Below are 55,901 nucleotides of genomic sequence, written 5' to 3'. Positions count from 1 at the left end.
ACGTGATCGTCGAAAAATCGCTGCGCCGCGCGGGCCTGTGGGAAGAAGTGAAGGACCGGCTGCACGACAGCGGCACTGCCCTGTCCGGCGGGCAGCAGCAGCGGCTATGCATTGGCCGCGCTATTGCGGTGGAGCCGGAGGTCATCCTGATGGACGAACCCTGTTCCGCGCTGGACCCGATCGCAACGGCGAAGATCGAGGAGCTGATCCACGAACTGCGCGGCCGCTATGCGATCGTCATCGTGACCCACAACATGCAGCAGGCTGCGCGCGTGTCGCAACGCACCGCCTTCTTCCACCTCGGCGATCTGGTCGAATATGGCGTGACGAGCGACATCTTCACGAACCCGACGCAGGAGCGGACCAAGGATTATATCACCGGTCGCTACGGCTGATCGCGGGAGAAACGAATATGGCTGAACATACGATCAAGGCGTTCGACGAGGAAATCGACAGGCTGCGCGGCCTGATCGCGGAAATGGGCGGACGGGCCGAAGCTGCCATCGAAAGCGCAATGACCGCGCTGCAACGGCAGGATCTGGCGCTGGCGGCGCAGGTGGTGGCCGACGACAAGCGTATCGACGCGATCGAGGCGGAAGTCGAAAAGCTGGTCATCCAGGTGATCGCGCTCCGCGCGCCGATGGCCAATGACCTGCGCGACGTCATCGCCGCGCTCAAGATTGTCGGCGTGGTCGAGCGGATTGGCGATTATGCCAAGAATATCGCCAAGCGGGTGCCGCTGATCATGGTCAACCAGCGCACGCTGGAGCCGGTATCGCTGTTGCCGTCCATGGGACAGGTGGCGAGCGAGATGGTGCATGACGCGCTCAACGCCTTTGCCGCGCGCGATCCCGATCTGGCGGTCGCCGTGGTCGAGCGCGACACGGTGGTCGACGATTTCTACAACAGCGTGTTCCGCACGCTGGTCACCTATATGGTCGAAAATCCCAAGACGATCAGCGAATGCGCGCATCTGCTGTTCATCGCCAAGAATATCGAGCGGATCGGCGACCATGCGACCAATGTCGCGGAAATGGTCTATTATGCGGCTACGGGCCAGACCCTGCCCGACCGCGATCGCGGCGGCGCGGCGGCGGAGGAATAAGGACCATGGCCCGTGCAAAAATGCTGCTGGTCGAGGATGACGCAGCGCTGGCCGAATTGCTGATCTGGCATTTCAAGCGTGAGGATTTCGACGTCGCCCATACGGTCGATGGCGAGGAAGCCCTGTTGATGGCGCAGGAAAATGTGCCCGACATCGTGCTGCTCGACTGGATGGTGGAAAGCCTGTCGGGGATCGAGGTGTGCCGCCGCCTGCGCCGCGCCAACGGCACCGCCAATGTGCCGATCATCATGCTGACCGCGCGCGGTGAGGAAGAGGATCGGGTGCGCGGGCTGGAAACGGGCGCGGACGATTATGTGACCAAGCCGTTTTCGCCACGCGAGCTGGTGGCGCGGGTCGGCGCGGTGCTGCGGCGCGTGCGCCCGGCGCTGGCCGGCGAAACGCTGACCTTTGCCGATGTCGAGATGGACACGGTGGGGCACAAGGTACGGCGCGGCGGGCAGGTTATCCCGCTCGGCCCAACCGAATTCCGCCTGCTGCGCCATTTTCTGGAGCATCCCGGCTGGGTATTCTCGCGCGAACGGCTGCTCGACAGCGTGTGGGGGCAGGACAGCGATATCGAACTGCGCACCGTGGACGTGCATATCCGCCGCCTGCGCAAGGCTATCAACGGCGATGGCCAGTTTCAGGACATCATCCGCACCGTGCGGTCGGCGGGCTATGCGCTGGATACCGACGGGGTGAACTGACCCAGAGGCCCGTCATGCCAGCGAAGGCTGGCATCTCCCTTATTCTTGCAGCGCCGCGCAAAGGAAACGAGATCCCGGCTTTCGCCGGGATGACGAACATAAATCAGGCGGCGCGGCGGGCCTTGGTCAGCTTCTTCATCAGCATGTCGCGCTTCATGCGCGACAGGTGGTCGATGAAGAGAACACCCTCCAGATGGTCCATTTCATGCTGGAGGCAGGTGGCAAGCAGCCCGTCGAGCTGTTCCTCATGAATGCGGCCGTCGCGGTCCATCCAGCTGGCGCGGATCGTCGCGGGACGCTCCACCTCCGCATATTGGTCGGGAACGGACAGGCAGCCCTCGTTATAGACGGACAAATCCTCCGATTCCTTGAGGATTTCGGGGTTGATGAACACCATCGGCTTCTTGACCGGGGGAGCGTCCTCCGCGTCGGATTCCGGTTCCTGCAAGTCCATCACCAACACCCGCTTGGGCACGCCGACCTGGATCGCGGCCAGGCCGATGCCCGGCGCGTCATACATGGTGTCGAACATGTCGTCGATCAGACGTTGCAGATCGTCGTCGATCGACTCCACGGGGGTCGAAATGGTGCGCAGGCGCGGGTCCGGCGCCTCTAGGATGGGAAGAATGGCCATCTTCATAAAATAGCGGAAAGACGCAGGATTTCAAGCGATCCACGGCGCGGGCAAAAGGTTTCACTCCCCTACCCCACCGGCCTTCGCGCCCGCAGCGCCTGCGCCAGCGTTCCTTCGTCCAGATAGTCCAGTTCGCCGCCCACCGGCACGCCATGGGCCAACTGGGTCAGGCGGATCGGGAAATGTTCGAGCCGCTCGGCCAGATAATGGGCGGTCGTCTGCCCCTCCAGCGTCGCGTTCATCGCCAGCACCACTTCATCGATGCCGCCCTGTTCCAGCCGCCCGACCAGCGCATCGATGGTCAGATCCTCCGGCCGCACCCCTTCCAGCGCGGACAGGCGACCGCCCAGCACATGGAAGCGGCCGGGGAAAAGGCGGGACTTGTCGAGCGCCCACAGGTCGGCAACATCCTCCACGACGCACAGCGCACGCGGGTCGCGGCGCGGATCGGCGCAGATGCCGCAAGGATCGACCGTGTCGACATTGCCGCAGACATGGCAGGTGACGAGCCGGTCGTTCACCGCCTCCAGCGCGCGCAGCAGCGGGGCCATGGCGGCCTCGCGCTTCTTGATGAGGTGCAGCACCGCCCGCCGCGCGGAACGCGGCCCCAGACCGGGCAGGCGGGACAGGGCTTGCGTCAGCGCTTCGATTTCGGGAGAGGCCATGCCGTGAGATAAGGGCTTGCAACCCGTCCCGACAAGGGCTTTGAGATGATGCTATGCGTATCATCTACATGGGCACTCCCGATTTCGCGGTTCCCGCGCTCGACGCACTGGCAAAGGCGGGGCACGACATCGTCGCGGTCTATAGCCAGCCGCCCCGTCCGGCCGGGCGTGGCAAGAACCTGACCCCCTCCCCTGTCCATCAACGGGCCGAGGCGATGGGGATTGAGGTTCGGACGCCGGAATCGCTGAAGGACGCGGCGGTACAGGCCGCCTTCGCGGCGCTCGATGTCGATGTCGCGGTGGTCGCGGCCTATGGGCTTATCCTGCCGCGCGCCATATTGGATGCGCCGCGCCATGGCTGCATGAACATCCATGCATCATTGCTGCCGCGCTGGCGCGGGGCGGCGCCGATCCAGCGGGCGATCCTGTCGGGCGACAATGTCACCGGGGTCACAATCATGGACATGGCGGCTGGCCTGGATACCGGGCCGATGCGGGCCAAATATGTGACCAAGATAGAGGGCAAGACGGCGGGCGCGCTGACCGCCGAACTGGCGCAGGCGGGCGCGGACCTGATGGTCGAAGTGCTGGACGATGTCGCGCAGCATCCGCCAATGGCCCAGCCAGATGAGGGCGTCACCTACGCCGCCAAGATCGCCAAGGCCGAGGCGCGGATCGACTTCACCCGGCCCGCGCTTCAGATCGAGCGGCAGGTTCGCGGCTTCAATCCTTTTCCCGGTGCCTTTTTCGAATATGGCGGGGAGCGGTTTCGCATCCTGACGGCGCAGGTCGAGCATGAGGATGGCGCGCCCGGCGCGTTGCTGGACGACGCGCTGCTGATCGCATGCGGCCATGGCGCGATCCGCCCGACATTGATCCAGCGCGCGGGCAAGGCGGCGATGACGCCGGATGAGATGCTGCGCGGGTTCGATATGCCGGCGGGGAGCCGGGTGGACGGGTGAGATGACGCGTCCCCTGTTTCTCGACCATGTTCGACACGAACGCCCCTGAGCCATGACCCGTTTTGCCTTCACCGTCGAATTTGACGGACGGCCGTTCATGGGGTGGCAGCGGCAGGCGCATGGGCCGAGCGTGCAGCAGGCGATCGAAGATGCGATCCATGCCGTGACGGGCGAGCGGGTCGTGGTTCATGCCGCCGGGCGCACCGACGCCGGTGTGCACGGGCTGGCGATGCGCGCCCATGCCGATGTGGCCAAGCCGATGACGCCATTCCGCCTGATGGAGGCGATCAACGCGCGGCTGGGACGGCAGCCGGTGGCGATATTGGGTTGCGAAGAAGTATCGGACGACTGGCACGCGCGCTTTTCCTGCATGGGCCGATCCTATGTCTATCGCATCGTCAACCGCCGCGCGGCGCTGACCTTCGAAGCGGGGCTGGCCTGGCAGGTAAAGCCGCAGCTTGATGCCGGGGCGATGCATGACGCGGCGCAAGTGCTGGTCGGGCTGCATGATTTCACCACCTTCCGGTCCGCCCATTGCCAGTCGGCCAGCCCGGTCAAGACGCTCGACCGGCTAAGCGTCGAGCGGGAGGGGGACCGGATTGCGATCCATGCCGGGGCACGATCCTTCCTGCATCATCAGGTGCGGTCCATGGTCGGTTGCCTGGCGATGGTGGGAATGGGGCGATGGTCGGCCGATGACCTGCGCGATGCGCTGGAGGCCCGCAACCGTGCCGCGCTGGGGCTCAATGCGCCGCCAGATGGCCTCTATTTTGTGCGGGCCGATTATCCGGCTTAAAGCCGGGCGCGGAACGGCGTGAAATTGGTGCCCTGGTCGTAGACGTCCAGCCCTTCGCGCCGCTTGAGCATATTGACCACGCCATAGGTCACCGGCGTCAGCAGCATCTCCCAAAAGACCTTCATCGCCCAGTTGGTGACCATGACGGTCAGCACCTGCGCATTGCTCCACTGCCCGTAAAAGGCGAGCGGATAGAAGAGCAGGCTGTCCACGCCCTGCCCCACGACGGTCGACCCGATCGTGCGCATCCAAAGGTGCCGCCCTTGCGTCAGCACCTTCATGCGGGCCAGGACGAAGCTGTTGGCAAATTCCCCGGCCCAGAAGGCGATGAGGGAAGCGAACACGATCCGCCAGGTATTGCCAAACACCGATTCATAGGCGTCCTGCCCCGGCCAGCCGGGCGCTGGCGGCAGCGCGACCACGACCCAGCTCATCAGCGCCATGAACAGCATCGCGACAAAGCCCGCCCAGACGCAGCGGCGCGCGCGGGCATAGCCATAGACTTCGGTCAATACGTCGCCGATGACATAGCCCAGCGGGAAAAACAGGATGCCCGCACCAAAGGTGACGCCGCCCAGCGTCGACAGCTTGGCCGCGCCGATCAGGTTGGACAGAAGCAGGATGACGACGAAGGCCGCCATCACAAAGTCGAAATAGCGCAACGGGCGACCGCCCAGCGCATCGGCATCGATTTTCTGAACGGCCCCGTCGATCATGCAGCCGTGCATATCGCACAGGCCGGTGATTGCAAGCTGCCGCGCTCGCCGCTATCGGGGCGAAGCATGGCCCCGTAGCTCAGCTGGATAGAGCATCCGCCTTCTAAGCGGATGGTCGCAGGTTCAAGTCCTGCCGGGGTCACCATCCATCATATAAGGACGATCAGCGCCGGGCGCGTCGTCTAACGCGCCCGGCGCTCCTGGATCAGAGGATGGTCTGGCCGGTCTTTTCCCAGTCGGCCAGGAAGCCTGCAATGCCCTTGTCGGTCAGGACATGGTTGAACAGCGCCTTGATGACCGCGGGCGGCGCGGTCATGACGTCGGCGCCGATCCGCGCGCTTTCGAGCACATGGATGGGGTGGCGGACCGACGCGACCAGGATTTCGGTGTCGAACCCATAATTGTCGTAGATCAGGCGGATGTCCTGAATGAGGGCCATGCCGTCAAAGCCGTTATCGTCATGCCGACCGACAAAGGGCGAGATGAAGCTGGCGCCCGCCTTGGCCGCGAGCAGCGCCTGATTGGCGGAAAAGCACAGCGTGACGTTGACCAGCACGCCATCGTCGGTCAGCGCCTTGCAGGTTTTGAGGCCGTCGATGGTCAACGGCACCTTGATGCAGACATTGGGCGCGATCTTCCGCAGGACGGCGGCTTCCTTCATCATCGTCTCATGATCGAGCGCGACGACTTCGGCGGAAACGGGGCCTTCGACCAGCCCGCAGATTTCCTCGACCACTTCCAGGAACTTGCGGCCGGATTTGTGGATCAGCGACGGGTTGGTGGTCACGCCGTCGAGCAGGCCGGTGGCGGCGAGATCACGGATTTCGGCGGTGTCGGCGGTATCGACAAAGAATTTCATGGAATGCGGCTCCGGGGATGGGCGAATCCGGTCCCTTTAGCGGCTGGCGGCGGGATTGGCCATGTCGGATCGGGTGATTGTGTCGTCCCGCCACTGCGATTATAGGGCGCGCACCCTGCCAAAGGACCAGAGATGCGCCGCCATTTGCCCCTCAGCCTGCTGGCAGGCGTCCTGCCGGTCATCGCGATGCTCTCTCCCGCGCTAGCCGCGACCCAGGAATCGCAAATGTGGATCACGGAAATGGCGACGATCCACGCCAGCAAGGACGATCTGGTCACCATTGATGCAAGCCAGCGCGCGCGGTCCGACACTGGCAGCGGCGGCGAGCAGTTTCTGGCGCGGATCGCGTTGGACCATCGCATCAGCCCGGCGGTGCAGGTGGGCGGCGCCATCGCCTATCTCAAGAGCGAGGTCGACCAGGAACTGCGCTTTCATCAGCAGGTGACGCTCAGCAAGGGCATCTGGCAAGCCCGCACCCGGATGGAGGAGCGCTTCTTCGACAATGTCGACACCGCCAGCTGGCGCCTGCGCCAGCGGCTCCAGGCCAGCGTACCGCTGGACCGGGCGAAACAGTGGACCATGATCGCGGTGACGGAATTCTTCTTTCACCTCAATCGCGCCCGGCCCAGCGACAGGACCGGCCTTGCCGTGATGCGGCAACAGATCGGCCTGCGCCACCCGATCGGCAAGAACCTCGATGCGCAACTGCTCTACATGCGGCAGCAGACTTTTCGCGAGGCACGGCCAGATGTCGTCGCCCATATACCCTGGCTGACATTGAGCTGGCGGATATAGCAGGCGGCATTTGCCTGTCGGGCGTCAGGCGCTAAGGACGGGGCATGTCCCGCGCCCGTGTCCTCCTGCTCAACGCTGCCCTGGGGCCGCTCGACTATCGCGTGCCGCACGGCATGAACGTGAAGCCCGGCAGCATCGTCGTCGCGCCGCTCGGGCCCCGCCAGCTGGTCGGCGTGGTGTGGGAGGAAGATAGTTTCCCCGATGTCGAGAGCGTGGGCGACAACCGGCTGCGCAACCTGATCGAGCTGGTGGACGCCCCGCCTTTGCCAGAAACGCTGCGGCGGCTGATCGAATGGACGGCGGACTATTATCTGTCGCCCCCTGCCGCCGTGCTGCGCATGGCGCTGGCGTCGATGGCGGCGCTGGAAGGCACGCGCACCGTCATCGAATATAAGGCCAATGGCCGTCAGCCCGACCGCATGACCGATCAGCGCGCGCAGGCGCTGGAGCGGATCGGCGAGCGGCAGGGGCTGGTGCGCGAACTGGCGCTGATCGGCGGGGTGAGCGACGCGGTGATTCGCGGCCTCATCAAGCAGGATATTTTCGACGCCATCGAAGTCAGCGTCGATACACCCCTCCCCGCGCCCGACCCGGACCATGCCCCGCCCACCCTGTCAGCGGCACAGGCGGACGCGGCGATGACGATGGCGAACGCCGTGCGCGACCATGAATTTGCGCCCTTCCTGCTCGACGGCGTGACCGGATCGGGCAAGACCGAAGTCTATTTCGAGGCGATCGCCGCCGCCATCCGGGCCGATGCCCAGGTGCTGGTCCTGCTGCCCGAAATCGCGCTGACCGAGCCGTTTCTGGAACGGTTCGAGGCCCGGTTCGGCACGATCCCGGTCAACTGGCATAGCGGCCTGCGCCAGACCGAGCGGCGGCGGGCGTGGCGGGCGATTTCCAGCGGGCAGGCGCAGGTCGTCGTCGGCGCACGCTCGGCGCTGTTCCTGCCCTATCCGAAGCTCGGCCTGATCGTCGTCGATGAAGCGCATGAGGCGAGTTTCAAGCAGGAGGATGGCGTCCATTATCACGCCCGCGACGTGGCGGTGATGCGCGGCCTGATCGAGAAATTCCCGGTCATCCTGGCGTCCGCCACGCCCGCGATCGAGACGCGGCATCAGGTCGAACTGGGCCGCTATCGCGAAATCAAATTGCCATCCCGCTATGGCGGGGCGGAAATGCCGCAGATCGAGGGGATCAACCTGCTGACCGATCCACCCGAACGCGGTCGCTGGATCGCGCCGCCTCTGGTCAAGGCCATCGACGAGGTGATGGCCAAGGGCGAACAGAGCCTGTTGTTCCTCAACCGGCGCGGCTATGCCCCGCTGACCCTTTGCCGCCATTGCGGCTATCGCTTCCAATGCCCCAATTGCACCGCCTGGATGGTCGAACATCGGCTGACACATCGGCTGGCCTGCCATCATTGCGGCCATGTCGTTCCCGCGCCCCGCTTCTGCCCGGAATGCAAGGAGGAGGATTCGCTGGTCGCCTGCGGGCCGGGGGTGGAGCGGATCGCTGACGAGGTGAAGGCGCTCTGGCCGCAGGCGCGCACCGCCATCGTCACATCCGACACGTTATTTTCGCCCGCCAGGGTCGCCGATTTCGTCAAATCGGTGGAGGCGGGCGACATCGATATCATCGTGGGCACCCAGTTGGTGACCAAAGGCTATCATTTCCCCAATCTGACATTGGTGGGGGTGATCGACGCCGATCTGGGGCTGGAGGGCGGCGACCTGCGCGCGTCGGAGCGCACCTTCCAGCAGATCATGCAGGTGGCCGGGCGCGCCGGACGCGGACAAAAGCCGGGCCGCGTGTTCATCCAGACCCGGATGCCCGAAGGCGAGGTCATCAAGACGCTGATCGAGGGCGATACCGAGCGCTTCTACGCGGTCGAGACCGAAAATCGACGGCGCGCCAACGCCCCGCCCTTCGGCCGCTTCGCCGCGATCATCATTTCGAGCGAGGATGCCGACGAAGCAGCACAGGTCGCGCGCCTGATCGGCAAGTCTGCGCCGCTGATAGAGGGTATGCGCGTCTATGGCCCTGCCCCTGCGCCGCTCTCCGTCCTGCGCGGACGGCATCGCCACCGACTGCTGATCCACGCGACGCGGCAGGTCGACATACAGGCGGCGATTCGCGAATGGCTGGGCAATATCGTGTGGAAATCCAGCACCCGCGTCGCCGTGGATGTCGATCCCTACAGTTTCATGTGATGGACGCGCCTATCGCCAGCCCATGCCGCAACCTCTGCGCGCTGGACGCAGCGCGGATCTGCACTGGTTGCGGACGGACGATCGACGAAATCGTCCATTGGCGCAGCATGGGCGACGAAGCCCGCGCCGCCGTCATGGCGCGGGTGCGGGATTTCCCGTTTTCTTCGCCTTCTCTGCCGACGTCTGGGCCGCCTGGCCGTCCAGTTCCGCCTTCAACCTGATCGCCGCTTCGCGCATGTTAGACGCATGGGGCGAATAGGCGATGGGATCGAGCAGCAGGGAAGCTGTGGCATAGTCGCCCCGCGCCGCCATCGCGCGGACGACATTGAAGCGATAGTCAGGACTTTGCGGCAACAGGGTGAAGGCCTTGTAGAGCCCATCATAGCCAAGATCGGGCATCTTGCCGCCTCGCATCGCGTGATAGCGGTAGAATAGCGCAAGCGGCACGGGGTCCTCCGTGTCGGCGCGGTTGGCGCGAACGATGGCGGTCAGCGCCGCCTTCCAGTCGTCCGCCTTGTCGCTGTCATGCGCGCGCTCCAGCAAAACCTGCGCGCGAACCGCATGGGCACGCGATGAGCGGGCATCCATCGCGATCGCCCGGTCCGCGTCCGCCAACGCGGCGTCCTTTTCCTCAGCGGCCCATTCCGCTTCCGCCAACAGGGCAGCCGCATAGGCAGAATCCTGGAATTGGGCGGCGGTCGCGCGAATGGCGGTGACGATGGCGGGCAGTTCGTCGGCCTTCGGGTGATTGATGAGCCGCAGTTCATCCTCGACCAACGCGCCCTGCGCCGGATCGACAGGGCTGACGACAATCTCGCCAATCTTCATTTCATTGGATTTGAGCGATGAGGCTGACAGACGGTGGCGCATATAGGCCCTGAGGTCCTTTTCCAGACCTGCAAGCCCACCTTCAAAATAGCTGTCGGGCGAACGGTCTGGAACGCCCCTGACCAAATCCGCCAAATAGCTGGCGATCTCCTTGCCACGCTGCGTCTTGTTATATTGATAGAAGTGGGTGAGCAGCCAGGCGGTGCCATAATAACGGTCCCCGTCACGTCGGCTGAGATCGCCCGTGTCACGGGCGAACAGATATTCGAGCGGATAGGGTTGGCCCAGCACCAGTCCGGGCAACCGCGCCATGGGCACATGGCCGAACTCGATCGCGCCGCTCTTGGGAAATTTCACGACAGAGAAAAACTCGGCAAATCCCTCGACATACCAGGCGGGATAGGCAGCCGGAAAGTGATGCAGCATGAAATGATGCGTATATTCGTGGAAGAGGATTTCTTCCGCGCCGAAATCAAATTTTCCGGTCTTTTCGCCGCGCGCCAGCACCGCAAAGGCGCTGCGATTCGATGTCGTGTAAAAGCCGCCGATGTTGGGATTGCCCGCGAGTTTCTGCACCTTCCTGTCGTTGGAAAGCAGATAGACCTGCACCGGGCTACCCTGTTCGGGATCGGTCACATCATGGAGCCGCCGCAGCAGGAAATCGAACTTCTCCAACCGTTCGGCCAAGCCGCGCAGTTTTTCGTCATTGCCTTCGCTGTAAACGGTAAAGTGACGGCTTTTCGCCTGCCACCATGCCGCCTGCACCGTGCCGGGCAACGCCATCATCCATCCGATGCCCAGCAACAGGGCCGCCCACATCCGCATCGTTATATTTCACCCAAAGACCGGTCCCCAGAGTGGCGGAGGCCGGACCGATTGGAAAGTGCAATCTGATCCGCTATTTGCGCCTTTCTCGCGCCAGCAGTGCCTGTTTCCGCTCCACGCCCCAGGCGTAGCCGCCCGCCGTGCCGTCGCTGCGCAGGACGCGGTGGCAGGGGATGAGGACGGCAAGCGCATTGTCGCCGCAGGCAGTGCCAGCCGCTCGGACGGCGCCGGGGCGGCCGATGGCGGCGGCGATCTGGCCATAGCTGCGGGTCTGCCCGGCAGGTATCGCGCGCAGGGCGGACCATACCGCCTGCTGGAAGGCGGTGCCGCCAACATCGACCGGCAGATCCGGCGCGCCGGTCGGATCATCCACAAGCGCCACGACGGCAGCGGCGAGCCGATCCAGAGCAGCGTCGGCGGGGCGCAGGTCCGCCTGCGGAAAGCGGTTGCGCAGCGCCGCCTCGCCCTCATCGAAGCTGATCCGGCACAGCCCCTTGTCGGTCGCTGCGATCAGCATCGGGCCAAGGCTGCTGTCGATGGTGCGCCAGCGAATCGTGACGCCGCGCCCGCCCGCGCGCCAGGCGCTGGGCGTCATGCCCAGATGGGTTGCCGCGTCGGCATAGGCGCGACTAGGCGCACCATAGCCCGCCTCGTAAATGGCCGCCGTCACGCTGCCGCCCGCGTCCAGCGCGGTCTTCAGCCGGTCGGCCCGCAGCGTACGGGCATAGGCGGCGGGTGTCTGCCCGGTCTCGCGCTTGAACAGGCGGTGGAAATGATGCGGGGCATAGCCGACATGGGCTGCGATCGCCTCCAGCCGGGGGGACTCCTCCGCCGCTTCGATCAGTGCGATCGCGGCGGCCACCGCCTGCCTGTCCCGCCCCGTTTCGTCCGGGCGGCAGCGCAGGCAGGCGCGGAAGCCCGCTGCGCGCGCCGCTGCGGGATCGGGCAGGAAGGTCATATTCTCCCGCCTGGGGTGCCGCGCGGGACAACTGGGCTTGCAATAGATGCCGGTGGTCGCGACGCAACTGACGAAGCGCCCGTCCATCGTCCGGTCGCGCCGCAAGACCGCCGCCCAGCACTGGTCGGGATCGGGCATGGAGGGCACGGGCGTGGACAGGCGGGTCATCTGGTTCATACATTATGGGATATAGCGAAAGCGCTGGCCATGCTTCCCGCGGCTTGCGCTCAAAAAAACCACGCACTTTTCCCGATTGCGCAACGCCCGCCTTCGCATATGTATGCGCGCCTATGGTCGCTCTTTTCCGCTTCATCCTCCTGGCGCTCGCCCTTGCCGCGCCGACGGTCTCCCGCGCCGAACAGCAGGACATCGCCGCTGCCGCGCGCGGTGTGGTGCGTGTCGTGCTGGTCGCGACCGATGGCAGCGAAGCCTATTTTGTCGGCCATGGCAGCGGTTTGGCGGTCGCACCCGACAAGATATTGACCAACGCCCATGTCGTGGAACTGGCGCGGGAAGAGAAAAATCTCGTCATCGGCGTGATCCCCTCCGAAGGCACGAACAGCTATGGCGGGCGCATCATCGCCTTTTCGCCCGGCAACGACCTGGCCCTGATCCAGCTGGAACAGGGCAGCCTGCCGGTCAGCACTTTCTATGCCGGGGCCGTGACCGACGGCCAGCATGTCACCGCGATCGGCTATCCCGGCACGGTCGACCGGGCGCAGGGGCTGGGCCTCAAGCAGATGGTCGAACCAGTGGCGACCGTCAAAACCAGCGGCAATGTGTCCGCCGGCCGCGCGAGCCGCAGCTTCGACACGCTGCTGCACACAGCGCCCCTGGCGGCTGGAAACAGCGGCGGGCCGCTGGTCGATGATTGTGGTCGAGTGCTGGGGGTCAACAGCTTCGGATCGGTATCGGACGGCAGCGACGCCGAATTCGGCTTTGCCGTATCCTGGCGAGAAATCGCCTCCTTCCTGCGGCAGGCGGGCGTATCGTCGCGCCATACTGTCGTGCCGTGCCGTTCCTTTGCCGACGCCGATTCGGCCGAGGCCGCGATCCTCCAGCGCGAATCGGCGATGAGCGAGCAGAAGCTGCGCGCCAGCGACAGCGCGCGCCAGCAGGCGATGGACCGCGCTCGCGACGCTGCCGAGCGGGAGGTGATTTCCGCGCGCGAAAACGCGATGGCCGGGGCAGCCGTACTGTTGGCCGTGGCCGTACTGGCGCTGGGCGCTGGCGGGCTGTTCTACAGCCAGAAGCGGGAGAAGCATGCGACATGGTCGCTGGCGATCGGCGGGCTGCTGCTGTTCGGGGCGGCGGGGCTGTTCTTCTTTCGACCCAGTTTCGCCAGCATCGACGAAAAGGTCGCCGTGGCGCAGGATGGGGGCGTGGTCAGCAATACCGCCTTTGCCTGGGCGGGCGACAATATCTGCAAGGTGGACATGGCGCGCAGCCGCCTGACCCTGTCGCAACCCGATGACATCGCCTTCAACTGGGCGGAGGGCGGCTGCGTCAATGGCGACACCCAATATGTCGCCAGCGGCACTGGATGGCAGCGGGTGACGATCCCGGCGGAGGGCCATTATCTCGCCTCCAGCCGCTTCGATCCCGTCAATGGCGTGCTGCGCGTCGACCGCTGGCTGCCCGATGCCGACACCATGGCCAAGGCGCGCGCGCTGGTGGGGGACAAGCCGATTCCCGCCTGTGGCAGCAACCCGGGAGCTCTGGCCCGGATTGCCGCGCTGCAATCGCATATTGCGGCAATCGTCCCGGCCCAGCCCAACGAACGGATTGTCTATCATTGCCAGAAAGGTCGGCTTGCCCCGGTCGATCCGGCGCAATAACCGATTCGGTGCCGCGAAAAAACTCAGTCAAATGCCAGCGGTTTCGCACTATTGCCGGAATCGCGCAGCATGACTTGCATAGTCATAATCGCGCTGCTAACCGGCCCCACAACAAGGGGGACGGGCGTAACTGCTCCCCCCTCTTTGCATGACCGGCACATCAAATGGAGGACGGTAAGCGCGTGGAGACTACCGGCGGTATACAGGCCAGCCTCAGCGGCCGCTACGCGGTTGCGCTGTTCGATCTGGCGCGCGATGGCCAATCGCTCGACACCGTGGCGGACAGCCTTGCTGCGTTGAAGGGTGCGATTGCCCAATCGCCTGATTTCAAAGCGCTTATCAACAGCCCGGTGCTGAGCCGCGATGCGTCTGGAAAGACGATCGCCGCCGTCGCATCCTCCATGGGGATCGATCCCCTGACCACGAAATTTCTGGGCGTGCTTGCCGGGAACCGCCGGCTTGGCCAGCTTCCCGCTGTCATCCGCGCCTATGAAACCCTGTTGTCGAATCACAAGGGCGAGGCCCGCGCCGAAGTGACGAGCGCGCACCCGCTGACCAAGACGCAGATCACCGCGCTCGGCAAAAGCCTGCGCGCCCGCGTCGGCCGCGACGTCGCCATCGATGCGAAGGTCGACCCCGCGATCCTGGGCGGGCTGGTCGTCAAGATCGGCAGCCAGATGATCGACAGCTCCATTCGTACCCGTTTGAATAGTCTCGCCATGGCGATGAAAGGCTGAACATGGATATCAACGCCGCAGAAATTTCGAAGGTCATCAAGGACCAGATCGCCAATTTCGGCACCGAAGCGCAGGTTAGCGAAGTCGGTTCCGTGCTGACCGTGGGTGACGGCATCGCCCGCGTCCATGGCCTCGACAATGTCCAGGCGGGCGAAATGGTCGAGTTTGCCAACGGCATTCAGGGCATGGCGCTGAACCTGGAAGCCGACAATGTCGGTGTCGTGATCTTCGGGTCCGACAGCGAGATCAAGGAAGGCGACACCGTCAAGCGCACCGGCACCATCGTCGACGTCCCCGTCGGCAAGGGCCTGCTGGGCCGCGTCGTGGACGGCCTTGGCAACCCGATCGACGGCAAGGGGCCGATCGTGTCCGACCAGCGCATGCGCGTCGAGCGCAAGGCGCCCGGCATCATCCCGCGCACCTCGGTTCACGAACCCGTGCAGACCGGCCTCAAGGCCATCGACACGCTCGTCCCCGTCGGCCGTGGCCAGCGCGAACTGATCATCGGCGACCGCCAGACCGGCAAGACTGCCGTGGCGATCGACACCTTCATCAACCAGAAGGCCGCCAATGCGGGCGATGACGAGAGCAAGAAGCTTTACTGCATCTATGTCGCAGTCGGCCAGAAGCGCTCGACCGTTGCCCAGATCGTCAAGCAGCTCGAAGAAAATGGCGCGATGGAATATTCGATCGTCGTCGCCGCGACCGCTTCGGAGCCCGCTCCGCTCCAGTATCTCGCCCCCTATACCGGCGTGACCATGGGCGAATATTTCCGCGACAACGGCATGCACGCCGTCATCGTCTATGACGATCTGTCGAAGCAGGCCGTCGCCTATCGCCAGATGTCGCTGCTGCTGCGTCGTCCTCCGGGCCGTGAAGCCTATCCGGGCGACGTGTTCTATCTGCACAGCCGCCTGCTGGAGCGCGCGGCCAAGATGAACAGCGACAACGGGTCTGGCTCGCTGACCGCACTGCCGATCATCGAAACGCAGGCAGGCGACGTGTCGGCCTACATCCCGACCAACGTGATCTCGATCACCGACGGCCAGATCTTCCTGGAAACCAACCTCTTCTACCAGGGCATCCGTCCGGCCATCAACGTCGGCCTGTCGGTGTCGCGCGTCGGTTCCGCCGCGCAGACCAAGGCGATGAAGAAGGTGTCCGGCTCGATCAAGCTGGAACTGGCCCAGTATCGCGAAATGGCGGCCTTCGCCCAGTTCGGTTCGGACCTCGACGCATCGACCCAGAAGCTGCTGAACCGCGGCGCGCGCCTGACCGAACTGCTCAAGCAGGCGCAATTCTCGCCGCTGCCGTTCGAGGAACAGACCGCGTCGATCTTCGCTGGCACCAACGGTTATCTGGACAGCGTCGCCGTCAAGGACGTGACCCGTTACGAAGAATTGATGCTGGCCTATCTGCGCCACGATCATGCCGACGTACTGACCATGATCCGCGACACCAAGGATCTGGGCGACGAAGCCAAGGGCAAGCTCAAGGCCGCGCTCGACAGCTTCGGCAAGACTTTTGCTTAAGTCTGGCGCCTAAGTGATTTGATGAAGGCCGCCGGGCGACCGGCGGCCTCCCTACACTGAATTCGGGATTGAGATGGCAAGCCTCAAGGAACTGAAGATCCGCATCGGGTCGGTCAAATCGACCCAGAAGATCACCAAGGCGAAGCAGATGGTCGCCGCCGCGAAGCTGCGCAAGGCGCAGGCCGCAGCGGAAGCCGCGCGCCCCTATAGCAGCCGCCTGGAAGCCGTCGTCGCCTCCCTCGCCTCGAAAATCGCGGGCGGTTCGGGCGAAGGCGCATCGCCGCTGCTGGCGGGCACGGGCAAGGATGACGTGCATCTGCTGGTCGTCGCCAACTCCGACCGTGGCCTGGCCGGTGCGTTCAACGCCAACATCGTCAAGGCCGCCCGCGCCAAGGCGGACGAGCTGATCCAGCAGGGCAAGACGGTGAAATTCTACCTGATCGGTCGCAAGGGCCGTCCGGTGATCAACCGCATGTATCCCGGCCAGATCGTCGCCCAATATGACACGACTGGCGCCAAGCAGCCCGGCTATGACCAGGCGCACGCCATCGCTGGCGAGCTGACCGACATGTATCTGAACGGCAAGTTCGACGTCGCGCATCTCTTCTATTCGCGCTTCAAGTCGGCGCTGGCGCAGATCCCGACCGAACAGCAGATCATTCCCGTCAAGATCCCCGCCGACGCCGACCGCAACGCCATCGCCGCGACGGTCGAATATGAACCGAGCGAGGAAGCGATCCTGGACGACCTGCTGCCGCGCAACGTCGCGATCCAGCTGTTCAAGGCGCTGCTGGAAAACAACGCATCCGAACAGGGCGCGTCGATGACCGCGATGGACAATGCCACGCGCAACGCCGGCGACCTGATCAACAAGCTGACGATCCAGTATAACCGCAGCCGCCAGGCCGCGATCACCACCGAACTCGTTGAAATCATTTCGGGCGCTGAAGCCCTCTAAGCACACGCACGCAAGGAAGCAGTCATGGCAACCACCAACAATGTAGGCCGCATTTCGCAGGTCATCGGCGCCGTCGTCGACGTGACCTTCCCTGATGCGCTCCCGTCGATCCTGTCGGCACTGGAAACCAGCAACAACGGCCAGCGCCTTGTTCTGGAAGTCGCGCAGCATCTGGGCGAAAACACCGTCCGCACCATCGCGATGGACTCGACCGAGGGCCTGACCCGCGGCCAGGAAGTGACCGACACCGGCGCGCAGATCAGCGTCCCCGTCGGCCCCGCCACGCTTGGCCGCATCCTCAACGTCGTTGGCGAACCCATTGACGAGCGCGGCCCGGTCGCGACCGAACTGCGTTCGCCCATCCATGCCAAGGCTCCCGAATTTGTCGACCAGTCGACCGAAAGCGCGATCCTGGTCACCGGCATCAAGGTCATCGACCTTCTCGCCCCCTATGCCAAGGGCGGCAAGATCGGCCTGTTCGGCGGCGCTGGCGTGGGCAAGACGGTTCTTATTCAGGAACTGATCAACAACATCGCCAAGGGCCATGGCGGTACGTCGGTTTTCGCGGGCGTTGGTGAACGTACCCGCGAAGGTAACGATCTCTACCACGAATTTCTGGACGCGGGCGTCATCGCCAAGGATGCCGATGGCAACGCCATCACCGAAGGGTCCAAGGTTGCGCTGGTCTATGGCCAGATGAACGAACCGCCGGGCGCCCGTGCCCGCGTCGCGTTGTCGGGCCTGACCATCGCTGAATATTTCCGCGACGTCGAAAATCAGGACGTGCTGTTCTTCGTCGACAATATCTTCCGCTTCACCCAGGCAGGCGCGGAAGTGTCCGCTCTGCTCGGCCGTATTCCTTCGGCCGTGGGCTATCAGCCGACCCTGTCGACCGACATGGGCGCGCTGCAGGAACGCATCACCTCCACCAACAAGGGGTCCATCACCTCGGTGCAGGCCGTGTACGTCCCCGCGGACGACTTGACCGATCCCGCGCCTGCGACGTCGTTCGCGCACTTGGACGCGACGACCGTTCTCAACCGCGCCATTTCGGAACTGGGCATCTATCCGGCGGTCGATCCGCTCGACTCCACCAGCCGCGTTCTGGAACCGCGCACCGTGGGTCAGGAACATTATGACACCGCCCGCGCCGTCCAGTCGATCCTGCAGAAGTACAAGTCGCTGCAGGACATCATCGCCATTCTGGGCATGGACGAACTGTCGGAAGAAGATAAGCTGACGGTCGCCCGCGCGCGCAAGATCCAGAAGTTCCTGTCGCAGCCGTTCCACGTCGCCGAAGTCTTTACCGGCATCAGCGGCAAGTTCGTCCAGATCGAGGACACGGTTAAGTCGTTCAAGGCTGTGGTCGATGGCGAATATGACCATCTGCCCGAAAACGCCTTCTACATGGTCGGCGGCATCGACGAAGCCATTGAGAAGGCCAAGAAGCTGGCCGCCGAAGCGGCTTAAGCGACCTGTTGCATCCCCTCCCTTGAAAGGGAGGGGCTAAGGAAACGAACATGGCACTGCATTTTGAACTCGTGACCCCCGAAAAGCTCTTCCGGTCGGAAGAGGTCTATCAGGTCGTGGTGCCCGGCACCGATGGCGACTTCGGCGTACTGGAGGGTCATGCGCCCTTCATGTCGACCGTACGCGACGGTAGCATCCAGATCTATGCGACCGCAGGGGCCGCGCCCGAAATCATCCCGGTGGAAGGCGGCTTTGCCGAGGTCAATGAAAAGGGTCTGACGGTCCTGGCCGAAAAGGCCGGCTGATCACCGCATATGAAAGGACCGGCCCGGCGTGGCACGGTCAGCAGAAGGGGCGCTCGACAGCGCCCCTTTTGTTGGGCGGTCATTCATGAAGGGGCCGGATTTCGATTTCGCTGGGTCCGGGCATCGGATTGGGGCAACGCTTCGCCCAGGCGACCGCCTCGTCCATATCCCTGACATCCCATAGCCAGAAACCTGCCACCTGATCGCGGCTGGGCGTGAACGGACCGTCGATCACGGCCCGATCCGCGCCGTCGAAGGCGATACGCTTGCCCTGCGATGTGGGGGTCAGCCCATCGGCGGCAATCAATATGCCAGCGTCGCGCAATGCGTCATTATAGCGGCCCATCGCCGCCATCATCTGACTTGTCCAGGGTTCGGGAAACAGGCCGGTCTCGCTATCCGGCGTCGCCTTCACCAGCACCATCACCCGCATCGCCTGTCTCCCTGCTCAATGCAGCGCTATCGCGTATGACTTAGCGTTACCCCCAAACGTCATGCTGAATTTATTTCTGCATCCATTTATCGTCGCAGACAACGGCATGGGCTGGCGAAATGGACCCTGAACCAAGTTCAGGGTGACGAATAAGATAGGCATGGTGCCATATGCGATAGCCCTGCTGTCCTATGAGGCAATGTTGGCAATCTGCATCCTTACCGCAACTTTTTTATGCATGAGGCGGGCAACGCCGATTGCCGCACTCGCCCCGCCTTGTCATGAACAAGCCCGATGATCGCCCCGCCCCCTTCCCCCGCGCTCCAGCGGCCCCTGCCCGGCAGCTGGCTAATCGCCTTGCTGGCCGGCTGGCTCGCCCTCGACCAGTTGCTGCTGTGGCGGTTCCTGAACGTCATGCCCCTCTGGGCCTATGGGCTGGGCGCGCTGCTGACCGGCTTGCTCTGCGTCGCCATCGTCCGGACGGCGCGCGACTTTGCCGGACCGACAGCCGCGACATGGCTGATCTGCATCGGCGTGGCGACGATACTCCTTCTCCTGGGCGGGGAGGGACGCTTTTTCTACGCCAATATCGACTGGCAGGTGCGCTTCGCCGTGCTGCGCGACATGAGCATCAACCCTTGGCCGTTCGTCTACACCGCAAGGGGCGAGGCGGAACTGTTGCGCGCGCCGGTCGGCATCTTCCTGATCCCCGCGCTGGTGGCCAAGGCGCTGGGTGGAAGCGCTGGCGACATCGCGCTGCTGTTCCAGAACAGCCTGATGACCGGCACGCTGCTGGCTTTGGGATCGACGCTATTTGTCACGCGCCGCGCGAAAATGATCGCGCTGGCGGTCGTCGTGGGCTTCAGCGGCCTCGACGCGCTGGGGCGCATCCTGTTTCGTGGTGGATTGTCGGATCATCTCGAAAACTGGGCCTATCTTCAATATTCATCGACTGTCACCCTGGCCTTCTGGGTGCCGCAACATGCGATTTCAGGCTGGATCGGCGCGCTGGGTTTCCTCCTTTGGCGTGCCGAGAAATTGCCGCTGGGCGCCTATCTGGCGCTGCTGCCCTTGACGGCGCTCTGGTCGCCGCTGGGGTTGATGGGCGCCATGCCATTTGCGGCACTGGCGGGGGTGCGGAGCCTGCGCGCGCGCGCCATCAGCCCCGCCGACATCGCCCTGCCCGCCCTCACCACCTTGCTGTGCATCCCCGGGCTGCTTTATCTGGGCGCAGCGGGTGATGGCGTGGGCGCAAAGCTGATCTCAATCGTGCCGTTGCAATGGGCTTTTTTCGAGCTGCTTGAAGTGCTGGTCTATGTCGTACCACTGGCGTTGTTCGTGAGGAGGTCGCGTTTCGGGATAGACATATTGGCGGTACTAACGCTGTGGCTGTTGGCGATCCCCTTCCTTCAGATCGGATCGTCCACCGATTTCATGATGCGCGGGTCGATCACTGCATTGACAATATTGGCAGTCATGGTCGCCGATGCCGTGCGGACCGCCTCGCCCGCACGGCCATGGCTTTTGCTGGCGCTGGCCATCGGCATCATCACCCCGCTGACGGAAATACGCCGCGCATTGGCCTATCCCCCGGCGCCGGAAGTCCGATGCAGTTTCGTCAAGGCCTGGGAAGGAAGTTTCTGGTTTCAGCCCAAAGGCACATATCTGGCTCCGCTGGACAGAATGCCGTTACTCGTGCGACCGACTGTTCCTTATCGGTTAGACCCGACCGAACCGGACCGCTGCTGGGACGGGGCATGGCATCACCCGGACAAGCCGGATGCGCCGCCGTCAGGCCGACAGGATCGCGTAAGCCGATAAGCCAACAGGCAGGCTGATCCGCCCGATCAGGTGGCGTTCCATGCAGAAAATATGGCGAAACAGTGCGTTTATAGGCCGTACAGGGCGCGAGTCTGCAACTGTCGTTCGCCCCGTCAGGCGCTGCGCGAATCGCGCCAGAACGGCAACCGGGAATAGAAGGCTGTTGAAATAACCGACTTCTTTAACCTCTAGCCCGGCCGAACGGGCGACAGCAGACAGGCTGCCAAGCGTATAGCGGCGCTTGTGATGGTGGAGGATATCATGGTCCGACCACAGCCATGGCGCGGCCGGAACTGTCAACAATAGTGAACCGCCCACCGCGAGCCGTTCGCGCAAGGCCGCCAGCGATGCTCGATCCTGTTCGACATGCTCCAGCACATCGAGCAAAACGATGAGGTCGTAGCAGTTGTCACCGAAGCCGATCTGGTCAGGTAATGCTCCCACCGCAACTGTGCCGACGCCGCGAGACATCGCCAGAGCAAGCGATTCGCCGTCATATTCCAGCGCATCGACCGTGCCATGGCGCGCCAGCATCGCCAGATTGCCGCCGGTGCCGCAACCCACCTCCAATATGCGCGCGTTGGCGCGCGGCGCGATCCGGGTGCGGATCAGCGCGTCCACTATGGCGCGGCGGGCGACGAACCACCAATGGCTCCCCTCCTGCGCGCTCAGGCTCGCATAGGCTGATCGGTCCATTCATCCTCGTCCCTGATTGGTTCGGCGACCGGAGCCACCGGCACAGTCGATTGATCCGCGACCACATAGAGCGGCCGTTGCCGCACTTCGCGCGCGACCCGGCCCAGATATTCGCCGATAATGCCCAGGCTGAGCAGGTTAAGCCCACCCAGCCCCAGCACCGCGACCATGATGGAAGCATAGCCCGGCGTATCGACCCCGGTGATGATCGTATGGGCGACCAGAAAGGCCGCATAGGCAAAGGCCAGGCACGCAATGCCGCCACCGATATAGGACCATATGCGCAGCGGCATGGTGGTCGACGCGGTGATGCCGTCGATCGCCAGCGACCAGAGCTTGCCGAGCCGCCATTTGGTCGTCCCCGTCCCGCGCGCGGCACGGACATAATCGACCGTGGCGACGCGAAAGCCGATCCAGCTGAACAGCCCCTTGTTGAAGCGCGCCTGCTCGCCCAATTGCTTGATGACGTCCACCGCCTGCCGATCGAGCAAACGGAAGTCGCCGACATTTTCGGGGATCGGATAATCGGACAGACGATTGAGCAGGCGATAGAATCCGCGCGCGCTCGTCCGTTTGAACCAGCCGTCCGTGGAGCGGTCGGACCGGCGGGCATTGACCACCTGCGCGCCCGCCAGCCAGTGGCGGACCATATCCACGATCACCTCCGGCGGATCCTGCAGATCGACGTCGATCGGGATCACGGCGTCACCGCTCGCATGGTCGATCCCGGCCGCCAGCGCCGCTTCCTTGCCGAAATTGCGCGACAGGGCGACGACGCTTATGTCGGGGTTCAGCCGCGCCAATATGGTCAATATGTCGCCGGTCCGGTCGCTGCTGCCATCATTGACGAACAGATATTCCGCCCGCGCATCAGGCCCGATCAGCGCCAGCGCCCGCCCCACCGCCGGACGCGCCGCCTCCAGGAACAGCGACAGGCTGTCCTGCTCGTTATAGACCGGAATGACGATCGACAGCGTGCGCATGGGCGCAATGATCCTCGCGAAAAACTGACTCCGCTATCGGCTAGAATGGTTAATGGATCGTAAGTGCGCGCCATCATCCTTACGCTTCATTTACCATATTGCGTCATCACCGGCCCATGCGCGCCATCGCCTCCCTTGCCAGCCGGCACCCGGTCTGGACGCTGACCCTGTTGGGCTGCGGCCTGATGCTGCCTGCCTTGCTATGGGGACCGGGCGCGACTCACAGCCATCTCTACAATCTTATGTGGACCCGCCATTTTGGCGATCAGATCGCGGCAGGGCATTTTTACGAGCGCTGGCTCCCCCACAGTTTCGAAGGGCTGGGCAGCCCGACCTTCTATTTCTATCCGCCGCTCGCCTATTGGCTGTCGGGCGGCCTGAACGCGATCGGGCTGAACGTAACGCAAGCGATAACCGGCGCTGGCCTGCTGTTGCTGATCGCATCGGGGCTGGCCATGTATGCGTGGCTGGCCGAGAGAGGAACGCGGCCATTGATCGGCGCAGCCCTCTATATGGTTGCGCCCTATCATCTGTTCGACCTGTATGTGCGCGGCGCACTGGCGGAATTTGCCGGATTTGTCTGGCTGCCCTTGATCGCGCTGGGCATTGGCTGGCTGCCGTCGCGGCGTGGCGTGACGCTCCTCGCCAGCGCCTATGCAGCGCTGATCCTGACCCATTTGCCACTGGCAACGCTGACCGGCCTGTTCCTGATCGCGCCACTGATGCTTCAGCGGATCGTGCAGGACCGCGCGACGTTGCTACCGGGCCTTGTAGCCGGCCTGCTCGCCTTTGCGCTCGCCGCCTTCTATCTGCTACCCGCCGCGACGCTTCAGGCGCACATGTCGACCGCGCTCTTATGGACTGGCAAATATCAGGCAAGCGTCTGGTCGATCTGGCGCGAGGACTTTGAACTCTTCCCCTCCATCGCGCTGGGCCTTGTCCTGCTTGCCTGGCGCGCGCGATCGCTATGGACCGCCATCACGATCGGCACGGCGCTGGCGGCGATCAACCTGATCCCGCTGCTGTGGAGCATCGACCTACTCGACAAGGTGCAATTTCCCTGGCGGATATTGGCCATCACCGAATTTGCCGCCGTCACTGCGATCGCCGCCTGCCCGCCTCGCCGCATCATGGCGTTTGGCGCGGCTTTGGTGCTGGCCTTCCCGTTCCTGCTCACTGGCCTGATCGCCCATGCCCTGCTGCGCATGCCTGTCGACTATAACAGGATCGAACGGCACCAGCCTGACGCGCCGGAATATCTGCCCGCCGGATTCGATGCTTCGCTCGTCGATCGGGTCGATCGCTGGACCGACCTTGGCCGCTTTGCCACCCTCCCGCGCGGCGACAGCATCACCGTGACCCGCTCCGGCCCGGTGACGATGGGCCATGCGGCCTTTCCCATCTGGCGCGTGACGCGCAACGGGCAGGCCATTGCGAGCCATGGTCCGCTGATCAGCTTCGACGCGACGCCGGGCACCTACCGCATCGAGCGGGTGCGGTTGTGGCAGGAAACGGCTGGCGCGGCGGTCAGCCTGATCGCGCTACTGATACTGGCGCTGCTGGCGGGCCGCCGGTCCATTAGCCATTTGTCAAAGTTTCCATCTTATTCACCTTCCCAAGCCCTATCTGATCGGCCCTCAACTGGGCGGCTTCGATCGCGAATTACTGGCGGAGACTTATGAGCGCCTTTGGACGGAAAAATGGACCTGCTGGCATCAAGCCCGGCTTTGGCGTTGCCCGGCCGATGCAGGGAGGCGGCGCGCCCAAGGAAGAAGCGCGCGGCGGCGATCAGTTTCCCCCGCTCGACATAGCGGCCCTGCCAGGCGAAACGAGCGTCGATCCACTGGCTGCACCGACCAGCCAGATGCAGCGCAATGCCGACGCCATCCAGCGCCTGTCCGACCGCGCCAATCATGAACATGTCGCCGACGCCGGACCGCAGGGTTTTGAAGCCAGCGTCCACAAGATCAAGGAGCAGGTGCTGCCCCGCCTGCTGGAGCGTGTCGATCCGGAAGCCGCCGCGACCCTGACCAAGGATGAACTGGCCGAGGAATTCCGCCCGATCATCATGGAAGTGCTGGCGGAACTGAAGCTGACCCTCAACCGGCGCGAACAGTTCGCGCTGGAAAAGGTGCTGGTCGATGAACTGCTTGGCCTCGGCCCGCTTGAAGAATTGCTGTCCGACCCGGACGTGACCGATATCATGGTCAACGGTCCGGACCAGACCTATATCGAAAAGAAGGGCAAGCTCCAGATCGCGCCGATCAAGTTCCGGGACGAGGAACATCTGTTCCAGATCGCGCAACGGATCGTCAGCAAGGTTGGCCGCCGCGTCGACCAGACCACGCCGCTGGCCGACGCCCGCCTGCCCGATGGCAGCCGCGTCAACGTCATCGTGCCGCCGCTGTCGCTGCGCGGCACCGCCATCTCGATTCGTAAATTCTCTGCCAAGCCGATCACCATCGACATGCTCGCCCAATGGGGCGCCATGAGCCCCAAGATGGCGACCGCGCTCAAGATTGCAGGCGCCTGCCGCTTCAACATCGTCATTTCGGGCGGTACCGGTTCGGGCAAGACGACGATGCTCAATGCCCTGTCGAAAATGATCGATCCGGGCGAACGTGTGCTCACGATCGAGGACGCGGCCGAATTGCGGCTGCAACAGCCGCACTGGTTGCCGCTGGAAACCCGCCCGGCCAATCTGGAAGGCAATGGCGCCATCACCATCGGCGATCTGGTCAAGAACGCCCTGCGTATGCGCCCGGACCGCATCATCCTGGGCGAAATTCGTGGCGCGGAATGTTTCGACCTGCTCGCCGCGATGAACACGGGCCATGACGGCTCCATGTGTACGCTTCACGCCAACTCGCCCCGCGAATGTCTGGGCCGTATGGAAAATATGATCCTGATGGGGGACATCAAAATCCCCAAGGAAGCCATTTCCAAGCAGATCGCCGACTCGGTGGATCTGATCATCCAGGTCAAGCGCCTGCGTGACGGTTCGCGCCGCATCACCAACGTGACCGAAGTGATCGGCATGGAAGGCGAAGTCATCGTGACGCAGGAACTGTTCAAGTTCGAATATCATGATGAGGATGACAGCGGAAAGATCGTCGGCGAATATCGGTCGATGGGCCTGCGTCCCTACACGCTGGACAAGGCGCGGATGTTCGGTTTCGATCAGCCTTTCCTGGAAGCCTGCCTGTAAGCGCTGGCTGAGAGAAACGGCAAAGCTGTTTCATGACGAATCGTGGCTGGCGGGGATTTCCCCTCCAGCCCCCTTGCATCGCTTCGCCGCGACCGGCACACCCTCCTCCTGACTTTTCAAGAGAGGACTGCCGATGAACCGTCTCGCCCGTGCCGGACTGCTGCTGACCGGCCTTGCCCTGCCTGCCCTGCCCCTGCTCGCCCAGCATGCCGGGCATGGCGATCATAACGCGCCCAAGGCGGCTGACCCGATCGCCGCCGCCATCGCGGCGCCCAGCCGCACGCCGGCCAATGTCGCGCGCGACAAATATCGCCACCCGGCCGAAACGCTCGCCTTTTTCGGCGTGACGCCGACCCAGACAGTGGTCGAATATGCGCCCAGCGGTGGCTGGTACACTGAGATATTGGCGCCGCTGCTGCACGATCAGGGCAAATTCTATGCCCTGCAACCGACCGGGCGGTATCTGGACGGTTACAAGACCTTCCTGGCCGCCAAGCCGACCGTCTATGACAAGGTCACGGTTGTCCCCTTCCCCGACGAAAGCGCCACGATCCCCGCCAACAGCGTGGACACCGTCCTGACCTTCCGCAACGTCCATAACATGGTGATGGGCGGCACGGAGGCGGCGACCTTCGCGGCGTTCTTCGCGATGCTCAAGCCGGGCGGTACGCTGGGCGTGGTCGATCATCGCATGCCCGAAGGACGCGACAGCGCGCTGGAAAAGACCAGCGGTTATCTCAAACCCTCCACCATCCGCCGCATCGCGGAAGCCGCCGGCTTCACCTATGCCGGCGCAACGGAGGTGAACGCCAATCCCAAGGATACGGCGGATTGGGCCAAGGGCGTATGGACCCTGCCCCCGACGTTGAGCCAGAAGGATGTCGACCGCGACAAATATCTGGCCATCGGCGAAAGCGATCGCATGACGCTGAAATTCGTCAAGCCGATGCAATAGGATTTTGCCGTCCCTTCCCGGTTGCGCGATGGCGCAACCGGGTTAAGGCGGAGCGGTGACGCCCGCCCCGCCCCATTCCCGACCGCATCGACCGCTATTCGCCATCGGACTTCGGCTGTCTGCTGTCATCTGCCTGTCCATCATGTTCGTGACGGTGCGGGTGGTCGATGGACGGGGCGTCCATGTCGTCGAATCGCTCTTCTATCGCCAGGCTCTGGCCCTTCCCTTCGTGCTGGGCTGGGTGGCGATGGCCGACGGGTTGCGCAGCGTCCAAACCCGGCGCATCGGCGTCCATGCCAGCCGCATGCTGCTGGGCCTGACCGGCATGCTGCTCAACTTCCTGTCCTACATCCTGCTGCTGCCCGCCGAAGCCGCGACAATCGGGTTCACCATGCCGATTTTCGGCACGATCCTGTCGGCGCTGATCCTGCGGGAGGCAACGGGCATCCATCGCTGGGCTGCGGTGCTGATCGGCTTTGTCGGCGTGCTGGTGATGGTACGGCCCGATGCCGCCCATTTCCCGCTACAGGGCGTCGCGGTCGCCATCGCCGCCGCTTTCGTGACCGCCAGCGTCAGCCTGGTGCTGCGCGAACTGGGCCGTACCGAAAGCGCTGGCGTGGTCGTATTCTGGTTCACCACGCTGTCGATGATCCCGCTGGGCATCGCCATGCCCTTTTTCGCGCAGATGCATGATCCGGTCACATGGGGCCTGTTGCTATTGATCGGCCTGTTTGGCGGCATCGCCCAGATTTGCCTGACCGCCGCGCTGCGCTGGGGTCCGGTGTCGGTCGTGCTGCCGATGGATTACAGCGCGATCATTTGGACGACGCTGCTGGGTCTGGCGATCGGCGCGCCATGGCCGCTGGCGACGACCTGGATCGGGGCAAGCCTGATCATCGCCAGCGGTCTCTATATCGCCTGGCGCGAACATGTCCGCGGCAAGGCGGCACGGGTCAGGACAGCAACTCTGCCTCCAGACTGATGTCGGCCTTCAGCAATTTGGAAATCGGGCAATTGGCCTTGGCCTTTGCCGCCAGATCCTGAAATGTCGACTCGTCGACGTCGGGGATGCTGGCCTTCAGCGTCAGATGGCTGGCGGTGACGGCAAAGCCATCTTCCTGCTTTTCCAGCGTGACGACGGCATGGCTTTCCATCTTGCTGGCGGTAAATCCTTCTTCCCCCAGGATCAGCGACAAGGCCATGGTGAAGCAGGAGGCATGGGCGGCGGCGATCAATTCTTCCGGGTTGCTGCCCGGCACCCCTTCAAAACGGGTCGCAAAGCCATAGGGATAGGCGTCCAGCGCGCCGCTCTGGGTCGATATCGCGCCCTTGCCGTCCTTCAGCCCGCCGCTCCACACCGCTGAGCCGCTGCGATTGATCTTCATGCTTCTATCTCCTGCTAATCGACAAGGAACCCCCAGCGTCGCTCGTGGTTGCATAGATATAACCCCACTGATGCAGGAGAATGACAATGTGTGAAACGACAATGATCAATCATGCGGCCAATCATGGCGAACTGATTGCGTCCGACCGGGTGGAGGGTACCGCCGTCTATAACCGGCAGGGCGAAAAGCTCGGCAAAATCTCCAACTTCATGGTCGACAAGATGTCGGGGCAGGTCCGTTATGCGGTGCTGTCCTTCGGCGGCTTTCTGGGGATCGGGAATGACCATTATCCCCTGCCCTGGTCGATGCTGAACTATGACACCGAACAGGGCGGCTATGTCGTCGACCTGGACAGCAAGGTGCTGGAGCAGGCCCCGCATTACATGGCCGATCAACGGCCCGACTATGACGAAGGCTATGGCCGCAACGTCTATCAATATTATGGCCTGATCTACCCCTGGTAAAATGGTGCTGGCGGACGGGCGCAGCCGCAAGGCGCCCCCGATCCGCCGCCACGTTTCCCGCTTCTTCGCCTCCCTTCCCACCTACGCCATTCCAATTGCCCGGATTCTGCCACATTCCGTCGTTGACCAATTGTCTATCTAAATAGTAGAATTACGGTCATGGCCTGGATAGACAGGATTGAGGACCAGATCATGGAGCGATTCGGATTTTCGGGTGACACGCGCCAACCGCTCGTGCTGACCATTCCCGGCCTGAACAATAGCGGGCCGGACCATTGGCAAAGCCTGTGGGAAGAAACGCGCGGCGATTGTGAGCGGGTGGATCTTGGCAGCTGGGCCAGCCCCAATCGCAATGCCTGGGTCACCCGGCTGGACGCGGCGATCCGCGCCGCCAACGGCCCCGTCATATTGGCGGCGCACAGCCTGGGCTGCATGGCGGTCGCATGGTGGGGCGCCTTGCAGAGCCAGGCCTATGGCTGGCCAGTGACCGGCGCGCTGCTGGTCGCCCCGCCCGATTGCGACCGGATGGAAACGCCCGAAATGATCGGCGGCTTTGGCCCCACGCCACGCGCGCCCTTGCCCTTCCCCTCCATATTGGTGGCCAGTCGGGACGATCCTTATATTTTCTTCGAGCGCGCCCATAGCATCGGCAAATATTGGGGCAGCGAATTTGTGGACGCTGGCCATGCCGGCCATATCAACGCGGCTTCCGGCCTTGGCGGATGGCGCTTCGGGCAAGGGCTGCTCGAAAGGTTGATCGACAATGCGCGGGAACAGGCGTCCGCCATGCATCAGTCCCGCCCGGCCATGCCACTTGCGCGGCAGCCGCTGGTGGCTGCCAGTGCGCGCGCCCACCGATGATCCTTGGCTCCGACAGGGAGCGACAAAGAGAAAGTTGCGCGCCATCCATATTTGCTTTTTTGTCTATCATTTTAGTTGATATATAGCGCGAAACGGAGGCCATATGAAAGACACCCTGCCAACTGACTTGCGCAACGGCCGTACCGACACCCAGCGCTCCGACATCATGGTCAGCATCGACAAGGTGCGCGCCGTGCTGACGGGCCTGAAGTTCGGATCGATCACGCTGACCGTCCATGACGCCCGCGTGGTCCAGATCGACGTTACGGAAAAGACGCGCCTGACCAGCTGACCATATAGGGCGCGCAAGAGCGACCGGGTCATCACGGCCCGTGCGGCAAGGGGGTGAGCCGCATCATCCAGCATCACCCCGACATTACAGGCTTTGACCGGACCACCGGAAACGCCGCGATCGACAACCACCGGACCGCCGGAAAAGGGGACCAATATGATTGCGCGTTTTCTGTTGCTTGCCAGCGTGGCAAGCGCTTCCTTCATCACGCCTGCCGCCCATGCGCAGGACGCCACACCACAGCCGGTCGATCCGGCCGCCGAAACGCAGAACCCGCGCGGCGACGTTATCGTCGTGACCGCCCGCCGCCGTCAGGAAACGGCGCAGCAAGTACCGCTGGCCATTTCCGTGGTCCGTGGCGACAGCATCGAAGCCACCGGCAACTTCAACATCGTGAAGCTGCAACAACTCGCGCCGACCTTGCAGGTCTATACCACCAACCCGCGCAACACCTCGGTCAACATTCGTGGCCTGGGCGTGCCATTCGGCCTGACCAGCGATGGCTTTGAACAGGGCGTCGGCATCTATGTCGACGATGTCTATAACAGCCGCGTTGCCGCTGCGACCTTCGACTTTCTCGACGTCGCGCAGGTCGAAGTGCTGCGCGGGCCGCAGGGCACGCTCTATGGCAAGAACACCACGGCAGGCGCGATCAACATCACGACCAACCAGCCGACCTTCGATTTTGAAGGCCGCGCCGAACTGACCGTCGGCAATCTCAACCTCAAACAGGCAAAGGCCGCTGTTTCCGGCCCGTTGTCAGACACGGTCGCCGTGCGCATCGCCATGGCGTCGACCAGCCGACGCGGCACGCTCTACAATGTGACAAGCCAGCGCTGGATCAACGAACAGGACAATCTGGGGCTTCGCGGGCAATTGCTGTTCAAACCGAGCGAGGATTTCAGCGTCACCCTGTCAGGCGATTACAGCCGCCAGAACCCGGAATGCTGCGGCACGACCTTCGTGCGGGTTGGCCGCACCCAGCGCCCGCTCAACCGCCAATATGACGCGCTGGCGGCGGCACAAAATTATGTGGTGCCCAGCCGCAATCCCTATGATCGGCTGACCGACCTGGATTCCAACCTGAACGCAGGCAACAAGATTGGCGGCGTGTCGGCCAAGATCAAATGGGATGTCGGCCCCGGCACGCTCACGTCGGTTACCGCCTGGCGCTTCTGGGACTGGAAGCCGGAAAATGACCGCGACTTTACCGGCCTGTCGATCGTATCCCGATCGCAAAACCCCTCTCAGCAGGACCAGTATAGCCAGGAATTCCGCTATAATTACGAAAGCCAGCATGTCGATGTCGTTGTCGGCTTGTTCGGCTTCAGGCAGCGCGTCGACACCCAGGGGACGGAGCAACAGGGCAGCGCCGCCGCGCAATGGAGCCTTGCGCCTTCATCCGATCCGGCCAACCCCGCCAATAACCCCGCGACACTCGCTGGCCTGACCGCCAGCAACACCCAGTGGCTCAAGGCGGACAGCGCTGCGCTGTTCGGGCAACTGAGCTGGAAGGTGACCGACGCGCTGACGATCCAGCCGGGCCTGCGCCTCAACTATGACAAGAAATCAGGCTTCTATCAGCGCGTCGTCACCAATGCGCAGGGTCAGGCCATCAGCTGCACCGCCGTCGCTGAGCCGGGAACCATCAAGGGAACGTCACAGCAATGCGGCGTCTATCAGCCGCAGGTCAGCACGCCATCCGACAGCGCATGGAATTTCACCTATGACTTCAACATCAATTACAAGATCGCCCGCGACGTGCTGGCCTATGCGACCTATGCCAAAAGCTTCAAGACGCTGGGGATCAACCAGAACGGCCTGCCGCTCAACGCCGACAATACAGTCAACTACGACGCCAGCACGGTGAAGCCGGAATCGGTCAACCATTTTGAAATCGGCCTGAAGACCCAGTTCCTTGACCGGCGGGCGACCTTCAATCTCACCGCCTTCCGCACCGACATCAGGAATTTTCAGGCAACGGTGAATGGCGGCCAGTTCGGCACGGTGCGCGGCTATCTGGCCAATGCGGGCAAGGTCCGCTCGCAGGGCATAGAGGCGGACTTCAAGATCGTCGCCAGCGACCGCTTCACCGCCTATGCCAATGGCGCCTATACCGACGCCAAATATAAGAAGTTCGTGGACGCGCCTTGCCCGCCCGAACTGTCGGGCGGCACGTTCCAGGCGGCCAATGCGACGCCGGACTATTCGCAACCCGGCGTGCCGGGCGCACTCAGCCCGCGCCAGTGCGACATTTCCGGCGCCGATCTGCCCGGCGTATCCAAATGGGCCTTCTCCTATGGTGCGGAGATCAACCAGCCGGTGACGCTGCTGGCGAAAGAGGGCCAAGTCTATTTCGGCGTGGACGGCAATTACCGTTCGCACTGGAACAGCAACGCCTCGCCCTCGATCTACACCAATGTGAAGGGCTATGCGCTGACCAACTTCCGCGCCGGTTTTCGGGGCGAAGGGTTCGACGTGTTCGGCTGGGTCCGCAATGCGCTCGACGTCGATTATATCGAAACGCTCCAGGTCGCACCCGGCAATACCGGCCTGATCGCTGGCCAGCCCGGCGACCCCCGGACCTGGGGCGGCACGATCAAATTTTCCTTCTGATCCCTCTCACCCCCGGTGGGCGGAGCGGCACGACCATGCCACTCCGCCCATTGCTGGCCATTTGCGCCGCGGGACTGGCTGGGCTAGAGCCTGCCCATGTCCACGACCTTCACGCTCGACACCTCGACCAGCCGCGCCAATCCCACGCCCGCGCCGATGAAGCGCCTGACCGTGCCCGCCATCCAGCGGCGCAAGTTTGAGGGAAAAACCGCCGAACCGCTGGTGATGCTGACCGCCTACACCGCGCGGCAGGCGCAATTGCTCGATCCGCATTGCGACATGCTGCTGGTCGGCGATTCGCTGGGGCAGGTGATTTACGGCCTGCCCTCCACCCTTGCCGTCACGCTCGACATGATGTGCGCGCATGGCGCGGCGGTGGTGCGCGGCAGCTATCATAGCGTCGTCATCGTCGACATGCCGTTCGGCAGCTATGAAGCCTCACCGCAACAGGCCTTTGCCAGCGCCAGCCGCATCATGGCGGAAACCGGCGCGGCGGCGGTGAAGCTGGAAGGCGGTCAGGTGATGGCCGAAACCATCTCTTTTTTGAGCCAGCGCGGCATCCCGGTCATGGCCCATGTCGGCCTGACCCCGCAGGCGGTCAATGCGCTGGGCGGCTATGGCGCGCGCGGCAAGAGCCAGGAAGAACATGCCAAGATCATGGCCGACGCCCGCGCCGTCGCGCAGGCGGGCGCCTTCGCGCTGGTGCTGGAAGGCGTGATGGAGGAACTGGCCGTCGCCATTACCGACAGCGTCGATGTGCCCGTCATCGGCATCGGCGCATCGGCTCATTGCGATGGGCAGGTGCTGGTGACCGAAGATATGCTGGGCATGTTCGAACGGGTGCCGCGCTTCGTCAAACGCTTCGACAATATCGCCGAAACGATCGCCAGCGCGGCGGAGCGTTACGCCCATGATGTGCGGGCGCGCAGCTTTCCGACCGAAGAACAGGTCTATCGCCCTAAAAAGTGATTTGCCTGTGGCATAAGCGCCGCTATTGATCGCGCCTTCTGCCCATCTGTTTCTGATCCATGTCCCGGAGAATAAAGTGGCCCTGACGCCGCAAAATAGCGAAGCCTTCATGCGCGAGGTCGATGAAGCCGTCCGTCAGGACCAGCTTTTGACCGTGTGGCAGCGCTACGGGCGCTGGATATTGGTCGCGGTCGTGGCCGGGCTGGCGGCCTTTGGCGGCTGGCTCTACTGGCAGCATCACAGCAAGACCGAGGCGGAAGCCGTGTCGGAACAGATGGACGCCGTGCTGGCGACCGCAACCGGCGGCGGCACTCCTGACGCCAAGCAACTGGACGCGCTGACGAAGGCCAGCCAGCCGGGCTATCGCGCGTCGGCACTGCTGGTGCAGGCGGGGGCGGCGTCGCGGAAGGGCGATACCAAGGGTGCGATCGCGCTCTATGGCGCGATGGTCGCCGACACGGGGCTGGACCAGCCCTATCGCGATGTCGCGCTGATCCGCCAGACCGCGCTGGAATTTGACAGCCTGAAGCCGCAGCAGATCGTCGATCGGCTGAAACCGCTGGCGGTCGAGGGCGCGCCCTGGTTCGGCAGCGCGGGGGAACTGGTCGCGATCGCCTATATGAAGATGGGCAAGAATGACCTCGCCGGGCCACTGTTCGCCGGAATCGCCAAGGACGCCAACGTCCCCCAGTCGATCCGTTCACGCGCGCGACAGATGGCGGGACTATTGGGGATCGACGCGGTGGAATCGCCCGCTGATCCGGCACAGGGATGAATGAGCGCATGGGAATGGACAGCATGAAGACAAAGGCGCCCATCGGCCGCGCTGTGACGCTCACCCTCATGATCGCGCTGCTGGCCGGCTGCGGCATTGTCGGCGGCAAGAAGGGCGGCCCCAAGACCCCGGTGCTGGGCAACCGCGTGTCCATCCTGAACAATGAACAGGGTATCGAGGTCGAACCGGCTCTGGCCGACGTGCCCGTCGCCCTGCCCGCCCCTTATGTCAACGATCAATGGGCGCAGCCGGGCGGCGATCCGTCCAAGGCGATGGGCAATGTCGCGCTCGGCGCATCGCCGACGCAGGTGTGGAGCGCCTCGATCGAGGGCAGTTCGCCACAGGCGCGCCTCGCCGCATCGCCGGTCGTGTCGGGCGGCAAGCTGTTCGTTACTGACGCAGGCGCCCATGTCATCGCGTTCGATGCGGCCAATGGCAGCAAATTGTGGCAGACCAGCCTGCCTGCCGAGGGCAAGGGCAATGGCCGTTCGCTCTTCGGCGGCGGCGTCAGCGTCCTGGGCGACCGGGTGTTCGCCAGCACCGGCCTTGGCGACGTATTCGCGCTCAACGTCGCCGATGGCGCGATCATCTGGAAAAAGCATCTGTCCGGGCCGCTGCGCGGCGCGCCGACGCTGGAAAATGGCCATGTCTATGTGATGGGTCAGGACAATCAGATTTTCGCGCTCAACCAGTCCGACGGCGAAACCCAGTGGACCGACAGCGGCACGTTGCAGGTGACCGGCGTGTTCGGTGTCGCCGCCCCCGCCGCGGCGCAGGGCACGGTGATCGCAGGCTATAGTTCAGGCGAACTGACCGCCTATCGATATGAAAATGGCCGGACGCTGTGGGGCGACGCACTGTCGCGCACCAGTATTTCCACCGCCGTCGCGACCCTGACCGACATCGATGCTGATCCCGTGATCGACCGGGGCCGTGTGTTCGCGATCGGTCAGGGCGGCCGCATGGCCTCCTATGAACTGACCAGCGGCCAGCGCCTGTGGGAAATCAACATTGCGGGCATCTCCACCCCGTCGGTCGTCGGCGAATGGGTGTTCGTCGTCACCAGCGACGCCCGCCTGCTCTGCGTCGCGCGCGCCACCGGCAAGATTCGCTGGGTCAGCCAGCTGCGCCGCTGGCAGAAGGAAAAGAAGAAGGACAAGGCGATCCGCTGGACCGGCCCCGTTCTGGCGGGCAATCGGCTGATCGTCGTGTCGACGCGCGGCCAGATGGTCTATGTCGATCCCACCAATGGCAGCGTGCAGGCCGATGTGGACATGAATCGCTCCATGTCGCTCCCGCCCATCGTCGCCAACAATATGCTTTATGTGCTTGCCGATGATGGAAAGTTGACGGCACTCCGCTAAGAGCAACAAACATGCTAAGCCCGCTCCCGCGAAGGCGGGAGTCCAGTTCCCCGATACGGACTGGGCTCCCGCCTTCGCGGGAGCGCGGCGTTTGTCGATTTTGAATTTTTCGGAAGGATACGGGCCTCCATGCTGCCCACAGTAGCCATTGTCGGGCGTCCCAATGTGGGCAAGTCCACCCTCTTCAACCGCCTGGTCGGCAAGAAGCTGGCGCTGGTTGACGACCAGCCCGGCGTGACCCGCGACCGGCGGGAGGGCGAGGCCCATCTGCTTGGCCTGGATTTCATCATCGTCGATACCGCAGGCTATGAGGATGAAGACGCCAACAGCCTGCCCGGTCGCATGCGGATGCAGACCGAAGCGGCGGTCGACAATTGCGACCTTGCCCTGTTCATGATCGACGCGCGCGCGGGCATCACCCCGCTGGATGAGGAAATCGCCCGCTGGCTGCGCGCCAATGACGTGCCGGTCGTGCTGGTTGCCAACAAGGCGGAGGGCAAGGCTGCCGACGATGGCGTGATGGAATCCTTCAGCCTGGGCCTGGGCGAACCCATCCCCTTTTCCGCCGAACATGGTCAGGGCCTGGCCGATCTGTTCCAGGCGCTGCTCCCGCATCTGGAGCGGGAAGAATTTGAATCCGAAGACAAGACTTTTTACGAGGATGAGGAGAGCGCCCCGCTCAAGCTCGCCATCGTCGGCCGTCCCAATGCGGGCAAATCCACGCTGATCAACCGGCTGCTGGGCGAAAACCGGCTGCTGACCGGCCCGGAAGCGGGCATCACCCGCGACAGCATCGCCGTCGACTGGATGTGGGTCGATGACGAGGGGCTGGAGCGTCCCGTCCGCCTGATCGACACCGCCGGCATGCGCAAACATGCCAAGGTGCAGGACAAGCTGGAAAAGCTGGCCGTGACCGACGGTCTGAACGCTGTAAATTTCGCCGAAGTCGTCGTGCTGCTGCTGGATTCGACGCGCGGGCTGGAGGCGCAGGATCTGCGCATCGCCGACAAGGTGCTGGAGGAAGGGCGCGCGCTCGTCGTCGCGCTCAACAAATGGGATACGGTCGAACATGGATCGGCCCTGTATCAGGGCATCAAGCAGGCGCTGTTCGACGGGTTGGCGCAGGTGCGCGGCGTGCCGATCATGACCGTGTCGGCCGCGACCGGAAAGGGACTGGACGATCTGATCCGCGTCGCCTTCGAAACCCGCTCCACCTGGTCGAAGCGCGTGTCCACCGGCGTCCTCAACCGCTGGTTCGAAAGCGCGCTGGAGGCCAATCCCCCGCCAGCGCCCGGCGGCAAGCGGATCAAGCTGCGCTACATCACCCAGGCCAAGACGCGCCCGCCCGGCTTCATCCTGTTCGGCACCCGGCTCGATGATCTGCCCGAAAGCTATCGTCGCTATCTGGTCAACGGCATCCGCAAGGAACTGGGCTTTGGCGCGGTGCCGGTGCGGCTGACGCTGCGCAGCGCCAAAAATCCCTTCGGCAAATAGGCGCGATGGCCGACCCGGTCATCGTCAATGCACGCGGCATGAAATGCCCCTGGCCCGCCCTGCGCGCGGCACGGGCGATGCGCGATGCGCCCGCCATCAGGATCGAAGCGGATGACCCGATTGCCGGGCGCGAACTGGAAGCGCTTGCCCGGCAAAATGGCTGGCTTTTCGCGGTCCTCGACACGCACCAATATGCGTTGTCGCGCATGGCTCCGGATTGACGCAAACAATCGGTTGCTGCCCGCCACGCTTTAACGCTCTATTTACGCGCGCCACTTATTTTCCCGTTCGTAGAACAAGGAGTGGCACGGGTGCCTCATCAAGACGCCGACCTCGTCAATTGGAGCGATTTTGCACGAACCCGCGGTGAGCTGGGTGCGGCATTTCTGCGCATCCTTGGCTATTTCCGTGAAGATGGCGCCAAATCCATCAGCGCGGTCGAAGATGCCTTTCGTGCCCGCAACGCCGCCGCGCTGGTGACGCCGGCCCATACGCTCAAGGGCGAATCGGCCCAGTTTGGTGCTTATCGGCTGAGCGCCATGGCCGAAGAAATCGAGATGGTCGCCCGCCGATGCGTCGAAACCCGCGAAGGCCCGGACGAACTGATCGAAACCGTCGTGGCGCTGCGTCCCTGCTTTACCGAAACGATGGCGCTGCTCGACCGGGACGCAAATCCGCTGGTCGCCCGCCGCCCCGTGACATTTGGCCGCCGCGCAGACACCCCGCCACAGGGATTTGGTCGCGCCGTCTGATTTCCCGTATTGAAATAAAACTCATCATGCCCCCATATAGCGGGCATGACACGTTTTTCCCTACTCGACCTCGTCCCCGTCCGCGAAGGCGACAGCGTATCCACCGCGCTCGCCAATGCCGCCAATCTTGCGGCCCATGCCGAGGCGCTGGGCTATCATCGCTACTGGGTTGCCGAACATCATGGCATGCCGGGCATTGCGTCGGCCGCCACATCGGTCGTGCTGGCCCATATCGGCCATGCGACCTCCACCATCCGTATCGGCGCAGGCGGCATCATGCTGCCCAACCACGCCCCGCTGCTCATTGCCGAGCAATTTGGCACGCTCGCGGCGCTTTTCCCCAACCGGATCGACCTGGGGCTGGGCCGCGCGCCCGGCTCCGACCAGCGGGTGGCGCAGGCGATCCGCCGCAATCTGGCCGGCGGCGCGGATCAGTTCCCGCGCGACGTCATGGAATTGCAGGCCTATTTCGCGGGTGACGCGCGGCTGGGCATAGAAGCGACGCCGGGCGCGGGCGAGGATGTGCCGCTGTGGATATTGGGGTCCAGCCTCTATGGCGCGCAGCTCGCCGCCGCGCTTGGCCTGCCCTACGCCTTCGCCTCCCATTTCGCGCCGGGCGCGCTGGATGAGGCGATCGCCATCTACCGCCGCGATTTCCGCCCATCGGCGCAGCTGAAATATCCCTATGTCATGGCGGGCTATAACGTCTTTGCCGCCGACAGCATGGAAGAAGCGCAATTGCTGGCCAGTTCGATGCAGCAGGCGTTCGTGCGCCTGCGCACCGGGCAGCCGGGCAAGCTCCAGCCGCCGGTGGAGGGCTATTATGACAGCCTGCCGCCCCAGGCGCAGGCGATGCTGTCCGACGTGCTGAGCGTTTCCAGCATCGGCACCCAGGCCCATGTCGAGCGCGACATTGCCGCCTTCCTGCGCCGTACCCAGGCGGACGAGTTGATCCTCACGGGCCAGATCCATGATGTGCAGGCGCGCAAGCACAGTTTCGCCATCGCCATGGCCGCGGCACAGGCGCTTACCGCCCGCGAACCGGCTTAACGCGAACGAGGTTTCAGCCGGCCACCGCTCAGCACGCTCGCCGCGCCGGGCGCGATCCGGCGCAGCCCGGTAGCGATCAGCATGACCGCGCCCAGCACCAGCAATGGCTGGATCAGCAGGTAGACGGGATAGAGCGGCGATCCGAGCTTGCCGAACAGCTTGCCCAGCAGTGGCCCGAACAGCCAGATCAGGATCAGGTGCGCGCAGAAGAGGAAGAAGGCAAAAGGCTCGATCCGCAGCAGCACGGCGCGCGCCCTGCTTCCCGCCAGCGCCCATGCCAACCGCCAGAAAGCGAGCGTGGCCGCGATCCGCACCATCAGGTCGATAGCATTGCGCACCGGCGCGTAGGGCATGTCCACCAGCCCGACCATCAAGCAAAACTGCACGCCGATCATCAGCGCAAAGGGCAACACTGCCGCCGCCAGCGGCAGGGCGATCGCCCGCGGCGCCCACGCGCCGCGCCGGGCAAGGATGCCGAGCGTGAAGAAGCACAGGATCGACGCCCGCATCAGCAATGGCGGCCCCAGCCCCGCCACATGCGCCGCAGCAGCCACCATGACCACCAGCCACAGCGCCCATCCCGGCGAACGCACCAGCATGGGCGCTACGACCATGCACAGGAACAGGTCGCGCAGGAACGGCATCTGGACATTGATGTCGGGGTTGCGGCTGATGATCAGCACTTCCTGCGCCACCCACCAAAGCGATGTCGGCACCGGCGCGCTCAGCGACCAGAGGTAGGCCGTGCCCGACACGAGCAGGATCGCCAGCCCGTTCCACAGGATCATCGGCAGCAATATCGTGCGCGCCTTGCGCCGGACATGCGGCGCCCAATGGCGCGCAGCGTCCGATCCCGCCACCAGCCAGCCGGAAATCAGCCCCAGCAGCGGCACCGCGCTGCGCCCGAATATCTCCATCAACGCCCAGCGCAGATTATCCTGCGCACTGCCGCGCAGCGCCGCGAGCGCTTCCCCATTCTGCCCGGTCCAGGCATGGACATAGACCACGCCAAGGATGCAGATGACACGGGCAATGGCGATCGCGTCGGAGCGACGCGCTCCATCGGCCAATATCGTTTCGGACAAACAAAGATCCTGACAGTTACGCGGCAACAATGCGCCAATTGGCCCGCTGTTCCCCGCGTGGCAAGGTCGATCCGTTTCGGACCCGTGCCTACGCCCTGTTAACCGTCCGCGCGTATAAGCCAATCTTTACCTTCATCGCCTAGACAAGTCTCTGTTTGCCGGAATCCGCTCCGGTCAAAGGGATGACAAAGGCTCATGACCCAGATGCCGGGCGTACATGAATTTTGTAATGCTGTACCGTCCGCGCACCCCGCCTTGGGGCAGGCCATGGGTATGGTGTTCCAGATCGCCGGCTCCAGTTCCAAGGTGATGATAGACCCTGTGCGGCTCGCCGTCCTGGGTCAGGATCTTGATCCCTGCACTGCCATGGCCGGGCAGGTCGGCAGTCAGGTAAAGATGCGCGTCGGCGAATGCTGGCTGGTCGCCAGCGTCCGCGCGATGACGCTGGATCAGGCGAGCCAGAGCATCATCGCCGACATCGATTTTCTGGGTGAAGGCGAAGAGGAAAAGCTGACCGGCCGTATCCATCGCTTCCGTCGCGGCGTTACCCGCTATCCCACGCCGGGTACGGACATTTTCCCCGTGTCGGGCAGCGACATGCAGCAGATTTACGCTGCGGACGACCGGGCCAATGTCGAAATCGGCACCGTCTATCCGACCAACGACACCCGCGCCGCCCTGTATGTCGATTCGATGCTGGGCAAGCATTTCGCGCTGCTCGGCTCCACGGGCACCGGCAAATCGACCAGCGCAGCGCTGATCCTGCACCGCATCTGCGACCTGTCGCCGCAGGGGCATATCGTCATGATCGACCCGCATGGCGAATATGGCGCGGCCTTCGCCAGCAACGGGGCCGTGTTCGACATCAACAATCTGGCCCTGCCCTATTGGCTGATGAATTTCGAGGAGCATTGCGAGGTGTTCGTCACCTCGTCCGGCTCCGAACGCACCGTCGATTGCGACATTCTCGCCAAATGCCTGCTCGCGGCGCGATCGAAGAACCGCCTGGCCGAACAGATTGGCCGCCTGACCGTCGATTCGCCCATCCCCTATCTGCTGTCGGACCTGACCAACATTCTCCAGAATGAGATGGGCAAGCTCGACAAAGGCACCAACTCGCTGCCCTATATGCGGCTCAAGACCAAGATTGACGAGATCAAGGCCGACCCGCGCTACAGCTTCATGTTCTCCGGCATGCTGGTCGCCGACACGATGCAGGCGTTCATCGCCAAGATTTTCCGCCTGCCATCGGACGGCAAGCCCATCTCCATCATCGACGTGTCGGCCATGCCGTCCGACATCACCTCGACCGTCGTGTCGGTGTTGTCCAGGTTAGTGTTCGACTATGCCATCTGGGCGCGCGACGAACCGCAGCGCCCCATCCTGCTCGTCTGCGAAGAGGCGCATCGCTACATTCCCAACAGCACCACCGGCGCGGGTCAGGCAGTGCGCAAGATTTTGGAGCGGATCGCCAAGGAAGGCCGCAAATATGGCGTCTCGCTGGGCCTCATCACCCAGCGCCCGTCCGATCTGGCCGAAGGCGTGCTATCCCAGTGCGGTACCATCATTTCGATGCGCCTGAACAATGATCGCGACCAGGCCTTCGTGAAAGCCGCCATGCCCGAAGGCGCACGCGGCTTCCTCGATTCCATCCCGGCACTGCGCAATCGGGAAGCGATCATCTGCGGCGAAGGCGTCGCGGTGCCCATCCGCGTCGCGCTCGACAATCTGGAAGAACATCGCCGTCCCGCATCGGGCGACCCCAGCTTCACCGAACTCTGGCGCCAGTCGGGCGGCGAGGACGCCATTCTCGACCGCACCATCACCCGCTGGCGCAATCAGGGGCGCTAAAGCGGCTCATTGTTGAATGTGCCTTAGCACATTCGTGCCGCACCGGCCCTCTCCCCCACCCGGCCACCCCACGATAGTAGCCTATGGGTGGCCGGGTGGGGGAGAGGGCCGGTGCGGCTGCAAAAATGCGCCCTTCGGCGCATTTTTCAAAAGACCCCTTACCCGGTTGGTGCGATCCGCCCGGCCGGCTCCGCCTCGCTGTTCACGGCCTCGCGGCATTCTTCCTCGTGCACCGGCACCAGCAACTTGGCCTTGCGCCAGCCGCCATGGGCATAGACGAGGAACGCCAGCAGCAGCGACACGAACGACCCCGCCGGGAAGCTGAACCACAGCGCGTCCGGCCCGATCAGCGGATAACCGACATAATAAAAGCCGATCCGCACCACGAACAGGGTGAAGATCAGGATGATGAGCGGCTTTACCACCACGCCATTGGCGCGCATCACGCCAAACAGGATCATAGTGCAGCCAAAGGCCAGGAAGCTCCAGCTCACCCGCAACTGCATATGCCAGGCTTCGGCCATCACCGCGCTGTTATTGCCCAGAAACAGGCTCAGCAGCGGCTCGTGGAACGCCAGCATCACCGCGACCATCGTGCCGGTGATCAGCAATTGATAGCCGATGCCGACCCCTGTGATCCGGCTGATCCGGTCCCACCGGCCCGCCCCCACATTCTGCGCCGCCATGGCGCTGACCGCCGCGCCCATCGCCATGGCCGGCATCTGGAGATAGGTCCATAGCTGTTGCGACGCGCCATAGGCCGCCGTCACCGCCAGCCCTTCGCGATTGACGAGGCCGATCATCACCAGCCCCGACGCCGACATGACGATCATTTGCAGCCCCATCGGCAGCCCCTTGCCCAGCAGCACCCGCATCTGGTCGGCGGCGGGACGGAGATAGGCAAGCTCCGGGCCGCGCAACCGCAGCGGCAAATCCCTGGCATAGCTATAGGCGATGATGCCGATCAGGCTGATAAAGCCCGCCAGCGCCGTCGCGGTCGCGGACCCGGCGATGCCCATGGCGGGAAACGGCCCCAGCCCCAGGATCAGCACGGGATTGAGAATCAGGTCGACGCCTACGCTGACGATCATGAAAATGAGCGGCGTGCGGGCGTCCCCCACCCCGCGCAGGCCCATCATCATCATCACCGACAACAGGGTGGCGGGCATGGCGATGAAGATGACGCGCAGATAGACCAGCGCCATGTCATAGGCTTCCGCCGGGGTCGCCAGCACCCGCAGCAAAGCGGGCGCGCCCAGCCAGCCCGCGGTCGAAACCACGACCGCCAGCCCCATGCAGAAACCGACCGCCGATCCAAACGCGCGCCGCGCCGCATCGACATCCCGCTGCCCCATCGACTGGCCGATCATGACGGTGGCCGCCATGCCAAATCCGAACACGACGGAGAACATCAGGAACATGATGATATTGGCGTTGGCCGTCGCAGCCAGCGCCTGCGGCCCCAGAAAGCGCCCGACCCAGATCGCATTGATCGAGCCGTTGAGGGACTGGAGGATGTTCGACGCCAGCGTGGGAATGGCAAACAGCAACAGCGTGGACGCGATCGGCCCCTGCGTCAGGTCTTTTCCGCCCGCTGTGCTCGCTGCCATGCTCGTTCCTCAGCCTACCCAATCGAACGGAGGATGAAACCCTCCACCCCCGTTCGCCCTGAGCCTGTCGAAGGGCCGTCCTTCTTGAAGGAAAGAACAAGGCTTCGACAGGCTCAGCCCGAACGGGTCTATATTCTGCTACGCCAGACTACTCACTTACCCCAGCCGGTCCAGCGCTGCTTTCAACCGTTCGGCCTCGGCGCTCTTTTCGGCATGGTCCTCGCGGGCCTTGGCGACCGCTTCGGGCTTGGCTTTCTCAACGAAACTGGGGTTGGACAGCCGCCCGCCCAGCGCGTCCCGCTCCTTCTCCGCGGCGGCCAGCGCCTTGGCGAGCCGCGCTTTTTCCGCCGCAATGTCGATCACGCCTTCCAGCGGCAGGATGAAGGTCGCCTCATCCACCACGATCTGCGCCGCGCCGCCTGCGGGTGGCTCGCCGAACGTCAGGCTCTCGATCCGCCCCAGCCGCGCCAGCGCCGCGCCCTGCCGGTCGAGGCGACGATGCGTCTCTTCCGATCCGTCGCGCACCACCATGGGCAGCTTCGCGCCGGGCGGCACATTCAGTTCGGTGCGCCCGGTGCGGATCGCGCTGACCAGCCGGATCAGCCAGTCAATCTCCGCCTGCGCCTCCGTATCCACCGCCGCCAGCGCCCTGGGCCATTGCGCGACGATCAGCGCGCTCGCGCGGTCGCCGGTCAGGTGCCATAACTCTTCGGTGATGAATGGCATGAACGGGTGCAGCATCACCAGGATCTGGTCGAACGCCCATCCGGCGACGGCGCGCGTTTCGTCATCCATCGCGCCCTTGGTCAGTTCGATATACCAGTCGCAAAACTGGTCCCAGACGAAATGATAGATGGCGTTGGCCGCCGCATCGAAACGCAGGTCGGCGAGCGCCGTGTCGATCGCCTGCACGGTGGCCACCGTCTCCGCGATGATCCAGCGATTGACCGGCAGGCTGGCGGCGGGCGCATCGATGCTGGTCGACGCCGTGACGCCGTTCGACTGGAGGAAGCGCGCGGCGTTCCACAGCTTGGTCGCGAAGTTGCGATACCCCTCGACCCGCTTCTCGTCCATCTTCACGTCGCGGCCCTGGCTCTCCATCGCGCTCATGAAGAAGCGAAGGGCGTCCGCGCCATATGTATCGATCAGGCCCAGCGGATCGACGACATTGCCCTTGGACTTGGACATTTTCTGCCCGTCCGCCGCACGAACGAGGCCGTGGAGATAGAGTTTGCGCCATGGCACGTCCCCCATGAATTCCATCCCCTGCATCGCCATCCGCGCGTCCCAGAAGAACAGGATGTCGAAGCCGGAAATCAGCAGATCATTGGGGTAGTGACGGGACACTAGTGAGTTGCTCCCCTTTTCCTGTGCGCCATCCGGCCAGCCCAGCGTCCCGAACGGCCACAATGCCGAGGAGAACCAGGTGTCGAGGACGTCGGAATCGCGGGTCAGCTTCCTGTTGCCAGCCATAGCCTGCGCTTCGGCTTCGGTCTCTGCCACATAGGATGCGCCATCCTCGTCGAACCACGCCGGAATCTGATGGCCCCACCACAACTGCCGAGAGACACACCAGGGCTGGATATTCTCCATCCAGTTGAAGAAGGTCTTTTCCCACGTCTTGGGGACGATCTCGATCCGCCCGTCGCGCACCGCCTGCATCGGCGCGACGGCCAGCTTGGCGGCGTCGACATACCATTGGTCGGTCAGCCAGGGTTCGATCACCACGCCGGAGCGGTCGCCAAACGGCGTCTGGATGACGCGCGGCTCAAAGTCCGCGACGACCTCCTCGCCTTCCTTGTTCTTGGTGACATGCGGCATCAGGAAGCCCAGCGCCTTCATCTCCGCGACCACAGCCTCACGCGCGCCGTCCACGCCATCGCGCTTGAAGCGGTGCAGGCCCAGATAGGCGTCGGGCACCCGACCGTCCGTCGTCTGCACGACATTGGCGTCCGCATCGAACATGTTGAGCATCGCGCCAGCGGCGATGCCCGCGCGCTTGCCGACCTCGAAATCGTTGAAATCATGCCCCGGCGTGATCTTGACCGCGCCCGATCCCAGTTCGGGGTCCGCATAATCATCGCCAACGATCCGCAATCGCCGTCCAGTGATCGGCTGCAATATCTCCTTGCCGATCACGCTGCGATAGCGCGCATCGTCGGGATGGACCGCGACCGCCATGTCCGCCAGCATCGTTTCGGGCCGCGTCGTCGCGACCACGATATGATCGCTCCCGTCCGCCAGTGTCACGCCGTCGGCCAGCGGATATTTGAAGCGCCAGAAGCCGCCCTGCGTCTCCTTCGTCTCCACCTCCAGATCGGAAATGGCCGAACGGAAATGCGGGTCCCAGTTGACCAGCCTTTTGTCGCGATAGAGCAGGCCGCGCTGGTGCAGTTCCACGAACACCTTTACCACGGCCTTGCTGAAATGCGGGTCCATGGTGAATTGTTCGCGGCTCCAGTCCATCGAACAGCCCAGCCGCCGCAGCTGGCCAGTGATCGTGCCGCCGCTTTCCTGCTTCCATTCCCACACTTTGGCGATGAATTCGTCGCGCGTGTAATCGGTGCGCTTCTCGCCGCGGGCATTCATCTGCCGCTCGACCACCATCTGGGTCGCGATGCCCGCATGGTCGGTGCCGACCACCCACAGCGCATCCTTGCCGCGCAGCCGCTCGTAACGGATCATGATGTCCTGCAACGTATTGTCGAGCGCATGGCCGATATGCAGGCTGCCGGTCACGTTTGGCGGCGGATTGACGATCGTATAGGGCTGCGCGTCCGGCCGTTCGGGGCGGAACAGGCCGTTCGTCTCCCAATGCTTGTACCAGCGGGCTTCGATATCGGCGGGGTCGAATGTCTTGGGCAGATCGGTCATGGAAGCGCCCTTAATGGCCCTTCCCGTTCCATTCCAGCCGAAAGATCAGCCCAGCCAGCGCCAAATGCCCGCAGGCCAGCCGGTCAGCGGTATATGCGCCCAGGTCGCAACCAGCCAAAGGACCGTTCCCCCTGCCAGCGCATGCAGACCGAAACGCCCGAAACGCGCCCGTCCGGCCAGGATGGCGGCGAACGGCCAATAGCTGGTCCGCGATTCCCACAGCGGCCACGAATCAGGGGTCAATGCCGCTTTCTTGCTGTCCTGCAGAGCAGCGCCCACCAGCGACAGGATGATGATCGCCACGGACAGGATGATGTTGGCGATGACGGGATAGACCAGAATATGCGCCACGCCCCACAGCGCGATGGCCCACATCATGGGGTGGCGGGTGATGGCAAACACGCCCTTGGCTTCGGCGGGCACCATGGCGCTGCCATCAGGCGCGGGCAAGGCGGGGTTGCCGACCAGCGACCCCAGCAGCAGGATCGACGCGATCAGCATGATGACCGTCACCAGCGCCCACAGGTCGTCCCCCACCGGCCACAGCATGGGCGTGACCGGCGCGGCGCGATAGGCCAGGATCATCCAGATCATCGTCACCGCCGCTACCAGCGAATAGAGGCCCAGAAAGCCTTTTTCCCCCAGACGCGACACCAGCGGCGCGCGCAATGGATGCGACATCAGGAAATGCGTTCCGACAAACGCCGTCGCCGCGATCAACAGCATCATATCGCCATGCCCCCAGCCATGCCAAGCCAGGGGCAGCATATCATGATTGGAACAATCGCGTCAGTCGTCGAACAAAGGAAAAATCAGCGCGCGGTGATGCGGGCGATTTCCTTGGCCACCATATCCTCGACCAAGGCCGGCAGGCGGGCGTCCAGCCATTCCTTCAGCATCGGCTTCAGCATCGACCGGACCAGCCCGTCGAGCGTATTGTCGGCACCCTCGGGCGCGGCGATCAGCATGGAGGACAAGGCGGACAGCGAATGGCGCGCGGCGACTTCGCTTTCGACCGACAGGATCGACTCATCCGCCGGGGCTGCGGGCTTGGCCGCGGGCGTCGCCTTCGCGGCAGCTTTGGGAGCGGGCATCACATCCTCCACCACGACCTCATCGGTCAGTTCCAGCACCTCGTCGACCATCGGCGCGAAGGATACGGGGGCCGGTTCGTCAGGCGTGCCAGTCTCGATCACGGGCTTGGGCGCGGCGTCAGCCCGCCCGCGACGCGGCGCCGCCTGTACCGCCTCCTCGCCTTCCTCGGCGATGATCCGCTTGATGGACGAGAGTATCTCTTCCATCGACGGTTCCTTTGTCATGTCGCCCATGCCGTCCCCTGACTATCGGCCCCGCAATCACAGCCCCTTATGGCTGTTGTGCCGTTTCGGGACTCACATTGGCGTTTTGTGGCAGCGTGTCAACGGTGCGCGTGGCGACCGGCATGGGCGCTGCACCATAGTCCCAGTCGAACCATTTGCCCTTCACCCGGTCATAATTGACCATCGGATCATAGAGCGTGCCGCTGGCCAGCCCCAGATCGTCCGCTTCGGCATGGCCCATCGCGGCGAGCAGGCTGAAGCCGGCGACATAGGCGTTGCGCCGCGCCGACACCAGCTGGACGCGGGCGTTGAGCGCTTCCTGCTCGGCATTGAGAATGTCGAGGATGGTGCGGCTGCCGACCGAATTTTCGGCCCGCACGCCTTCCAGCGACAGCGATGCCGCCTCGACCGCCTTCTGGTTCGAATCGATCGTCTGGAGCGACGCCTGCCAGCTGGCATAGGCGGCCCGCGTCTGCGCGATCACGCCGCGCTCGATCTCGATCTCCTGTTCGATCGCCTGCGATTCGAGCGCCTGGGTCTGGCGCACCTGCGCGGCCGGACGACCGCCCTGATATAGCGGGATGGTCAGCTGCACGCCCGCGACGGCCTGCTTGTTGATCTGCGGCCCTTCGACCGCATTGCCATTGGCGTCGAGCGCGGTGCTGTCGAGCGAATGGAGATAATTGGTGTAGCCCGCCTGGGTGAAAGCCGACACGCGCGGCAGCACGCCGCCTTTCGCCGCCTTCGCGTCATAGTGGCGCGCCTCGCGCTGCTTCTGCGCCGCCAATATGTCCGCATTGTCGCGCAGGGCCACCTGCACGGCGGTTTCCGGGTTGGCGGGCAGACCCGGCAATTGCGGCGGCGGCTCCAGATTGTCGGGCGCCTCGCCGACCAGCGCAATGTAATTTTCCCGGCTGGTGATCAGGTTGGCCTGGGCGATCTGGAGGTCGGACCGGGCCAGCGCCAGCCGCGATTCGGACTGGGCAACGTCGGTGCGGGTCAGGTCGCCCACCTCGAACCGGTCGTTCGTCGCCTGCAGGTTGACGTCCAGCACCTTCACATTGGCCTGGTTGAGCGCCACGATGGCGCTGTCGCGGATCACGTCCATATAGGCCGCGACCGTCTGCGAAAACACGCTTGCTTCGGTGCCGCGCAGGTTCGCCTGACCGGCGGCGACGCGGGTCTTGGCGGCCTTCACGCCATTGCGAACGGTCCCGCCGGAATAGATCGGCACATTCAATTGCGCCTGTGCATTCACGGTGCGCTGTGGCGCGGTGAAGCTGATCGTGGGCTTCAGGATGCTTTCGCTATAGCTGCCGCTCACGTCGGCCGCGGGACGCCCGTTCGCCTTCTGGAGCGGCACATTTTCGTCCGTTGCGCGCTGCCCTGCGCGCGCGCCGGTCAGCGTCGGGTTGGACGCATAGGCCTTCGCCAGCGCCCCCTGCAACGTTTCGGCCATGGCCGGACCGGCCAGGCAAGAGGATAGCAACAGCAAGGCTGTAGCGGTGGTCCGCCGGAAATTAGGTCGCTTTGCTGTCATGATCCCCGTCTCAAAAAACGAATCGCTCCGGCGCGGCAAAGCCCGGCAGCACCACCATCTCAATATCCGCAACGCTGGACAGGCCCAGCACGCCCGCGACAACCCGGCCACTCGCCAGCCGGGTGACGCCGCGTTCGACCACGCCCGTGACGACCCGCGCCCCATCGCAAAGCTGCCCAACGAGCACGGCGGGCACTTCCGCCACCGCGCCGTCGATAAACAGCAGATCATAAGGCGCACCAGCGGGCGATCCGGCATTGAGCGGACCACGCACCACGCTCACGCCGGCAATGTCCGGCCCGCCCTCTTCCTCGATCGCCGTCACCTGTGCGCCCATTGCGGCCAGCAAGGCGGCGCTGTAGCCGGTCGCCGCGCCGATCAGCAGCACCTTGTCGCCGGGCGCAACCTTCGCCTCGGTCAGCAGGCGCCCCGTCACCAGCGGCGGGTTCAGCGCACGGCCGCCGCTCAGCGGGATCGGGCGATCGACATAGGTCATGGCCCGGCGCTCGACGGGGACATAATCCTCACGCGGCACGCTCGCCATCGCGGCGATCACGCGCGGATCGTCCACGTCGCTGGTACGCAACTGGCTTTCGACCATGGCGGTCCGCATCGAAGAAAAATTCTGCTCGGTCACGATCATTCTCGCTTGGTCGATTGGACTTGGCACAACTGTATTGGTAATGCAATACAGCAAGGGGATCAACGGACCTCTAAATCAGCGCGCAGGCCACGCCAAGCGGCTTTGCACGGCAAAGGACCAGAATCTTGCGCCCACTGCCCGATCCGCCGCTTGACTTTGCAACCAAAGCCGCACATTTGCGGCGTCCACCGCGACGGATGGCCCGATGGCGGAGTGGTTACGCAGAGGACTGCAAATCCTTGCACGCCGGTTCGATTCCGGCTCGGGCCTCCAAAATCCTGTCTGGCGACGTCTGCCAACAGTTGAAAAATCCCTGATTTCCGGTAGTTTATGGGCATTCTCTGATTGTCAGTGGATGCCCTTGTTTGCCTGCAATTGCGGATGATAGGGGCCTAATTTGGGGGCCTCAAAAGGCCCCAGCAGAATCGAGGCCCCCAATGGTGCTAACCGATACCGCTATCCGCAATGCTAAGCCCGCAGATAAGCCTTACAAGGTTACTGACTCCCAAGGTTTGTATCTGCTCGTCAATCCAAGAGGCAGCAAGCTGTGGCGAATCAAATACCGGATCGACGGCGTAGAGCGAAAACTGTCACTCGGGGCGTATCCCGAGATTACCTTGGCCGAGGCGCGCGCTGCCAGGGATGCCGCCCGTAGGCAGCTGGCTCATGCGATCGATCCCAACGTAGCCAAACGACAAGCCCGCATTGAGGCGAGCATTCGGGCCAGCAACAGCTTCGCTAGCGTGGCCGAGGAATTGATAGAGAAGAAAGCGCGTGAGGGGTTAGCTGAGCCGACGCTGGAGAAGATGCGCTGGTTGTCAAACGGCGTTCAAAAGGGACCCCCGATCGGCGTCGAAGAGGGACCCCCTTTTCAGATAATATGATGCTGGTTTGTTGAAGATGGCCTTGCGCTGCGTGCGGCGGAGGGCGGGCGTAGCCCGACCGGAGGCGCGCGCAGCGCAAGATAGATTTTTGAAGGCGCCGAAGGTGGCTGTCAGCTGCGGTTTTTGAAGCGCCAGCTGTCGTTGCCCGTCTCGACGATATCGCAGTGGTGGGTGACGCGGTCGAGCAGCGCCGTGGTCATCTTGGGATCGCCGAACACGGTCGGCCATTCGCCGAAGGCGAGGTTCGTGGTGATGATGACGCTGGTCCGCTCATAAAGCTTGCTGATGAGGTGGAACAGCAACTGCCCTCCCGAGCGGGCGAACGGCAGATAACCGAGCTCGTCGAGAACGATCAGGTCGAGCCGCGACAGCTGCGCCGCCAGGGTCCCGCCTTTGCCGATCCGGGTCTCCTCTTCGAGGCGTGTCACCAGATCGACGGTGTTGAAGTAGCGGGCGCGAGCGCCCCTTCGCACGACATTGGCGGTGATCGCGATGGCGAGGTGGGTCTTGCCTGTCCCCGTGCCGCCGACCAGCACGATATTGCGGCGAGGCGGGAGGAAGGAGCCATCGTGAAGGGAGCGGATCATCTCCTCATTGATCGGTGTGCCCTCGAAGCTGAACCGCTCCAGGTCCTTCACCACGGGCAGCCTCGCAGCCGTCATCCGATAGCGGATGGAGGCTGCATCCCGGTGGGTCGCCTCAGCACGGAGCAGGTCGGTCAGTATCTCCATGGTGGTGCGCTTGCGCTGGAGGCCGGTGGTGACCGCCTCGTCGAACGCCGCCGCCATGCCCTTGAGTCCGAGGCCGCGCATCGTGTCGATCATATCATGCCGCTGCATCATAGCCTCGCAGCAGATCATAGCGGGCACAGTCGGCGAGCGGAGGATGCTGCAGCATCCGGTCTTCCGAAGTGACGATGCTGTGGGGTGTCGCCGGCTCGCGGCGCCGGGAGAGGATGTTGAGGATCAGCTCGTCGCTGGCCGTTCCGTTCGCCAACGCTTCGCGCACGGCAGCCTCTACCGGCTCCAGGCCATCGGTGAGCACCGCCGAGAGGACCCGCACGAACCTGCGATCGGCCTCGTCCCCGGTGCCGAGCCTTCGCCGTAATCGGTGCAGGGCGGGCGGCAGATCCCAGTCCTGGAACGGTGCGCCGTTACGCAGCGCGCCGGGCTTGTGCGCGAGGACCGGCAGATAATGCCAGGGATCGTATATCGTGCGGTTCCGACCGAAGTGGCGCTCATGCTCCCCGACGATCGCATCGCCGCAGCGTATGACGATGCGATCGGCATAGGAGCGCACCTGAACGGTCCGGCGTGCGGCCGTCGACATGACCGAGTAGCGGTTGCGATCGAAGCTGATGAGGCAGGTGCCGGTGACGGCATGCTCGCTCTCATGGAAGCCGTCGAACGGTGCCAGGATCGGCTGCAGGGCCGGTCGCTCCATATCCAGCGCCTCGGCGACGGTAATATCCCCGCGTTCGGGATGGGCATGATGCTCGGCCCAGCGCCGGCACTCGGCCTCCAGCCACCCGTTGAGCTCGGCCAGGCTGGCGAACCGGAGCCGCGGCTGGAAGAAGCGGCCTCGGATTGTCTGGACCTGCTGCTCGACCTGGCCCTTCTCCCATCCCGCCGCCGGCGAGCAGGCGGTCGGCTCGACCATGTAATGATCGGTCATGATCAGGAAGCGGCGGTTGAACACACGCTCCTTGCCGGTGAACACGGCCGTCACCGCCGTCTTCATATTATCGTAGATACCGCGTCGCGGCACACCGCCGAAGAACGCGAACGCCCGGGCATGGGCATCGAACAGCATCTCCTGGCCCTCGCGCGGATAGGCCCGGACATAGGGTGCGCGCGAGTCGCAGAGACGCATATGCGCCACCTTCACCCGCATCGGCTTGCCGGCGATCTCCACATCCTCGTGGCTCCAGTCGAACTGGTAGGCCTCACCCGGCTGGAAGGTCATCGGGATGAACGCCGGTGCGCCTTCGCCAGCATCCTTCCGCCGCGCAGCACGCCAGCGCGCCGCATAGCGGCGCACCGCATCATAGGATCCATCGAACCCCTCGCGCACCAGCAGGTCATGGATACGCGTCATCCGTAGCCGATCGCGGCGGCCGCGACCTTCGTTCTCCTCAAGCAGCGCATCGAGACGATCCTGATAAGGACCGATCCGCGGCAGCGGCTGGACTTTGCGCTGATAGTTGAACGCCGCCTCCGGCGACCGGATCGCTTTGCGGACGACCTTCCGCGACAAACGAAGGTCACGAGCGATCGCCTTGATCGCCTTACCCGCTGCATGCTCACGCCGAATCCGAACCACTGTCTCCACGATCAACATCCCGTTCTCGCCAACTGATCAAAACCAGTCGGCCGACTAAATCCCCGGGATGAAGGGGTCCTTTTTGCACGCCGATCACCCCACGAAGGGGGTGCCTATTGCACGCTGATCCTCACTCGAATGATGCCTCGCTAGTCTTCCATGGCTTGGTAAACGTCCGCTTATCGACAGCTGGCCCTCCTCCGTGGCTCCTCAATCAGCTTTCTCGGGGTCGCGGACGGCAGGTTCAGCCGAAACCTGACCTTCACAGCCGTGCTCGCGAATGACGGCTTCGTCCCACAAGCCGATCAGAACCCGCAATGGTCAAAGGTAGCCATTTGGGCCTTGACCATACCACTCCCGCGCCACCGGGAGAGGCCACCAACAGCGCCGCCGCGCAAGCGGCGACCGCAAGGGTCAGCGGACGCTGACCCGCGCCAGCCGATCGTTACCGCCAGGCCGAGACCCGGCACCGGGGCTCGGCGGCGAGAAGCCAGGCTTCGAGCCGTAGAGCGCGGTCGCGCCGCTTCACCGGCGCGAGGCGCCAGCCCTATCGTCACACTGTTAGCATCGCCGCTGTCACGCGGTGAATCGGCAAATCACCCCCTCCGCCCCATCAATTGCCGCCAGCCGCCACGCGCCATGCAGCCAGCCTCGCGGACCAGACGCCTGACCCGCGACCGCAGCGAATCGGACGATCCCGTCCAGTCCTTCGCCACGCGCGCGTCCCCGAACAGGGCGGCACCGATATCGCGCTGGCTGGCCCCCTGCCCGAGCGCATCATGGACGCGGAGCATATCGACTAATCGCGCGATCTGTGGATCGGGGGGAAAAAGCGAGCGCGAGAATTGCCGCCTGCGACACAGGTCGAGAAACCGGCGCAGCGGCAATACGCGTTGCTGCGAAGACAGGATCCCCTGCAAGCGGAAATGCAGCAGGACGGCTTGCTGTCCTGTCAGCCGCCCTTCCTCGATATCGATACGGATATGATGCCAACCGTCGGACAGGACGGCATGTTCGCGTCCCTCCCTGCCGATTGCAACGGCGAGCCAGGGGGCGATGCGGTCGAGATCCAGGCTATCGGGATCGGCCGGATCAGCGGGGATTGCGGCGACGGCCATCGTCCCCGGATCGAAATCGGCATGCCAGATGATCCGGGCCTCGGGCGCTGCGCGGCTCGGATGCTCGGCGAAAGTGCAGCCCCCAAAGGAGCGGCTCGGGATCGATGCCGCGCGTGGCCGTACTGGCCCGCACATGCCAGGCGATATAATCGGGATCGCGGCGCAGCCATTCCCACATGAGGCCGGCCCGGTCGATCCCGCGCAGTCGCGCATAGCCCGCGGCATCCCGCCAATCGAGCGAAGGGCGTTCGCCGGTCGGCAAATTCACTGGTCGGCTCTGCCGCCGCCGAGCAAGCGGCGACCAGACCATGCCCGCTCGCCATGGCAGCGGCGTGCGCGCGACAGGGCCAGCGCCGGTCTTTTTCCATAAAAGCCGTTATGATATGACAATTTTGTTACTGGAGTCGTCGGGCGCTGACATGAGACACCATCGCCTGGCCCGATATGTCGGGAAAGGGCGGACGCCGGGCGTGCGGTGACTTGAGACACCGCCGGTGATCGCGACATCGTCTTATGAGACTGTCCAATATGGCGACGCAGTTCAGACGCGTCGTGGACGCCGTGGCGAACGGTGATGATTTCGCCGCGGCCATGAAGGGGCTGACGGATCAGCTCGGCTTCCAATATTTTGCGCTGACGCATCATGTCGATCTCGCCAAGGCCAGTGGCGGCGCGATCCACCTGCATAATTATCCGACGCAATGGGCCGATTATTATCATCGCCATGCCTTGGGCGTGACCGATCCGGTCCACCGCGCAAGCCAGGTGGCGCGCGTCGGCTTTCCCTGGTCTCACATGGCGGAGATGATCCCGCTGTCCGGCCGCGATCGCCGCATATTGGCATTGGGTCGCGCACAGGGCATCGGCGATGGTTTCACGGTGCCGGCGGTCCATGTGCCCGGCGAAGCGCGCGGCTCCTGCTCGTTCGCGAATGAAGCTGGAAGGCAGCTGCCGCATGACATGCTGCCGCTGGCAGAGGTTGCGGGCCTGTTCGCATTCGAGGGTGCCAGGCGGCTCTGGTCGATCGGCAGCCTGCGGCAGGCTCCACCGCACCCGATGCTCACCGACCGGCAGCGGGACTGCGTGCTTTGGGTCGCGCGCGGCAAGAGCGACTGGGAGATCAGCCTGATCCTGAAGGTGGGCGAAGAGACGGTGGCCCGCCATATCAAGCAGGCGTGCGAGCGCTATGGCGTGAACAAGCGGACATATCTGGTGATCCTGACGCTCTTCGACGGAACACTGACCTTCTCGGATATTTTCCGCCGCCGATATTACCCTTTTCCGGAATAGCGGCCTGACCCGTCGCGAGGCGACCCTGGACCGATCACGGCCAGGGAGTCCTTATCATGCTGCATATCCGTCAATCCGCTGCGCGACCGGCCTCGGACGCCGTCCTGCGTTCGATGTTCGCCGCCCGCAAATCCGTCTTCGTCGACCTGCTCAAATGGGACGTGCCGGTGCTCGCCGACCGCTATGAGATCGATCAATATGACGACGTCCATGCGACCTATCTGATCCTGGCCGACCCCAACGGAACCCATCTGGGATCGGCCCGACTCCTGCCCACGACGCGCCCCCATATATTGGGTGATTTCTATCCCGACCTCTGTGAGCACGCACCGCCGCAGGCACCG

55 protein-coding genes and 2 tRNA genes (2 of these 57 running past the window's edge) are annotated in these 55,901 nt (G+C 63.9%); 36 read left to right on the top strand and 21 right to left on the bottom strand.

The features are described from left to right. The 3 genes in view from pstB to phoB are tightly spaced (at most 17 nt apart) and all read left to right on the top strand, a layout consistent with a single transcriptional unit that may run on beyond the window. On the top strand, positions 1 to 395 hold the 3' portion of the coding sequence (gene pstB, locus AC07X9_RS01105) for a phosphate ABC transporter ATP-binding protein PstB (protein ID WP_017181558.1). 394 nt of this gene lie to the left of the window's left edge; only the last 395 of its 789 coding nucleotides appear in the window; its start codon lies off the left edge, out of view; the stop codon is at positions 393 to 395. Between the two features lie 17 nt (positions 396 to 412). Continuing rightward, on the top strand, positions 413 to 1,105 hold the full coding sequence (gene phoU / locus AC07X9_RS01100) for a phosphate signaling complex protein PhoU (RefSeq protein WP_017181559.1): 693 nt from the start codon (positions 413 to 415) through the stop codon (positions 1,103 to 1,105). A gap of 5 nt (positions 1,106 to 1,110) precedes the next feature. Continuing rightward, positions 1,111 to 1,812: a phosphate regulon transcriptional regulator PhoB gene (phoB, locus tag AC07X9_RS01095; RefSeq protein WP_026002119.1), complete on the top strand. Its 702-nt coding sequence runs from the start codon at positions 1,111 to 1,113 to the stop codon at positions 1,810 to 1,812. A gap of 103 nt (positions 1,813 to 1,915) precedes the next feature. On the opposite strand, the gene def is transcribed toward phoB, so the two are convergent. Next, positions 1,916 to 2,446, bottom strand: coding sequence for a peptide deformylase (gene def, locus AC07X9_RS01090; RefSeq protein WP_026002120.1), 531 nt, complete (start codon positions 2,444 to 2,446; stop codon positions 1,916 to 1,918). A gap of 68 nt (positions 2,447 to 2,514) precedes the next feature. After that, positions 2,515 to 3,111 carry a recombination mediator RecR gene (recR, locus tag AC07X9_RS01085; RefSeq protein WP_017181562.1) on the bottom strand — a complete coding sequence of 199 codons (597 nt, stop codon included), beginning with the start codon at positions 3,109 to 3,111 and terminating at the stop codon, positions 2,515 to 2,517. 53 nt (positions 3,112 to 3,164) lie between these two features. Here recR and fmt point away from each other — a divergent pair, with 53 nt between their 5' ends. Continuing rightward, positions 3,165 to 4,073 (top strand): methionyl-tRNA formyltransferase, encoded by a 909-nt coding sequence (gene fmt, locus AC07X9_RS01080; protein ID WP_017181563.1) that lies wholly within the window; start codon positions 3,165 to 3,167, stop codon positions 4,071 to 4,073. Between the two features lie 52 nt (positions 4,074 to 4,125). Further along, entirely contained in the window at positions 4,126 to 4,869 is a 744-nt protein-coding gene (gene truA, locus AC07X9_RS01075; RefSeq protein ID WP_017181564.1) for a tRNA pseudouridine(38-40) synthase TruA, read from the top strand. Here the strand turns inward: truA and AC07X9_RS01070 are convergent. Beyond that, positions 4,866 to 5,585 (bottom strand): queuosine precursor transporter, encoded by a 720-nt coding sequence (locus tag AC07X9_RS01070; RefSeq protein WP_017181565.1) that lies wholly within the window; start codon positions 5,583 to 5,585, stop codon positions 4,866 to 4,868. The genes truA and AC07X9_RS01070 overlap by 4 nt on opposite strands. Positions 5,586 to 5,653: 68 nt before the next feature. Between AC07X9_RS01070 and AC07X9_RS01065 the strand changes: the two genes are divergently transcribed. Continuing rightward, a tRNA-Arg gene (locus AC07X9_RS01065) sits at positions 5,654 to 5,730 on the top strand. Positions 5,731 to 5,790: 60 nt separating this feature from the next. Here AC07X9_RS01065 and fsa read toward each other — a convergent pair. Continuing rightward, positions 5,791 to 6,444, bottom strand: a complete 654-nt coding sequence (gene fsa / locus AC07X9_RS01060; RefSeq protein WP_017181566.1) for a fructose-6-phosphate aldolase — start codon at positions 6,442 to 6,444, stop codon at positions 5,791 to 5,793. 132 nt (positions 6,445 to 6,576) lie between these two features. Between fsa and AC07X9_RS01055 the strand changes: the two genes are divergently transcribed. From AC07X9_RS01055 to AC07X9_RS01045, 3 genes are read left to right on the top strand one after another with little or no spacing between them, the layout of a single operon-like run. After that, positions 6,577 to 7,239 (top strand): DUF2490 domain-containing protein, encoded by a 663-nt coding sequence (locus AC07X9_RS01055; protein WP_017181567.1) that lies wholly within the window; start codon positions 6,577 to 6,579, stop codon positions 7,237 to 7,239. Positions 7,240 to 7,283: 44 nt separating this feature from the next. Next, a complete protein-coding gene (locus tag AC07X9_RS01050) occupies positions 7,284 to 9,452 on the top strand; it encodes a primosomal protein N' (RefSeq protein WP_017181568.1) in 2,169 nt (722 codons plus the stop codon). Continuing rightward, positions 9,380 to 9,673 carry a DUF1289 domain-containing protein gene (locus AC07X9_RS01045; protein WP_338057727.1) on the top strand — a complete coding sequence of 98 codons (294 nt, stop codon included), beginning with the start codon at positions 9,380 to 9,382 and terminating at the stop codon, positions 9,671 to 9,673. Before AC07X9_RS01050 ends, AC07X9_RS01045 begins: the two co-directional genes overlap by 73 nt. Here the strand turns inward: AC07X9_RS01045 and AC07X9_RS01040 are convergent. Further along, positions 9,585 to 11,105, bottom strand: coding sequence for a hypothetical protein (locus AC07X9_RS01040; RefSeq protein WP_026002121.1), 1,521 nt, complete (start codon positions 11,103 to 11,105; stop codon positions 9,585 to 9,587). The genes AC07X9_RS01045 and AC07X9_RS01040 overlap by 89 nt on opposite strands. Positions 11,106 to 11,178: 73 nt before the next feature. Continuing rightward, positions 11,179 to 12,240: a bifunctional DNA-binding transcriptional regulator/O6-methylguanine-DNA methyltransferase Ada gene (ada, locus tag AC07X9_RS01035; protein WP_017181571.1), complete on the bottom strand. Its 1,062-nt coding sequence runs from the start codon at positions 12,238 to 12,240 to the stop codon at positions 11,179 to 11,181. Between the two features lie 113 nt (positions 12,241 to 12,353). Between ada and AC07X9_RS01030 the strand changes: the two genes are divergently transcribed. The 6 genes from AC07X9_RS01030 (at position 12,354) to AC07X9_RS01005 (ending at position 18,903) form a co-directional block, all read left to right on the top strand. Then, positions 12,354 to 13,901, top strand: coding sequence for a S1C family serine protease (locus AC07X9_RS01030; RefSeq protein WP_017181572.1), 1,548 nt, complete (start codon positions 12,354 to 12,356; stop codon positions 13,899 to 13,901). A 182-nt stretch (positions 13,902 to 14,083) separates the two neighbouring features. Next, positions 14,084 to 14,638, top strand: a complete 555-nt coding sequence (locus tag AC07X9_RS01025) for a F0F1 ATP synthase subunit delta (RefSeq protein ID WP_026002122.1) — start codon at positions 14,084 to 14,086, stop codon at positions 14,636 to 14,638. A 2-nt stretch (positions 14,639 to 14,640) separates the two neighbouring features. Continuing rightward, positions 14,641 to 16,170, top strand: coding sequence for a F0F1 ATP synthase subunit alpha (atpA, locus tag AC07X9_RS01020; RefSeq protein WP_017181574.1), 1,530 nt, complete (start codon positions 14,641 to 14,643; stop codon positions 16,168 to 16,170). Between the two features lie 73 nt (positions 16,171 to 16,243). After that, on the top strand, positions 16,244 to 17,128 hold the full coding sequence (locus tag AC07X9_RS01015; RefSeq protein WP_017181575.1) for a F0F1 ATP synthase subunit gamma: 885 nt from the start codon (positions 16,244 to 16,246) through the stop codon (positions 17,126 to 17,128). Between the two features lie 24 nt (positions 17,129 to 17,152). Then, complete coding sequence (atpD, locus tag AC07X9_RS01010) at positions 17,153 to 18,598, top strand: F0F1 ATP synthase subunit beta (RefSeq protein WP_017181576.1); 1,446 nt, start codon at positions 17,153 to 17,155, stop codon at positions 18,596 to 18,598. 50 nt (positions 18,599 to 18,648) lie between these two features. Beyond that, the gene (locus AC07X9_RS01005; protein WP_017181577.1) at positions 18,649 to 18,903 is read left to right on the top strand and encodes an ATP synthase F1 subunit epsilon; all 255 of its coding nucleotides are present in this window, start codon (positions 18,649 to 18,651) and stop codon (positions 18,901 to 18,903) included. Positions 18,904 to 18,982: 79 nt separating this feature from the next. Here AC07X9_RS01005 and AC07X9_RS01000 read toward each other — a convergent pair whose 3' ends face one another. Beyond that, positions 18,983 to 19,336 (bottom strand): YciI family protein, encoded by a 354-nt coding sequence (locus tag AC07X9_RS01000; RefSeq protein ID WP_017181578.1) that lies wholly within the window; start codon positions 19,334 to 19,336, stop codon positions 18,983 to 18,985. Positions 19,337 to 19,630: 294 nt separating this feature from the next. Here AC07X9_RS01000 and AC07X9_RS00995 point away from each other — a divergent pair, with 294 nt between their 5' ends. After that, positions 19,631 to 21,157 carry a hypothetical protein gene (locus AC07X9_RS00995; RefSeq protein ID WP_017181579.1) on the top strand — a complete coding sequence of 509 codons (1,527 nt, stop codon included), beginning with the start codon at positions 19,631 to 19,633 and terminating at the stop codon, positions 21,155 to 21,157. On the opposite strand, the gene AC07X9_RS00990 is transcribed toward AC07X9_RS00995, so the two are convergent. Both AC07X9_RS00990 and AC07X9_RS00985 read right to left on the bottom strand, forming a co-directional pair. Continuing rightward, a complete protein-coding gene (locus tag AC07X9_RS00990) occupies positions 21,128 to 21,853 on the bottom strand; it encodes a class I SAM-dependent methyltransferase (RefSeq protein ID WP_017181580.1) in 726 nt (241 codons plus the stop codon). The two genes, AC07X9_RS00995 and AC07X9_RS00990, sit on opposite strands and share 30 nt — an antisense overlap. Beyond that, entirely contained in the window at positions 21,826 to 22,836 is a 1,011-nt protein-coding gene (locus AC07X9_RS00985; RefSeq protein WP_017181581.1) for a glycosyltransferase family 2 protein, read from the bottom strand. Before AC07X9_RS00985 ends, AC07X9_RS00990 begins: the two co-directional genes overlap by 28 nt. A gap of 116 nt (positions 22,837 to 22,952) precedes the next feature. Here AC07X9_RS00985 and AC07X9_RS00980 point away from each other — a divergent pair, with 116 nt between their 5' ends. The 4 genes from AC07X9_RS00980 to AC07X9_RS00965 all read left to right on the top strand — a co-directional run bounded on the left by AC07X9_RS00980 (position 22,953) and on the right by AC07X9_RS00965 (position 27,981). Beyond that, positions 22,953 to 24,518, top strand: a complete 1,566-nt coding sequence (locus tag AC07X9_RS00980; RefSeq protein WP_017181582.1) for a putative glycosyltransferase family protein — start codon at positions 22,953 to 22,955, stop codon at positions 24,516 to 24,518. Next, a complete protein-coding gene (locus tag AC07X9_RS00975) occupies positions 24,515 to 26,044 on the top strand; it encodes a TadA family conjugal transfer-associated ATPase (RefSeq protein ID WP_017181583.1) in 1,530 nt (509 codons plus the stop codon). The genes AC07X9_RS00980 and AC07X9_RS00975 overlap by 4 nt, the downstream gene beginning before the upstream one ends. 133 nt (positions 26,045 to 26,177) lie before the next feature. Then, on the top strand, positions 26,178 to 26,999 hold the full coding sequence (locus AC07X9_RS00970; RefSeq protein ID WP_017181584.1) for a class I SAM-dependent methyltransferase: 822 nt from the start codon (positions 26,178 to 26,180) through the stop codon (positions 26,997 to 26,999). Between the two features lie 55 nt (positions 27,000 to 27,054). Then, positions 27,055 to 27,981: a DMT family transporter gene (locus AC07X9_RS00965; protein ID WP_026002123.1), complete on the top strand. Its 927-nt coding sequence runs from the start codon at positions 27,055 to 27,057 to the stop codon at positions 27,979 to 27,981. Here the strand turns inward: AC07X9_RS00965 and AC07X9_RS00960 are convergent. Then, complete coding sequence (locus AC07X9_RS00960) at positions 27,953 to 28,384, bottom strand: OsmC family protein (protein ID WP_017181586.1); 432 nt, start codon at positions 28,382 to 28,384, stop codon at positions 27,953 to 27,955. The genes AC07X9_RS00965 and AC07X9_RS00960 overlap by 29 nt on opposite strands. Positions 28,385 to 28,470: 86 nt before the next feature. Between AC07X9_RS00960 and AC07X9_RS00955 the strand changes: the two genes are divergently transcribed. From AC07X9_RS00955 to AC07X9_RS00905, 11 genes are all read left to right on the top strand, one after another. Next, positions 28,471 to 28,848, top strand: coding sequence for a PRC-barrel domain-containing protein (locus AC07X9_RS00955; RefSeq protein ID WP_241763576.1), 378 nt, complete (start codon positions 28,471 to 28,473; stop codon positions 28,846 to 28,848). Between the two features lie 192 nt (positions 28,849 to 29,040). After that, entirely contained in the window at positions 29,041 to 29,709 is a 669-nt protein-coding gene (locus AC07X9_RS00950; protein ID WP_026002124.1) for an RBBP9/YdeN family alpha/beta hydrolase, read from the top strand. A gap of 103 nt (positions 29,710 to 29,812) precedes the next feature. Next, on the top strand, positions 29,813 to 30,001 hold the full coding sequence (locus AC07X9_RS00945; protein WP_017181589.1) for a YezD family protein: 189 nt from the start codon (positions 29,813 to 29,815) through the stop codon (positions 29,999 to 30,001). Between the two features lie 156 nt (positions 30,002 to 30,157). Beyond that, positions 30,158 to 32,617 (top strand): TonB-dependent receptor, encoded by a 2,460-nt coding sequence (locus AC07X9_RS00940; RefSeq protein WP_017181590.1) that lies wholly within the window; start codon positions 30,158 to 30,160, stop codon positions 32,615 to 32,617. Positions 32,618 to 32,713: 96 nt separating this feature from the next. Further along, positions 32,714 to 33,586 (top strand): 3-methyl-2-oxobutanoate hydroxymethyltransferase, encoded by an 873-nt coding sequence (gene panB, locus AC07X9_RS00935; RefSeq protein ID WP_017181591.1) that lies wholly within the window; start codon positions 32,714 to 32,716, stop codon positions 33,584 to 33,586. 76 nt (positions 33,587 to 33,662) lie between these two features. Next, entirely contained in the window at positions 33,663 to 34,361 is a 699-nt protein-coding gene (locus AC07X9_RS00930) for a tetratricopeptide repeat protein (RefSeq protein WP_026002125.1), read from the top strand. 14 nt (positions 34,362 to 34,375) lie between these two features. Beyond that, positions 34,376 to 35,725 (top strand): outer membrane protein assembly factor BamB family protein, encoded by a 1,350-nt coding sequence (locus AC07X9_RS00925; RefSeq protein ID WP_017181593.1) that lies wholly within the window; start codon positions 34,376 to 34,378, stop codon positions 35,723 to 35,725. A 129-nt stretch (positions 35,726 to 35,854) separates the two neighbouring features. Then, on the top strand, positions 35,855 to 37,219 hold the full coding sequence (der, locus tag AC07X9_RS00920) for a ribosome biogenesis GTPase Der (protein ID WP_017181594.1): 1,365 nt from the start codon (positions 35,855 to 35,857) through the stop codon (positions 37,217 to 37,219). A gap of 5 nt (positions 37,220 to 37,224) precedes the next feature. After that, complete coding sequence (locus AC07X9_RS00915; protein ID WP_017181595.1) at positions 37,225 to 37,440, top strand: sulfurtransferase TusA family protein; 216 nt, start codon at positions 37,225 to 37,227, stop codon at positions 37,438 to 37,440. A gap of 90 nt (positions 37,441 to 37,530) precedes the next feature. Further along, complete coding sequence (locus AC07X9_RS00910; protein ID WP_026149755.1) at positions 37,531 to 37,971, top strand: Hpt domain-containing protein; 441 nt, start codon at positions 37,531 to 37,533, stop codon at positions 37,969 to 37,971. A 45-nt stretch (positions 37,972 to 38,016) separates the two neighbouring features. Then, positions 38,017 to 39,021: an LLM class flavin-dependent oxidoreductase gene (locus AC07X9_RS00905; protein ID WP_017181597.1), complete on the top strand. Its 1,005-nt coding sequence runs from the start codon at positions 38,017 to 38,019 to the stop codon at positions 39,019 to 39,021. Here AC07X9_RS00905 and AC07X9_RS00900 read toward each other — a convergent pair. Next, positions 39,018 to 40,106, bottom strand: a complete 1,089-nt coding sequence (locus AC07X9_RS00900) for an acyltransferase family protein (protein WP_017181598.1) — start codon at positions 40,104 to 40,106, stop codon at positions 39,018 to 39,020. The two genes, AC07X9_RS00905 and AC07X9_RS00900, sit on opposite strands and share 4 nt — an antisense overlap. A 195-nt stretch (positions 40,107 to 40,301) precedes the next feature. Here AC07X9_RS00900 and AC07X9_RS00895 point away from each other — a divergent pair, with 195 nt between their 5' ends. Next, on the top strand, positions 40,302 to 41,957 hold the full coding sequence (locus tag AC07X9_RS00895; protein WP_026002126.1) for an ATP-binding protein: 1,656 nt from the start codon (positions 40,302 to 40,304) through the stop codon (positions 41,955 to 41,957). Positions 41,958 to 42,115: 158 nt separating this feature from the next. On the opposite strand, the gene AC07X9_RS00890 is transcribed toward AC07X9_RS00895, so the two are convergent. The 6 genes from AC07X9_RS00890 to AC07X9_RS00865 form a co-directional block, all read right to left on the bottom strand. Then, the gene (locus AC07X9_RS00890) at positions 42,116 to 43,567 is read right to left on the bottom strand and encodes an MATE family efflux transporter (RefSeq protein WP_017181600.1); all 1,452 of its coding nucleotides are present in this window, start codon (positions 43,565 to 43,567) and stop codon (positions 42,116 to 42,118) included. 156 nt (positions 43,568 to 43,723) lie between these two features. After that, on the bottom strand, positions 43,724 to 46,441 hold the full coding sequence (locus AC07X9_RS00885; RefSeq protein ID WP_017181601.1) for a valine--tRNA ligase: 2,718 nt from the start codon (positions 46,439 to 46,441) through the stop codon (positions 43,724 to 43,726). Positions 46,442 to 46,486: 45 nt separating this feature from the next. Further along, the gene (locus tag AC07X9_RS00880) at positions 46,487 to 47,209 is read right to left on the bottom strand and encodes an NnrU family protein (RefSeq protein WP_017181602.1); all 723 of its coding nucleotides are present in this window, start codon (positions 47,207 to 47,209) and stop codon (positions 46,487 to 46,489) included. Between the two features lie 44 nt (positions 47,210 to 47,253). Further along, positions 47,254 to 47,769, bottom strand: coding sequence for a DUF2497 domain-containing protein (locus AC07X9_RS00875; protein ID WP_017181603.1), 516 nt, complete (start codon positions 47,767 to 47,769; stop codon positions 47,254 to 47,256). Between the two features lie 37 nt (positions 47,770 to 47,806). Beyond that, complete coding sequence (locus AC07X9_RS00870; protein ID WP_026002128.1) at positions 47,807 to 49,300, bottom strand: TolC family outer membrane protein; 1,494 nt, start codon at positions 49,298 to 49,300, stop codon at positions 47,807 to 47,809. Positions 49,301 to 49,310: 10 nt separating this feature from the next. Then, a complete protein-coding gene (locus tag AC07X9_RS00865; protein ID WP_017181605.1) occupies positions 49,311 to 49,943 on the bottom strand; it encodes a protein-L-isoaspartate O-methyltransferase family protein in 633 nt (210 codons plus the stop codon). A 199-nt stretch (positions 49,944 to 50,142) separates the two neighbouring features. On the opposite strand from AC07X9_RS00865, the gene AC07X9_RS00860 reads away from it, so the two are divergent. Together AC07X9_RS00860 and AC07X9_RS00855 are read left to right on the top strand one after the other, a co-directional pair. Beyond that, positions 50,143 to 50,216: transfer RNA gene (locus AC07X9_RS00860), tRNA-Cys, on the top strand. 164 nt (positions 50,217 to 50,380) lie between these two features. Next, positions 50,381 to 50,827 carry an Arm DNA-binding domain-containing protein gene (locus AC07X9_RS00855; RefSeq protein ID WP_017181606.1) on the top strand — a complete coding sequence of 149 codons (447 nt, stop codon included), beginning with the start codon at positions 50,381 to 50,383 and terminating at the stop codon, positions 50,825 to 50,827. 110 nt (positions 50,828 to 50,937) lie between these two features. Here AC07X9_RS00855 and istB read toward each other — a convergent pair whose 3' ends face one another. From istB to AC07X9_RS00835, 4 genes are all read right to left on the bottom strand, one after another. After that, a complete protein-coding gene (gene istB / locus AC07X9_RS00850; RefSeq protein ID WP_031304487.1) occupies positions 50,938 to 51,666 on the bottom strand; it encodes an IS21-like element helper ATPase IstB in 729 nt (242 codons plus the stop codon). Further along, positions 51,653 to 53,167: an IS21 family transposase gene (gene istA, locus AC07X9_RS00845; RefSeq protein ID WP_021238707.1), complete on the bottom strand. Its 1,515-nt coding sequence runs from the start codon at positions 53,165 to 53,167 to the stop codon at positions 51,653 to 51,655. Before istA ends, istB begins: the two co-directional genes overlap by 14 nt. 578 nt (positions 53,168 to 53,745) lie before the next feature. Next, positions 53,746 to 54,267, bottom strand: a complete 522-nt coding sequence (locus AC07X9_RS00840) for a DNA -binding domain-containing protein (protein WP_017181802.1) — start codon at positions 54,265 to 54,267, stop codon at positions 53,746 to 53,748. Further along, entirely contained in the window at positions 54,242 to 54,535 is a 294-nt protein-coding gene (locus AC07X9_RS00835; protein WP_037514093.1) for a transcriptional regulator domain-containing protein, read from the bottom strand. The genes AC07X9_RS00840 and AC07X9_RS00835 overlap by 26 nt, the downstream gene beginning before the upstream one ends. 260 nt (positions 54,536 to 54,795) lie before the next feature. Here AC07X9_RS00835 and AC07X9_RS00830 point away from each other — a divergent pair, with 260 nt between their 5' ends. Both AC07X9_RS00830 and AC07X9_RS00825 read left to right on the top strand, forming a co-directional pair. Beyond that, a complete protein-coding gene (locus AC07X9_RS00830) occupies positions 54,796 to 55,557 on the top strand; it encodes a LuxR family transcriptional regulator (protein WP_017181800.1) in 762 nt (253 codons plus the stop codon). 56 nt (positions 55,558 to 55,613) lie between these two features. Beyond that, on the top strand, positions 55,614 to 55,901 hold the start of the coding sequence (locus AC07X9_RS00825; protein ID WP_017181799.1) for an acyl-homoserine-lactone synthase. The gene runs 327 nt beyond the window's last position; the window shows 288 of its 615 coding nt (coding positions 1–288); it begins with the start codon at positions 55,614 to 55,616; the stop codon falls past the right edge of the window.

It is taken from the genome of Sphingobium sp. GW456-12-10-14-TSB1 (genome assembly GCF_059424385.1).
The sequence above is the reverse complement of the archived record's forward strand: the minus strand, read 5'-3'. Positions and strand labels throughout refer to the sequence as shown.

What these genes read in the sequence shown, in the direction of transcription:
- phoU (WP_017181559.1), top strand. Translation starts at nt 413, where the DNA reads ATGGCTGAACATACGATCAAGGCGTTCGACGAGGAAATCGACAGGCTG.
- phoB (WP_026002119.1), top strand. Translation starts at nt 1,111, where the DNA reads ATGGCCCGTGCAAAAATGCTGCTGGTCGAGGATGACGCAGCGCTGGCC.
- def (WP_026002120.1), bottom strand. Translation starts at nt 2,446, where the DNA reads ATGGCCATTCTTCCCATCCTAGAGGCGCCGGACCCGCGCCTGCGCACC.
- recR (WP_017181562.1), bottom strand. Translation starts at nt 3,111, where the DNA reads ATGGCCTCTCCCGAAATCGAAGCGCTGACGCAAGCCCTGTCCCGCCTG.
- fmt (WP_017181563.1), top strand. Translation starts at nt 3,165, where the DNA reads ATGCGTATCATCTACATGGGCACTCCCGATTTCGCGGTTCCCGCGCTC.
- truA (WP_017181564.1), top strand. Translation starts at nt 4,126, where the DNA reads ATGACCCGTTTTGCCTTCACCGTCGAATTTGACGGACGGCCGTTCATG.
- AC07X9_RS01070 (WP_017181565.1), bottom strand. Translation starts at nt 5,585, where the DNA reads ATGATCGACGGGGCCGTTCAGAAAATCGATGCCGATGCGCTGGGCGGT.
- fsa (WP_017181566.1), bottom strand. Translation starts at nt 6,444, where the DNA reads ATGAAATTCTTTGTCGATACCGCCGACACCGCCGAAATCCGTGATCTC.
- AC07X9_RS01055 (WP_017181567.1), top strand. Translation starts at nt 6,577, where the DNA reads ATGCGCCGCCATTTGCCCCTCAGCCTGCTGGCAGGCGTCCTGCCGGTC.
- AC07X9_RS01050 (WP_017181568.1), top strand. Translation starts at nt 7,284, where the DNA reads ATGTCCCGCGCCCGTGTCCTCCTGCTCAACGCTGCCCTGGGGCCGCTC.
- AC07X9_RS01045 (WP_338057727.1), top strand. Translation starts at nt 9,380, where the DNA reads ATGGCTGGGCAATATCGTGTGGAAATCCAGCACCCGCGTCGCCGTGGA.
- AC07X9_RS01040 (WP_026002121.1), bottom strand. Translation starts at nt 11,105, where the DNA reads ATGCGGATGTGGGCGGCCCTGTTGCTGGGCATCGGATGGATGATGGCG.
- ada (WP_017181571.1), bottom strand. Translation starts at nt 12,240, where the DNA reads ATGAACCAGATGACCCGCCTGTCCACGCCCGTGCCCTCCATGCCCGAT.
- AC07X9_RS01030 (WP_017181572.1), top strand. Translation starts at nt 12,354, where the DNA reads ATGGTCGCTCTTTTCCGCTTCATCCTCCTGGCGCTCGCCCTTGCCGCG.
- atpA (WP_017181574.1), top strand. Translation starts at nt 14,641, where the DNA reads ATGGATATCAACGCCGCAGAAATTTCGAAGGTCATCAAGGACCAGATC.
- AC07X9_RS01015 (WP_017181575.1), top strand. Translation starts at nt 16,244, where the DNA reads ATGGCAAGCCTCAAGGAACTGAAGATCCGCATCGGGTCGGTCAAATCG.
- atpD (WP_017181576.1), top strand. Translation starts at nt 17,153, where the DNA reads ATGGCAACCACCAACAATGTAGGCCGCATTTCGCAGGTCATCGGCGCC.
- AC07X9_RS01005 (WP_017181577.1), top strand. Translation starts at nt 18,649, where the DNA reads ATGGCACTGCATTTTGAACTCGTGACCCCCGAAAAGCTCTTCCGGTCG.
- AC07X9_RS01000 (WP_017181578.1), bottom strand. Translation starts at nt 19,336, where the DNA reads ATGCGGGTGATGGTGCTGGTGAAGGCGACGCCGGATAGCGAGACCGGC.
- AC07X9_RS00995 (WP_017181579.1), top strand. Translation starts at nt 19,631, where the DNA reads ATGATCGCCCCGCCCCCTTCCCCCGCGCTCCAGCGGCCCCTGCCCGGC.
- AC07X9_RS00990 (WP_017181580.1), bottom strand. Translation starts at nt 21,853, where the DNA reads ATGGACCGATCAGCCTATGCGAGCCTGAGCGCGCAGGAGGGGAGCCAT.
- AC07X9_RS00985 (WP_017181581.1), bottom strand. Translation starts at nt 22,836, where the DNA reads ATGCGCACGCTGTCGATCGTCATTCCGGTCTATAACGAGCAGGACAGC.
- AC07X9_RS00980 (WP_017181582.1), top strand. Translation starts at nt 22,953, where the DNA reads ATGCGCGCCATCGCCTCCCTTGCCAGCCGGCACCCGGTCTGGACGCTG.
- AC07X9_RS00975 (WP_017181583.1), top strand. Translation starts at nt 24,515, where the DNA reads ATGAGCGCCTTTGGACGGAAAAATGGACCTGCTGGCATCAAGCCCGGC.
- AC07X9_RS00970 (WP_017181584.1), top strand. Translation starts at nt 26,178, where the DNA reads ATGAACCGTCTCGCCCGTGCCGGACTGCTGCTGACCGGCCTTGCCCTG.
- AC07X9_RS00960 (WP_017181586.1), bottom strand. Translation starts at nt 28,384, where the DNA reads ATGAAGATCAATCGCAGCGGCTCAGCGGTGTGGAGCGGCGGGCTGAAG.
- AC07X9_RS00955 (WP_241763576.1), top strand. Translation starts at nt 28,471, where the DNA reads ATGTGTGAAACGACAATGATCAATCATGCGGCCAATCATGGCGAACTG.
- AC07X9_RS00950 (WP_026002124.1), top strand. Translation starts at nt 29,041, where the DNA reads ATGGAGCGATTCGGATTTTCGGGTGACACGCGCCAACCGCTCGTGCTG.
- AC07X9_RS00945 (WP_017181589.1), top strand. Translation starts at nt 29,813, where the DNA reads ATGAAAGACACCCTGCCAACTGACTTGCGCAACGGCCGTACCGACACC.
- AC07X9_RS00940 (WP_017181590.1), top strand. Translation starts at nt 30,158, where the DNA reads ATGATTGCGCGTTTTCTGTTGCTTGCCAGCGTGGCAAGCGCTTCCTTC.
- panB (WP_017181591.1), top strand. Translation starts at nt 32,714, where the DNA reads ATGTCCACGACCTTCACGCTCGACACCTCGACCAGCCGCGCCAATCCC.
- AC07X9_RS00925 (WP_017181593.1), top strand. Translation starts at nt 34,376, where the DNA reads ATGGACAGCATGAAGACAAAGGCGCCCATCGGCCGCGCTGTGACGCTC.
- der (WP_017181594.1), top strand. Translation starts at nt 35,855, where the DNA reads ATGCTGCCCACAGTAGCCATTGTCGGGCGTCCCAATGTGGGCAAGTCC.
- AC07X9_RS00915 (WP_017181595.1), top strand. Translation starts at nt 37,225, where the DNA reads ATGGCCGACCCGGTCATCGTCAATGCACGCGGCATGAAATGCCCCTGG.
- AC07X9_RS00905 (WP_017181597.1), top strand. Translation starts at nt 38,017, where the DNA reads ATGACACGTTTTTCCCTACTCGACCTCGTCCCCGTCCGCGAAGGCGAC.
- AC07X9_RS00895 (WP_026002126.1), top strand. Translation starts at nt 40,302, where the DNA reads ATGACCCAGATGCCGGGCGTACATGAATTTTGTAATGCTGTACCGTCC.
- AC07X9_RS00890 (WP_017181600.1), bottom strand. Translation starts at nt 43,567, where the DNA reads ATGGCAGCGAGCACAGCGGGCGGAAAAGACCTGACGCAGGGGCCGATC.
- AC07X9_RS00885 (WP_017181601.1), bottom strand. Translation starts at nt 46,441, where the DNA reads ATGACCGATCTGCCCAAGACATTCGACCCCGCCGATATCGAAGCCCGC.
- AC07X9_RS00880 (WP_017181602.1), bottom strand. Translation starts at nt 47,209, where the DNA reads ATGCTGCCCCTGGCTTGGCATGGCTGGGGGCATGGCGATATGATGCTG.
- AC07X9_RS00875 (WP_017181603.1), bottom strand. Translation starts at nt 47,769, where the DNA reads ATGGGCGACATGACAAAGGAACCGTCGATGGAAGAGATACTCTCGTCC.
- AC07X9_RS00870 (WP_026002128.1), bottom strand. Translation starts at nt 49,300, where the DNA reads ATGACAGCAAAGCGACCTAATTTCCGGCGGACCACCGCTACAGCCTTG.
- AC07X9_RS00865 (WP_017181605.1), bottom strand. Translation starts at nt 49,943, where the DNA reads ATGATCGTGACCGAGCAGAATTTTTCTTCGATGCGGACCGCCATGGTC.
- AC07X9_RS00855 (WP_017181606.1), top strand. Translation starts at nt 50,381, where the DNA reads ATGGTGCTAACCGATACCGCTATCCGCAATGCTAAGCCCGCAGATAAG.
- istB (WP_031304487.1), bottom strand. Translation starts at nt 51,666, where the DNA reads ATGCAGCGGCATGATATGATCGACACGATGCGCGGCCTCGGACTCAAG.
- istA (WP_021238707.1), bottom strand. Translation starts at nt 53,167, where the DNA reads ATGTTGATCGTGGAGACAGTGGTTCGGATTCGGCGTGAGCATGCAGCG.
- AC07X9_RS00840 (WP_017181802.1), bottom strand. Translation starts at nt 54,267, where the DNA reads ATGGCCGTCGCCGCAATCCCCGCTGATCCGGCCGATCCCGATAGCCTG.
- AC07X9_RS00830 (WP_017181800.1), top strand. Translation starts at nt 54,796, where the DNA reads ATGGCGACGCAGTTCAGACGCGTCGTGGACGCCGTGGCGAACGGTGAT.